Origin of the sequence: Microvirga tunisiensis (assembly GCF_009296175.1) — a bacterium.
Lineage (GTDB): Bacteria > Pseudomonadota > Alphaproteobacteria > Rhizobiales > Beijerinckiaceae > Microvirga > Microvirga tunisiensis.
Window position 1 is genome coordinate 1 of sequence record NZ_VOSK01000006.1, and the last position, 57,671, is coordinate 57,671.

The 57,671-nt window shown below is 64.3% G+C and carries 49 protein-coding genes; 18 read left to right on the forward strand and 31 right to left on the reverse strand.

The features are described from left to right. Positions 1 to 302: 302 nt before the first annotated feature. The 6 genes from FS320_RS03720 to FS320_RS03745 form a co-directional block, all read right to left on the reverse strand. Positions 303 to 1,106 carry an NAD-dependent epimerase/dehydratase family protein gene (locus FS320_RS03720; RefSeq protein ID WP_152709403.1) on the reverse strand — a complete coding sequence of 268 codons (804 nt, stop codon included), beginning with the start codon at positions 1,104 to 1,106 and terminating at the stop codon, positions 303 to 305. A gap of 134 nt (positions 1,107 to 1,240) precedes the next feature. Further along, positions 1,241 to 2,119, reverse strand: coding sequence for an SMP-30/gluconolactonase/LRE family protein (locus FS320_RS03725; protein ID WP_152709405.1), 879 nt, complete (start codon positions 2,117 to 2,119; stop codon positions 1,241 to 1,243). Further along, the gene (locus FS320_RS03730; protein ID WP_152709407.1) at positions 2,119 to 3,150 is read right to left on the reverse strand and encodes a Gfo/Idh/MocA family protein; all 1,032 of its coding nucleotides are present in this window, start codon (positions 3,148 to 3,150) and stop codon (positions 2,119 to 2,121) included. Before FS320_RS03730 ends, FS320_RS03725 begins: the two co-directional genes overlap by 1 nt. Before the next feature lie 11 nt (positions 3,151 to 3,161). Continuing rightward, positions 3,162 to 4,031: a carbohydrate ABC transporter permease gene (locus tag FS320_RS03735; RefSeq protein ID WP_152709409.1), complete on the reverse strand. Its 870-nt coding sequence runs from the start codon at positions 4,029 to 4,031 to the stop codon at positions 3,162 to 3,164. After that, complete coding sequence (locus FS320_RS03740; RefSeq protein WP_244626956.1) at positions 4,024 to 4,965, reverse strand: carbohydrate ABC transporter permease; 942 nt, start codon at positions 4,963 to 4,965, stop codon at positions 4,024 to 4,026. Before FS320_RS03740 ends, FS320_RS03735 begins: the two co-directional genes overlap by 8 nt. An 88-nt stretch (positions 4,966 to 5,053) precedes the next feature. Continuing rightward, on the reverse strand, positions 5,054 to 6,334 hold the full coding sequence (locus FS320_RS03745) for an ABC transporter substrate-binding protein (RefSeq protein ID WP_152709412.1): 1,281 nt from the start codon (positions 6,332 to 6,334) through the stop codon (positions 5,054 to 5,056). 362 nt (positions 6,335 to 6,696) lie between these two features. Here FS320_RS03745 and FS320_RS03750 point away from each other — a divergent pair, with 362 nt between their 5' ends. After that, complete coding sequence (locus FS320_RS03750; protein ID WP_152709414.1) at positions 6,697 to 7,947, forward strand: Gfo/Idh/MocA family protein; 1,251 nt, start codon at positions 6,697 to 6,699, stop codon at positions 7,945 to 7,947. Between the two features lie 84 nt (positions 7,948 to 8,031). Continuing rightward, positions 8,032 to 9,144 (forward strand): Ldh family oxidoreductase, encoded by a 1,113-nt coding sequence (locus tag FS320_RS03755; RefSeq protein WP_152709416.1) that lies wholly within the window; start codon positions 8,032 to 8,034, stop codon positions 9,142 to 9,144. Between the two features lie 51 nt (positions 9,145 to 9,195). On the opposite strand, the gene FS320_RS03760 is transcribed toward FS320_RS03755, so the two are convergent. The 13 genes from FS320_RS03760 to FS320_RS47585 form a co-directional block, all read right to left on the reverse strand. Next, a complete protein-coding gene (locus FS320_RS03760; protein ID WP_152709418.1) occupies positions 9,196 to 10,473 on the reverse strand; it encodes an ABC transporter substrate-binding protein in 1,278 nt (425 codons plus the stop codon). Positions 10,474 to 10,520: 47 nt separating this feature from the next. Then, positions 10,521 to 11,387 (reverse strand): sugar phosphate isomerase/epimerase family protein, encoded by an 867-nt coding sequence (locus FS320_RS03765; protein ID WP_152709420.1) that lies wholly within the window; start codon positions 11,385 to 11,387, stop codon positions 10,521 to 10,523. Positions 11,388 to 11,390: 3 nt separating this feature from the next. Continuing rightward, positions 11,391 to 12,581, reverse strand: coding sequence for a dihydrodipicolinate synthase family protein (locus FS320_RS03770; RefSeq protein ID WP_152709422.1), 1,191 nt, complete (start codon positions 12,579 to 12,581; stop codon positions 11,391 to 11,393). After that, the gene (locus FS320_RS03775; protein WP_152709424.1) at positions 12,568 to 13,755 is read right to left on the reverse strand and encodes a Gfo/Idh/MocA family protein; all 1,188 of its coding nucleotides are present in this window, start codon (positions 13,753 to 13,755) and stop codon (positions 12,568 to 12,570) included. The genes FS320_RS03770 and FS320_RS03775 overlap by 14 nt, the downstream gene beginning before the upstream one ends. Positions 13,756 to 13,770: 15 nt before the next feature. Continuing rightward, positions 13,771 to 15,156 (reverse strand): enolase, encoded by a 1,386-nt coding sequence (locus tag FS320_RS03780; RefSeq protein ID WP_152709426.1) that lies wholly within the window; start codon positions 15,154 to 15,156, stop codon positions 13,771 to 13,773. 5 nt (positions 15,157 to 15,161) lie between these two features. After that, the gene (locus FS320_RS03785) at positions 15,162 to 15,986 is read right to left on the reverse strand and encodes an ABC transporter ATP-binding protein (protein ID WP_152709429.1); all 825 of its coding nucleotides are present in this window, start codon (positions 15,984 to 15,986) and stop codon (positions 15,162 to 15,164) included. Between the two features lie 17 nt (positions 15,987 to 16,003). Then, entirely contained in the window at positions 16,004 to 17,014 is a 1,011-nt protein-coding gene (locus FS320_RS03790) for an ABC transporter substrate-binding protein (RefSeq protein ID WP_152709431.1), read from the reverse strand. 40 nt (positions 17,015 to 17,054) lie between these two features. Beyond that, on the reverse strand, positions 17,055 to 17,861 hold the full coding sequence (locus tag FS320_RS03795) for an ABC transporter permease (protein ID WP_152709433.1): 807 nt from the start codon (positions 17,859 to 17,861) through the stop codon (positions 17,055 to 17,057). Positions 17,862 to 17,982: 121 nt separating this feature from the next. After that, entirely contained in the window at positions 17,983 to 18,624 is a 642-nt protein-coding gene (locus FS320_RS03800; RefSeq protein WP_152709435.1) for a TetR/AcrR family transcriptional regulator, read from the reverse strand. Between the two features lie 279 nt (positions 18,625 to 18,903). Then, on the reverse strand, positions 18,904 to 20,361 hold the full coding sequence (locus tag FS320_RS03805; RefSeq protein WP_152709437.1) for an FAD-binding oxidoreductase: 1,458 nt from the start codon (positions 20,359 to 20,361) through the stop codon (positions 18,904 to 18,906). Between the two features lie 63 nt (positions 20,362 to 20,424). Next, entirely contained in the window at positions 20,425 to 21,363 is a 939-nt protein-coding gene (locus FS320_RS03810) for a dihydrodipicolinate synthase family protein (protein ID WP_152709439.1), read from the reverse strand. An 80-nt stretch (positions 21,364 to 21,443) separates the two neighbouring features. Then, positions 21,444 to 21,800: a Bug family tripartite tricarboxylate transporter substrate binding protein gene (locus tag FS320_RS47580; protein ID WP_244626957.1), complete on the reverse strand. Its 357-nt coding sequence runs from the start codon at positions 21,798 to 21,800 to the stop codon at positions 21,444 to 21,446. After that, positions 21,797 to 22,411, reverse strand: a complete 615-nt coding sequence (locus FS320_RS47585; protein ID WP_244626958.1) for a Bug family tripartite tricarboxylate transporter substrate binding protein — start codon at positions 22,409 to 22,411, stop codon at positions 21,797 to 21,799. The genes FS320_RS47580 and FS320_RS47585 overlap by 4 nt, the downstream gene beginning before the upstream one ends. A 351-nt stretch (positions 22,412 to 22,762) precedes the next feature. Between FS320_RS47585 and FS320_RS03820 the strand changes: the two genes are divergently transcribed. The 3 genes from FS320_RS03820 to FS320_RS03830 all read left to right on the forward strand — a co-directional run bounded on the left by FS320_RS03820 (position 22,763) and on the right by FS320_RS03830 (position 26,545). After that, positions 22,763 to 23,551 (forward strand): FadR/GntR family transcriptional regulator, encoded by a 789-nt coding sequence (locus FS320_RS03820; RefSeq protein ID WP_162002788.1) that lies wholly within the window; start codon positions 22,763 to 22,765, stop codon positions 23,549 to 23,551. Positions 23,552 to 23,673: 122 nt separating this feature from the next. Continuing rightward, positions 23,674 to 25,395, forward strand: a complete 1,722-nt coding sequence (gene araD / locus FS320_RS03825; RefSeq protein WP_152709443.1) for an L-arabinonate dehydratase — start codon at positions 23,674 to 23,676, stop codon at positions 25,393 to 25,395. A 61-nt stretch (positions 25,396 to 25,456) separates the two neighbouring features. Next, the gene (locus tag FS320_RS03830) at positions 25,457 to 26,545 is read left to right on the forward strand and encodes an aldose epimerase family protein (protein ID WP_244626959.1); all 1,089 of its coding nucleotides are present in this window, start codon (positions 25,457 to 25,459) and stop codon (positions 26,543 to 26,545) included. On the opposite strand, the gene FS320_RS03835 is transcribed toward FS320_RS03830, so the two are convergent. From FS320_RS03835 to FS320_RS03845, 3 genes are all read right to left on the reverse strand, one after another. Next, positions 26,508 to 27,302 carry an SDR family NAD(P)-dependent oxidoreductase gene (locus tag FS320_RS03835; protein ID WP_152709445.1) on the reverse strand — a complete coding sequence of 265 codons (795 nt, stop codon included), beginning with the start codon at positions 27,300 to 27,302 and terminating at the stop codon, positions 26,508 to 26,510. The genes FS320_RS03830 and FS320_RS03835 overlap by 38 nt on opposite strands. Continuing rightward, a complete protein-coding gene (locus tag FS320_RS03840) occupies positions 27,295 to 28,215 on the reverse strand; it encodes an EamA family transporter (RefSeq protein WP_152709447.1) in 921 nt (306 codons plus the stop codon). Before FS320_RS03840 ends, FS320_RS03835 begins: the two co-directional genes overlap by 8 nt. 182 nt (positions 28,216 to 28,397) lie before the next feature. After that, entirely contained in the window at positions 28,398 to 30,008 is a 1,611-nt protein-coding gene (locus FS320_RS03845) for a phosphoenolpyruvate carboxykinase (protein WP_162002789.1), read from the reverse strand. 525 nt (positions 30,009 to 30,533) lie between these two features. Between FS320_RS03845 and FS320_RS03850 the strand changes: the two genes are divergently transcribed. The 12 genes from FS320_RS03850 (at position 30,534) to trxA (ending at position 48,429) form a co-directional block, all read left to right on the forward strand. Then, entirely contained in the window at positions 30,534 to 31,232 is a 699-nt protein-coding gene (locus FS320_RS03850; protein WP_036354150.1) for a response regulator transcription factor, read from the forward strand. Between the two features lie 77 nt (positions 31,233 to 31,309). Next, on the forward strand, positions 31,310 to 33,163 hold the full coding sequence (locus FS320_RS03855) for a sensor histidine kinase (RefSeq protein WP_152709449.1): 1,854 nt from the start codon (positions 31,310 to 31,312) through the stop codon (positions 33,161 to 33,163). Then, complete coding sequence (locus FS320_RS03860) at positions 33,160 to 33,615, forward strand: HPr kinase/phosphorylase (RefSeq protein WP_152709451.1); 456 nt, start codon at positions 33,160 to 33,162, stop codon at positions 33,613 to 33,615. Before FS320_RS03855 ends, FS320_RS03860 begins: the two co-directional genes overlap by 4 nt. An 88-nt stretch (positions 33,616 to 33,703) precedes the next feature. After that, on the forward strand, positions 33,704 to 34,105 hold the full coding sequence (locus tag FS320_RS03865; protein WP_036360951.1) for a PTS sugar transporter subunit IIA: 402 nt from the start codon (positions 33,704 to 33,706) through the stop codon (positions 34,103 to 34,105). Positions 34,106 to 34,113: 8 nt separating this feature from the next. Then, positions 34,114 to 34,434, forward strand: coding sequence for an HPr family phosphocarrier protein (locus FS320_RS03870; RefSeq protein WP_152709453.1), 321 nt, complete (start codon positions 34,114 to 34,116; stop codon positions 34,432 to 34,434). Between the two features lie 105 nt (positions 34,435 to 34,539). Beyond that, positions 34,540 to 35,940: an adenosylhomocysteinase gene (gene ahcY, locus FS320_RS03875; protein ID WP_152709454.1), complete on the forward strand. Its 1,401-nt coding sequence runs from the start codon at positions 34,540 to 34,542 to the stop codon at positions 35,938 to 35,940. Positions 35,941 to 36,437: 497 nt separating this feature from the next. Further along, positions 36,438 to 39,005: a sensor histidine kinase gene (locus FS320_RS03880; protein ID WP_152709456.1), complete on the forward strand. Its 2,568-nt coding sequence runs from the start codon at positions 36,438 to 36,440 to the stop codon at positions 39,003 to 39,005. 8 nt (positions 39,006 to 39,013) lie between these two features. Further along, positions 39,014 to 40,600, forward strand: coding sequence for a tRNA (adenosine(37)-N6)-threonylcarbamoyltransferase complex ATPase subunit type 1 TsaE (tsaE, locus tag FS320_RS03885; protein WP_152709464.1), 1,587 nt, complete (start codon positions 39,014 to 39,016; stop codon positions 40,598 to 40,600). A 9-nt stretch (positions 40,601 to 40,609) separates the two neighbouring features. After that, positions 40,610 to 41,344, forward strand: coding sequence for a nucleotidyltransferase family protein (locus FS320_RS03890; protein WP_152709466.1), 735 nt, complete (start codon positions 40,610 to 40,612; stop codon positions 41,342 to 41,344). 18 nt (positions 41,345 to 41,362) lie between these two features. Continuing rightward, complete coding sequence (addB, locus tag FS320_RS03895) at positions 41,363 to 44,575, forward strand: double-strand break repair protein AddB (protein ID WP_244626960.1); 3,213 nt, start codon at positions 41,363 to 41,365, stop codon at positions 44,573 to 44,575. Continuing rightward, positions 44,572 to 48,006 (forward strand): double-strand break repair helicase AddA, encoded by a 3,435-nt coding sequence (addA, locus tag FS320_RS03900; RefSeq protein WP_152709468.1) that lies wholly within the window; start codon positions 44,572 to 44,574, stop codon positions 48,004 to 48,006. Before addB ends, addA begins: the two co-directional genes overlap by 4 nt. A gap of 102 nt (positions 48,007 to 48,108) precedes the next feature. Then, on the forward strand, positions 48,109 to 48,429 hold the full coding sequence (gene trxA / locus FS320_RS03905) for a thioredoxin (protein ID WP_152709470.1): 321 nt from the start codon (positions 48,109 to 48,111) through the stop codon (positions 48,427 to 48,429). 242 nt (positions 48,430 to 48,671) lie between these two features. On the opposite strand, the gene FS320_RS03910 is transcribed toward trxA, so the two are convergent. The 3 genes from FS320_RS03910 to trpA all read right to left on the reverse strand — a co-directional run bounded on the left by FS320_RS03910 (position 48,672) and on the right by trpA (position 51,994). After that, positions 48,672 to 49,997, reverse strand: a complete 1,326-nt coding sequence (locus FS320_RS03910; RefSeq protein ID WP_152709472.1) for a bifunctional folylpolyglutamate synthase/dihydrofolate synthase — start codon at positions 49,995 to 49,997, stop codon at positions 48,672 to 48,674. A 70-nt stretch (positions 49,998 to 50,067) separates the two neighbouring features. Further along, a complete protein-coding gene (gene accD, locus FS320_RS03915; RefSeq protein ID WP_152709474.1) occupies positions 50,068 to 50,958 on the reverse strand; it encodes an acetyl-CoA carboxylase, carboxyltransferase subunit beta in 891 nt (296 codons plus the stop codon). Positions 50,959 to 51,154: 196 nt separating this feature from the next. After that, the gene (gene trpA / locus FS320_RS03920) at positions 51,155 to 51,994 is read right to left on the reverse strand and encodes a tryptophan synthase subunit alpha (RefSeq protein ID WP_152709476.1); all 840 of its coding nucleotides are present in this window, start codon (positions 51,992 to 51,994) and stop codon (positions 51,155 to 51,157) included. A gap of 166 nt (positions 51,995 to 52,160) precedes the next feature. Here trpA and FS320_RS03925 point away from each other — a divergent pair, with 166 nt between their 5' ends. Continuing rightward, on the forward strand, positions 52,161 to 52,901 hold the full coding sequence (locus FS320_RS03925; protein WP_152709579.1) for an AAA family ATPase: 741 nt from the start codon (positions 52,161 to 52,163) through the stop codon (positions 52,899 to 52,901). 36 nt (positions 52,902 to 52,937) lie between these two features. Here FS320_RS03925 and trpB read toward each other — a convergent pair whose 3' ends face one another. From trpB to sppA, 6 genes are all read right to left on the reverse strand, one after another. Further along, positions 52,938 to 54,158 (reverse strand): tryptophan synthase subunit beta, encoded by a 1,221-nt coding sequence (gene trpB / locus FS320_RS03930; RefSeq protein ID WP_162002791.1) that lies wholly within the window; start codon positions 54,156 to 54,158, stop codon positions 52,938 to 52,940. 57 nt (positions 54,159 to 54,215) lie between these two features. Continuing rightward, positions 54,216 to 54,878: a phosphoribosylanthranilate isomerase gene (locus tag FS320_RS03935; RefSeq protein WP_152709478.1), complete on the reverse strand. Its 663-nt coding sequence runs from the start codon at positions 54,876 to 54,878 to the stop codon at positions 54,216 to 54,218. 13 nt (positions 54,879 to 54,891) lie between these two features. Further along, positions 54,892 to 55,836 (reverse strand): bifunctional Delta(1)-pyrroline-2-carboxylate/Delta(1)-piperideine-2-carboxylate reductase, encoded by a 945-nt coding sequence (gene lhpI, locus FS320_RS03940; protein WP_152709480.1) that lies wholly within the window; start codon positions 55,834 to 55,836, stop codon positions 54,892 to 54,894. A gap of 68 nt (positions 55,837 to 55,904) precedes the next feature. After that, positions 55,905 to 56,258, reverse strand: a complete 354-nt coding sequence (locus FS320_RS03945; protein ID WP_162002792.1) for a lipopolysaccharide assembly protein LapA domain-containing protein — start codon at positions 56,256 to 56,258, stop codon at positions 55,905 to 55,907. A gap of 40 nt (positions 56,259 to 56,298) precedes the next feature. Continuing rightward, positions 56,299 to 56,613: an integration host factor subunit beta gene (gene ihfB, locus FS320_RS03950; protein WP_152709482.1), complete on the reverse strand. Its 315-nt coding sequence runs from the start codon at positions 56,611 to 56,613 to the stop codon at positions 56,299 to 56,301. A gap of 26 nt (positions 56,614 to 56,639) precedes the next feature. Beyond that, on the reverse strand, positions 56,640 to 57,605 hold the full coding sequence (gene sppA, locus FS320_RS03955; RefSeq protein ID WP_152709484.1) for a signal peptide peptidase SppA: 966 nt from the start codon (positions 57,603 to 57,605) through the stop codon (positions 56,640 to 56,642). Positions 57,606 to 57,671: the final 66 nt, after the last annotated feature.

Here is a 57,671-nt window from a genome sequence, read left to right on the forward strand (position 1 = left end):
CAGGCGCCCACCGTCGAAAGCAGCGGTGATCTTCTTGCGGCCAACGGCTGGAAACGGGAAGGTGGCAGGTGTATCGTCCGGCATGGCGAGTGTGGCACAGGGCAATTGGTGGCAGGGATTAGTCTCAACAACCAAATCCTACGCTGCTTCAAGTGCTTAAGCTACACTCGCCAGCCTTCATCAACCTTCCCATGCATAAGAACGGCTAGTCCTCAGCGCATGAAAAGACCCGGGGCGATGCGCATCGCCCCGGGTCTTTTTTGTTCCGCCGGTTGAGCGGATCGATGGCGCCGGCAGCAACCTCAGCCCAGCCATTCCTTCCGGCCGGAGAACTCATTCGGCACGAAGTTTCCGCCCTGGTAATGACGGGCGAGTTCGGTGTCGAGCTCGATATTCCCGACTTCGGCCGCGTAAATTTCCGCATTGTCCTGCGGCTCGTAGCCGAGACGGTAGGCTGCGGAGTTGTCCCACCAGGAGCGGGTGTTGTCGGAGACGCCATAGACGATTTCGTGGATGTAATCGGCGGTGAGGCCCACCTGAACCAGACGCACGAAATCGGCGTGGGACAGCCAAGTGGACAAGGCGCGCCTGTTGTCGGGCTTGGGCAGGCACGAGCCGATCCTCAGGCAGAGGCTGCGGATACCGTGCTTATAGGCATACAGTGCCGCCACGTCCTCCCCGAAGGCTTTCGTCAGCCCGTAGCGCGAATCGGGCCGGGGCGGGCTCTCGCCCGACAGCGTCCTGTCGTTCGGATGCATGCCGGTGGCATGGTTGCTGCTCGCGAAGATCACCCGATCGACCCCGGCATGCCGTGCGCCCTCATACAGATTGATGGTGCCGACGATGTTGGACTGGAGCAATGCGGGCCAGCCGGTTTCATAAGCGATGCCGCCGAGGTGGATGATGGCATCCACCCCCTCGCACAGGGCCCGAACGGCAGCGGCGTCGGCAAGATCGCAGGTGAGGATCTCTTCGCTCTCCCCCGCTGTCCCCAAAGAGACGACATCGGAGAGCCGCAGCAACTGGAACTGTCCGGCGAAGGAGCGGCGCAGAACGCCTCCAAGATGGCCTGCGGCTCCGGTGAGCAGAATTCGTTTCGGGGTCATGGCTGGTTCGCGATGCTGATGATCGAGGCGCTTATTTATAAGACATGTGATGAATTTTACCACTCCGTCGGGAGTGGCCGATCCTGGTGAAATCCGCCGGGATCGTCAGGAGTGTCGATGACGACACATGCCCGTCAGGCGTCCGCCCACCGTTCGATCCGGGCTCCGGCCACCGGAGAGGACGCGATGAACAGGCTGCCGGATTGCGGAGCGGAGGCCAGCACATCGGGATTGTCCGGCTTGAGGGACGTGATGACCAGAGTCTTCAGATCGTCTCCGCAGAAGCACGGCATGGTGGGCGCAGGCACGGGAACGGGATAGGACGCCAGGATCTCTCCATCGCGGGAGATCCGGTTCAGGCGCCCGGCGGACACGCCGGAACTCCAGTAGAATCCCTCCGCGTCGCAGGCGCCGCCATCCGGCCGTCCCATGGCTTCATCGAGCGTGGCGATGCGCATTCGGTTCGCGAGACGGCCCGAGGACGGTTCGAAATCGTAGCGGTCGATCCAGGGGCCGCGGGAATCCGAATGGAACATGGTGCGACCGTCGGCCGACCAGGCCAGCCCGTTCGAGACGAGGCATGCATGCTCGAGCACCCGGGTCACCCGACCGCCGCCATCGACGCGATAGAGGGAACCGCGGGGTTCCTTCTGCGGGCGGTCGTCCATCGACCCGATCCAGAAGGCGCCATCCGGCCCCACCTTTCCGTCGTTCAGGCGATTCGAGGCTGGCTCGCCGTCGATCTCCGCCAGTACCTCCAAGCTTTCGCTCTCCGGGTCGAAGACGGCGATCGTGCGCTCGAGCGCCACGACCAGCCGGCCGCTGGCCCCGAGCCCGATGGAGCCAACGACCTTCGGCATCGTCCAGACGCGATGCTCCGTGCCGTCGAGCCGGATGGAATGAATGGCGGGAGCCTTGATGTCGATGAAGAACAGGATCTGGCGTCGATCGTCCCAGACGGGGCTCTCGCCGATCCCGCAGCGCACGTCCTTGAGCAGGCGGAATTCGAGCATCACCGGGCCCCCTGCCCGGCCGGAGCCGCTTCCGCCACCGCTTGCGCCTTGAGAGTGAGTTCCATGGCCTTGAAGCAATGCTCCTGGCCCATCGCCGTCTCGGTCCGGTTCCGGACGTCGTTGAGGAGATCGCGCCCGTAAGGCAGGTCCTCGTTGGAGCAGTCGAGATGACGCATGCCGGTCTTGTCCACGAGGAAGAGGTGATCCTTGCCCTCGCGTCCGGCGATATCGATGTACTTGCGCATCTCGATCGTGCCCTCGGTGCCGACGATCATGACGCGGCCGTCGCCCCAGATCGGCAGGCCGTCCGGCGTGAACCAGTCCACCCGGATATAGCCGGTGGCATCGGCCGACCTGAGCGTCATCTCGCCGAAATCCTGAAGACCCGGCGTCTGAGGATTGTTGCGGTTGGCCACCATCGCATAGGTGACCTCGGCCTCCTTCGCGCCCGTATAGAACAGGAACTGCTCGCATTGATGGGATGCGATGTCGGTCAGGATCCCGCCATAGGCCTCACGCTCGAAGAACCATGACGGGCGGATGGGCGCATTCAGCCGGTGCGGGCCGAGGCCTAAGGTGTTCACCACCTTGCCGATGGCACCGGAGCGGATCAGCTCGCCGGCCTTGTTGGTGACGCGGCTGCTGAAATGCTCGGAATAGAAGATCGAATAGATGCGCCCGGTTTCCTTCTGAATCCGGCGAACCTCTTCCAACTCCTCGAGCGTGATCATGCCCGGCTTGTCGACCATGTAGTCCTTGCCGTGGCGCATGACCTCGATGCCGATCCGCGCACGGTCCTTGGGGATCGCGGCGCTCAGCACGATGGCGATGCTCTCGTCCTCCAGGATCCGGCGGGCATCGTGAACGCGTTCCGCCTGCAGGTAGCGCTCTTTGAAGGGAGCGGCGAGGTCGTCCTCCTGGGCGAAGAAGGATACGAACTCGCCGCCGGCGCCGAGAAGGGCATCAACCTGGCCGAAGATGTGGTTGTGGTTGATGCCGATGACGGCGAAGCGAATTCCGGATGCTGACATTCGCTCTGTCCTCAACCCTTCAGGCCGGTGGTGGCGATGCCTTCGATCAGCAGGCGCTGGAAGACCGCGAAGAACAGCAGGACCGGGATCAGGGCGACCACGGACATGGCGAACAGGGCGCTCCAGTCGGACTTACCTGTCGAGTCCACGAAGGTGCGCAGGCCGAGCTGGACCGTGTACTGGCTCGCATCGTTCAGGTAGATCAGCGGACCGAAGAAATCGTCCCAGGTCCAGATGAAGGTGAAGATCGCCGCCGTGGCGAGCGCCGGCACCGACAATGGCAGCATGACGCTCCAGAAAATGCGCCAGGGCCCAGCTCCGTCGATGATCGCCGCCTCGTCGAGCTCGCGCGGAATGCCGCGGAAGAACTGGTAGAGCAGGAAGATGAAGAAGGCGTCCGCGGCCAGGAACTTGGGCACCACCAATGGCAGGAAGGTGTTCACCCAGTCGAGGTTCAGGAACAGCACATATTGCGGGATGAGGGTCACGTGATAGGGCAGCATCAGCGTGCCGAGCATGAGCGCAAACCAGAAGTTCTTCAGCGGAAACTTCAGCCGCGCGAAGGCATAGGCCGCCAGCGAGCAGGAAAACACGTTGCCGATCACGCTGAGGACCGCGATCACCAGCGAGTTCCAGAAGAAGGTCCCGAAGCTCACCGTCAGGCCGCTCCAGCCGCGAATGTAGGCGTCGAGAGTGAAGGTATCGGGCAGGAGCGAGGCATTGCCGAAGATCTCGTCGTCGGGCTTGAAGCTGCTCGCGAGCATCCACAGCAGCGGGTAGAGCATGAGCAGCGACACGCCGCACAGGATCACGTGATAGAGGAGAGAGCGGGCTCCGCCGGCATTCGGCGTCGTTGCGACTGTTGTTGAAGCATCAGTCATTGTAATGGACCCAGTAACGAGAGGTGAGGAACGAGAAGGCGGTGAAGCAGGCAATGATGATCAGAAGGATCCATGCCAGAGCCGACGCATATCCCATGCGGAAATAGGCGAAGCCTTCCTGGTACAGGTACAGGGTGTAGAAGAGGGTCGAGTCGATCGGCCCGCCCGTGCCCTCGCTGATGATGAAGGCCGGCGTGAAGGCTTTGAACGCATCGATGGTCTGCACGATGCCGTTGAAGAAGATAACCGGTGTAAGCAGCGGAACGGTGATCTTGATGAACTGCTGCATCTTGCTGGCGCCGTCGATGCTGGCTGCCTCGTAAACGTCAGACGGGATCTGCCGCAGGCCGGCGAGGAAGATGATCATCGGCGAGCCGAACTGCCAGACGCTGAGCAGCACCAGGGTATAGAGGGAGTAGTTCGGATCGGAGATCCAGCTCGGCCCATCGATGCCGAAGAAGGCCAGTGCCACGTTGGCAAGACCGTCCTTGGCGAAGAGCTGGCGCCAGAGCACCGCGATGGCGACGCTCGCGCCGAGCAGTGATGGCAAATAGAAGAGAGCCCGGTAGAGAGGCAGCCCGGCAATGCCGCGATTGAGGACCATGGCCAGACCGAGCGCGAAAGCGAGCTTCAGCGGGACGGCCATGATGACATAGGTAAACGTCACCTGCATGGAATGCCAGAACTTCACGTCATTGGTGACAATGCGCTGGTAGTTGGCCGTTCCGATGAACTGCGGATCCTGCAGCAGGTCGAAATTGGTAAAGGACAGATAAAGAGATGCGAGCGTCGGGCCGAGGGTCAGCCCGAGAAAGCCGATGAGCCAGGGCGCCAGGAAGGAATAGGAGACGAGCGCACGGGACAATCCCTCCCGACCCTTGCTGCGCTTTTCCGGCTCGATGATCGTCAATGGAATTTGAGCAGTTGTTGTCATGCAGAATGGCTCACAGCAATGTCATGATAGACGGGCGGGCCGACCCGGTTCGGCTGGGTCGGCCTGGTGAGTCAGGAGGCGCTTGTCGTCAGGCGCGGCTCAGAATGGCCTGAGCTTCGCTGACGTACTGCTTGCCGCCGTCGGCCGTGGACATGCGTCCGAATCCGACCTGTTCGGAGATCCGGCGCAGCATGGTCTGGATCTCGCCGGCGCCTTTCGGCGGAGCGGGCGGAATGGGACCGACCTTCGGCGTGACGTGAGAGATGTAGTCCACGACGAGCTTGCCCTGGGCGTCGAGCTCCGCCGCGACGGCCTCGCGGATCTTCGGAGAAGCCGGAACGCCGCGCTCCACGCCGAGGAGCTTCGCGCCGTCCACGTCCTTCACGGTGAAGTTTGCGAACTTCACCGCAGGCTCGGCCACCTTGCTGCGGGCATAGATGCTCCACATCATCGAGGGCTTGAGGTAGTGGCCCGGATTGGGCCCAGCGCCCTGCGGATACATGGTGATGCCGAGCGGGTTCTTGTTGAGAACTTGGTAGCCGACATACTGGTTGGAATGGTTGAACGCGCAGGCCGCGCGGCCCTGGGTCAGCAGGTTGGTCTCGATGTTGTTCTTGTCGAGCGCCTGGAGATCGGCCGGCGGGCAGGCCTTCGCCTCGCGCGCCTTGGCCCACATGGCGAACCAGTCGCCCGCATCCTTCTCGTCCAAGCCGAGCTTGCCGTCCTCGGTGAACAGCGCCTTGCCGCGCTGGCGCAGCCAGTTCTCGAAGGCAACCTCTTCGGCGCTGCCGTCCGACGTGCCGTAATAGTCGCCGTTATGCGCCTTCGTGACGGCGGCCGCGAGTTCGAAGAACTTGTCCCACGTCACGTCGATCGGCTCAGGCACACCGGCCTTCTGGAACGCGGCCTTGTTGTAGATCAGGGCGTTCGAGTTGTTGCCGATATTGATGCCGTAGAGCTTGCCGTCGACCTTGCAGCTGTCGAGGGAAGCCTTGTCGAAATCGCTGATATCGAGCGACTTGCCGAGAAACTCGTCGAGCGGCAGCAGCGCACCGCGACGGGCATATTCCGCGACATAGCGGTAGTCCATCTGGATCAGGTCCGGAGCGTTGCGGCCAGCCGCCTGGGTCGCGAGCCGCGGCCAGTAGTCGCCCCAGGCCAGGGTCTCACCGTCGATCTTCACGCTCGGGTTCCGCTCCTGGTAGAGCGAGACCGCTTTCAGGGTGCGGTCGGCGCGCTCCTTCGAGCCCCACCAATACAGACGGACGCGAGCATCCTGCGCGAAAGCCGGAAGGCTTCCCAGAGCGCTGAGACCGGCAGACCCGAGGGCCGCCTTCAGCAAGGTCCTGCGGTTAAGGTTGTGAGTCATGTGGCGTGTCTCCCTCTTGGGCGCCGCTTCGACGGTCGCCCGAACTTGATGCCTCTTTCGGCGACAATTCTTTTTCTTTGGTGCCCGTCGCGCCGAGGGTTCGGTCCCTTGACCCCATACGTTACGGGAGCGCTTTTCTTTTGTCGCCATCCGACGTGAAGCTAAAATTTAGAATGGTTGTATGTCAACCAGTTGTATGATGTAATTTGACGATCTAAGCTTCTCCCCCGAAGCTTCCCAAGAGACAACCGGACAAAAAAGAGCCTGCCCCCTGGTTCGCCAACGGCCGAAGCTCACATTTGTCAGACAAATTTAACGCTCGAACAACCTTTAAGAGCGAAGCAGCAGGAGAACCCAAGAGAATGGATCGCTCAAGCAGGAAACGCATTGCCCTCATCGGCACAGGCCACCGCGGCACGGGCATGTGGGGGATCAACGTGGTCAAGGGCTACAGCGACTACGTGGAAATCGTCGCCCTCTGCGACACGAACCGGCTCCGCGCCGAGCGAGCCCGGGGTTTTTTGGGGATCGATGCCCCCATCTATACCGACGCCCAGGAGATGATTGCGACGGTCAAGCCGGACCAGGTCATCGTCTGCACCCGGGATTCGAATCACGATGAAATGATCGTACGGGCACTCGAGGCCGGGGTGGACGTCATCACCGAGAAGCCGATGACGACCACGGCCGAGAAGGTGCGGCGCATCCTCGAGGCCGAGAAGCGCACCGGACGCCGCGTCGATGTGACCTTCAACTACCGCTACGCTCCGACCGTTCGGAAGATCAAGGAACTCCTCAACTCTGGCGTGATCGGTGATGTGACCTCGATCGATTTCCACTGGTTTCTCGACAACAAGCACGGCGCGGACTACTTCCGCCGCTGGCACGCGGTCGAAGAGAATTCCGGCAGCCTGTTCGTGCACAAGAGCACCCACCATTTCGACCTGATGAACTGGTACCTGGACGACGATCCGGAGCAGGTCTTCGCTTTCGCGAGCCTGCGCAAATACGGCAAGGTCAATCCTTTCCGCGGTGAGCGCTGCAAGACCTGCCCGCATGCAAGCTGTTGCGACTACTATGTCGACATCAGCAAGGATCCCTGGCTTGAGGCCCTGTACGAGGATCCGTCCCGCGAAGATGGCTACGTCCGCGATGCCTGCGTGTTCCGCGAAGAGATCAACATTCCCGACACGATGTCGGCCATGATTCGCTATCAGAAGGGCGTGCAGGTCACCTATTCGGTGAACACCTACATGCCGATCGAGGGCCATTTCATCGCCTTCGACGGCACCAAGGGCCGCATCCAGATGCGCCAATTCGAGCGCCAGCCCTGGGAAACCCCGGAACACGACGAGATCCAGCTCGTGCGGAATTTCGGCGGCGTCGAGACGATCCAGGTCCCGCATGAGCCAGGCGGGCACTTTGGCGGCGATCCAAAACTGCAGGACATGCTCTTCAAGCCGGGGACCCCTGACCCGCTGAACCAGCGTGCCGGTTCGCGCGCCGGCGCCATGTCGGTGCTGTGCGGAATCGCGGCGCTGCAGAGCTCGAAGACGGGCCAGATGGTCAGCGTCTCGAAGCTGCTCGATCCGGCGCAGGCCATTGCCGCTTGATGCTCGACGGGAGGTGGCTGCAGCCACCTCCCCATCTGCTCCCCAGACGGGAGCAGCCGGATTGAACACGCGAGAGAACACACAATGATCGCGAGCGAGAATTTCTCGGCGGACGTGATTCGCGCCCAGATCGAGGCGATCCTGCGGGCCTGGGGCATGAGCGAGGAGAAGCTGCGCCTGACGGCCGAGGTGATGGTCGAGACCGATCTGCGCGGCATCGACTCCCATGGAATCTCGATGCTGACCCAATATGCCCAGATGCAGAAGGCCGGGCAGCTCCAGCTGCAGGCCGAACCCCGGATCGTCCGGCAGAGCGCCAGCACGGCCCTGCTCGATGGCGGAGCCGGTTTGGGTCATCCTGCCGCCCTCATGGGCATGAACCTCGCCATCGAGAAGGCGCTGGCGCACGATGTCGGCATCGTGTCGGTGTTCAACTCCCACCATTTCGGCGCCGCGGGCTATTACGCCACGATGGCCGCGGAACGGGGGCTGATCGGTGTGGTATCGTCGACGACCCGCGTGATCTCCGTCGTGCCCACGAACGGGGTCGAGCGCGTGCTCGGCACCAATCCAATCGCCGTCGCGGTGCCGGCCGGTCGTCATCCGAGCCTTTGCGTCGACATGTCCACCAGCGTCGTCGCGGCCAACAAGGTCAAGGTCTATGCCCTGCAGGGCAAGGACCTTCCGGCCGGATGGGTGATCGATGGCGATGGACAGCCTGTCACCGATTCCGGCCGAGCCTTCCGTCAGATTTTCGAGGGCCAGGAAGGTGGCCTCACACCCGTGGGCGGCGATGGCAGCGATATGGGCGGGCACAAGGGTTACGGGCTCGGCCTGATCGCCCAGATCCTGTCGGGCAGCCTGTCGGGCGCTTCCTTCTCGCCGGTCCGGAACAGGACGCAGAAACCGTCCGACCCCGACAATATCGGCCACTTCTTCATGGCCCTGAATCCAGCGGCCTTCCGGCCGTTCGATGCCTTCCAATCGGACGTGGAGGTGGTCATCGATACCCTGCATGCCACGAAGCCGGTCCACGAGGACGAGCCGGTTCTGGTGCCGGGCGAACCGGAATGGGCCGCTCGCGAAGAGCGGCTCGTCACGGGCATTCCGATCCCTGAGACGTTGAAACTGAAGGTGCGGGAAATTGCCGAGGCCGCGGGCGCCCCTTACCTGCTGCAGCCGGCGATGGCCGCCTGAGAATGATGGGGCTCCCGCCACGCGAACAGGAGCCCCGGGTAATCAGTGTGATCAGCGCCCGCGCGCCAGAATCGAATTCGCCTCGGTGATGTATTGCTTTGCCGCGGCGGATGCGGCTGAGCGTCCAAAGCCGACCTGCTCGTTGACGCGCCTGAGCAGAACCTGGATCTCGCCGGCTCCTTGCGGCGGCGCAGGCGGGATCGGCCCGACGCGCTGCGATACCTCCGCGATGAAGTCGACCACCTTCCTGCTCATTTCATCAAGCTGATCCGACACCGCCTGCCGTGTCGACGGCGAGGCCGGCACCCCGCGCTCGACGCCGAGGACCCGCGCGCCTTCCGGATCCTTGACGGTGAAGTTGGCGAACTTCACCACCTCCGGGGCAACCTTCGAGCGGGCATAGATGCTCCACATCATCGAGGGCTTGAGATACTGCCCCGGATGGGGTCCGGCGCCCTGCGGATAGGTGGCGATGCCGAGCGTGTTCTTGTTGATGGCCTGGAAGCCGACGAACTGGTTGGAGTGGTTGAAGGCGCAGCCCGCGCGTCCCTGCGTGAGCAGGCTGGTATCGGGGCCGCTCTTGTCGAGCGCCTGAATGTCTGCGGGCGGACAGGCCTTCACCTCGCGCATCTTCACCCAGAGCGAGAGCCAATCGCCGATATCGGCCTCTTCGAACCCGAGCTTGCCGTCCTCGGTATAAAGCGCCTTGCCGCGCTGGCGCAGCCAGTTCTCGAAAGCGGCCTCGTCCGCACCTGCGTCGACGGTACCGAAATAGGAACCGTCATGGGCTTTCGTGACCTCGGCGCAGATCGCGGTGAACTTGTCCCAGCTCGTTCCGATGACGGGCTCATCGACGCCGGCCTTCTGAAAAGCCGCCTTGTTGTAGATCAGGGCATGGGAGTTGTTGCCGAGGTTGATGGCATAGAGCTTTCCGTCCACCTTGCAGCTGTCGAGCGAGGCCTGACCGAAATCGCCGATCTGCAAGTCCTTCCCCATGAATTCATCGAGGGGAAGAAGGACGCCGCGCCGCGCATATTCGGCGAGGTAGCGATAATCCATCTGGATCAGATCGGGAGCATTGCGTCCGGCGACCTGCGTCGCAAGCCTCGGCCAATAATCGGTGAAGGACAGGGATTGGCCGTCGATCCTGATGTGCGGATTGCGCTGCTGGTACAGAGCCGCCGCCTTCAGGGTTCTGTCGGCGCGCTCCTTGGATCCCCACCAGAAGATCCGGAACCGAGTGCTCTCCTGCGCCCATGCGGCCTTGTGGGCAAGCATGGACGCACCTGCGGCTGCCATGAAGGTCCGTCGCGAGACGTTTCCTACCATCGTTGCTGTCTCCTGTTCGTCAGGACGTTTTCTTTGATGCGGCCATGTCAGACGACCGTGCGGTGTCGCTCGATGCAGGTGGCGAGCACCTCGTCCATCGGCTTCGTCCACCAGTTGTTCTCGGAGAAGATCTCCACCTCCGAATAGCCGGCATAGCCGACCGCTTCGACCTCTTGGCGAATGCCGCGCAGGTCGATCACGCCGTCACCCATCATGCCCCGGTCGAGCAGCAGGTCCGTGGTGGGCACGAGCCAGTCGCAGACGTGATACGCGAGCAGCCGGTCCTGGCCGGTGCGGCGGATCTGCTCCCTCAATTCCGGATCCCACCAGACATGGTAGACGTCGACCGCAAGGCCGAGCATTCCCGTGCGTTCCGGGTCGACCCGGTCGCAGATGTCGAGAGCCTGGCGCATGGTGTTCACGCAGGCGCGGTCGGCCGCATACATGGGATGCAGCGGCTCGATCGCGAGCGGGAGGCCTGCCTGCCGGGAATAGTCGAGCAGCGTCGCGATGCCGTCCTCGACCATGGCGCGCGCCGCGTCGATGTCCTTCGACGGTTGCGAACCTGGGCGAGAGTATTGCGGCAGCCCGCCGACCACGAGCACCAGGCAGGGCGCGCCGAGCGCAACTGCCTCGTCGACGGCGCGGCGGTTGTCGTCGGTGGCCTCCGGCAGCCGCGCCGCATCGGCCGGGAACATGCCGCCGCGGCAATAGCCGGAGAGTTCGAGCCCTGCATCCTTCACGGCGGCCACGGCCCGGTTGAGTCCGACCGCGGCCACCTGGTCGCGCCAGGGCGAGATCGCTTTGATCTCGGCTCTGGCGCAGGCCTCCGTGATGGCGACGAGGTCGCCCTGCTTCCTCACCGTCGCCGTGTTGATCGACAGGGTGCGGTGATCGCCTGTAAAGTCACGCATCTCTTACGCCTCCACCCCATGCGTGGCCAGGACGAAGCGCATGCGCTCGACCGCGAGGTCCGGATCCCGCAGGAGGCCGGCCTTGTCCGCCAGACGGAAGAGCTCGGCGAGATGCAGGGTCGAGCGGGCGCTCTCCTGTCCGCCGACCATGGTGAAGTGATCCTGATGGCCGTTGAGATAGGCCATGAACACCACCCCCGTCTTGTAGAACCGCGTCGGCGCCCGGAAGATGTGCCGCGACAGCGGAACCGTCGGCGCGAGCGCCTCGTGGAACGCGTCGAGGTTGCCGGCCGCGAGGCTCACCAGAGCCGACGAGGCCGCCGGCGCGATGGCATCGAAGATACCGAGCAGCGCATGCGAATAGCCCTGGTCGTCGCCTGCGATCAGCTCGGCATAGTTGAAGTCGTCGCCCGTATACATGCGCACGCGCTTGTCGAGGCGGCGGCGCATGGCGATTTCCTTGTCCTTGTCGAGGAGGGAAATCTTGACGCCGTCGACCTTCTCCGCATGGCTGTTGATGATCGAAACGCACGTATCCATCGCGGCATCGAGGTCGCCCGTGCCCCAATAGCCGGCAAGCGCCGGATCGAACATGTCGCCGAGCCAGTGGATGATCACCGGCTCCTTCGCCTGAGACAGAATGCGATCGTAGACCTTGACGTAGTCGTCGGCGGACCTGGCGACGCGGGCGAGCGCGCGCGACGCCATGAGAATGATGCGCCCGCCGACGGCTTCGATGGCGGCGAACTGCTCCTCGTAGGCGCGGATCACGTCATCGATGCTGCGGGCCGCGTCAGGCGCCAGATGGTCGGTGCCGGCGCCGGAGAACACGAGGGCGTCGCCCCGCGCCTTCGCCGCGCTGACGGAGCGGCGGATCAGCTCGAGCGAGGTAGGCCAGTCGAGACCCATGCCGCGCTGTGCGGTGTCCATCGCTTCGGCGACGCCGAGGCCGAGATCCCACAGACGCTCGCGATAGGCGATCGTCTTGTCCCAGTCGATGGCGGCCTGCAGCCAGGGGTCCGCATCGGCGAGCGGATCAGCGACCACATGGGCGGCCGAGAACGCGATGCGGTTCATCGGCCCGCTCACCTTGTCCGGGAAGGATTTCGGCGCGGAGAGCTTATAGGTTTCCAGGCCGCGATCCGCCTGCGGCAGGCGGATCGACAGGGCGCTGATGGTCTCAGGCCGGTTCATGCTGCTTCTCCTTCGCGGCGCCCACATTCAGCGGCGGCACATCGACCCAGCGGCGCTCGCGCCAGCTCTCGAGAGCGCATTCGACGAGCTGAACGCCCTTGGCGCCTTCCACCAGCGTGTAGCGATAGGGCGCATCCTCGACCACGTGACGGACGAACATCTCCCACTGGGTCTTGAAGCCGTTGTCGTAGACCACATTGTCGGGCACCGGCTGCCAGGTGTTGTAGAAATCGATGGTCTGCTTCTGGTCCGGATTCCAGACCGGACGCGGCGTGGCCTGACGCGGCTGGATCACGCAATCGGTGAGACCGGCGACGGCGGAACCATGCGTTCCGTCCACATGGAAGGTGACGAGATCGTCCCGATAGACGCGGGTGCACCACGACATGTTGATGTGGGCGATCACGCCGCCATCGAGCATGAAGGTGGCATAGGCGGAATCGTCGGCGGTCGCCTGATAGGGCTTGCCCTTTTCGTCCACGCGCTCGGGGATATGCGTCGAGCCCACGCAGGAGACCGAGCGCACCTCGCCGAAGAGGTTGTCGAGCACGTAGCGCCAGTGGCAGACCATGTCGAGGATCATGCCGCCGCCGTCCTCGGAGCGGTAGTTCCAGGACGGACGCTGCGCGGGCTGGCCCCAATCGCCCTCGAATACCCAGTAGCCGAACTCGCCGCGCACCGAGAGCATGCGGCCGAAGAAGCCGGAATCGCGCAGCATCTTCAGCTTCTGCAGGCCGGGCAGGAACAGCTTGTCCTGCACGGTTCCGTTCTTCACGCCCTTCTCGCGGGCGAGACGGACGATCCGCAGGGCTTCCGGCAGATTCGTGGAAATCGGCTTCTCGCAATAGATGTGCTTGCCGGCATTGATCGCCTGGTCCAGCAGGGTCGGACGCATCTGCGTCGTCGCGGCATCGAAGAAGATCTCATCCTTCGGGTCCGCGATGGCAGCGTCGAGGTCGGTCGTCCACCGGTCGATGCCGTGCGCCTTGGCGAGTTCCTGGATCTTCTCCGCATTGCGCCCGACGAGGATCGGATCGAGCTGCACCTTCGATCCGTCGGACAGCGTCACGCCGCCCTCGGCGCGGATGGCTGCGACGGAGCGAATGAGATGCTGGTTCATTCCCATGCGGCCTGTCACGCCATGCATGACGATGCCTAACCTGCGCTGAGTCATAATAAAGATCTCCTATCAAAGATGGTGTTGTGTGAGCGGAACGAGGCTGCTCCAATCAGGCTCGGCGCCGCTGGCGAAACCTGGAGCAGACAGGAGAGACGTGGTCGGGAGCGACCCGCGTTCGAAAGCAAGGCCGATGCGGCCACCCTGCTTCCGGTAGAGATCGGGATGCGCGGCCGCAAAGCGCGCCGCCTCCGCATCCGGTGCGGGGCCGAAGCCCTCGACGTAATGGTGGCCGTTGCGCTCGGCATGGGCCATGCCGAGCGTAGCGACGAGCGCCGTGTCCTGCTGAATCCCAAGCCCGGCCTGGCACGTGAGATCCTCGGCGGAGACGAAGAACCGGCCCGTCCGCGGCTCATTCAGAATCGAGACGCGGACGGCATTCAGGACAGACTTGTAGAACCCCTTGCAGGCCTTCGAGGATACGCCGCGATAGCCGAGCTCGACCGCACGCGGGAAGGCGTCGTAATCGCCATCCGCCTCGTCGATGATGAGCGGGATCTCGCCGGCGAGATCGCCCAGGGGCTCAGCGAAGGTCTCTGCCCTGTCGAACGGCTGCTCAATGTAGAGCAGGTGCTCCCGGAAGGCGCGCAAGCCGCCGCCGCTCATTGCCTGGAGAAGAATCCGCAGGCGTTGCGGATCGTACTGCTCGTTGGCGTCGAGGGTGGCGCGATAGTCCGGAACATGTCGCGACAGGAGATCGTGGATGGCCTGCAGGCGCGCGATGTCCGCATCGACGTCGCCGCCGATCTTGATCTTGAAGAGCCTCAAGTTGGCCAGCCGAATCTCGTCTTCGAGCCCGCCGGCTCCATCGAGCGAATCCAGCAATCCGATCGTGTGCCGCAGCAGGACCGCGCCGACCGGCTGAACGTCCGCCAGGAAGGACTGGATGCGCTCGGCGCCGAGATCCGGCGTCTGTCGCGCATCGATGCCGAAGACATTGCGCCGCAATCCTTCAGGGAAATTGAGCTTCAGCGCCTTGAGGGCAGCATCGGCGACAGCCTTGTCGACGAGCGCGGGTCCGAACGAGGCGACGAGCCCCGGCAACCCCTGGTCGGCGGCCCACATCTTCTGGGCCGCGAAGCCGCGCCCATGATGGCCGAAGGCCGTGTCCCAGTCCTGCGCCTCGGCATAGTTGCGGGCGGCCTCGCCGAGGCTCGCCTTCAGGTCGGCGATCGTATCCTGCGGTGACTTGGCCGGGTTCTTGTCGAACCATTTCGGCATCATCATCTCGGCGGTGACGCCGGTCGCCAGGCCGGCGCCTTCCACCTCGACGACAACCCGAACGAAGGCCTGCGGCGCCTCGTCGACGGTCACGAGACCGAATCGGAATGGGCGCGCAAAGCGCATGGAACGCTCGAAGGTCTGGATCTCGCGAATGCGGAGCCGGGGAGCTGACATGATCGTTAGTCCAGCTGGCCGCGGGCGTAGAAATGGCCGCGGATTCTCTGCGTGAGATCGACGAAGGTCGGGTGCCCCATGATCTCCAGGTTGCGCGGTCGGGGCAGCGTGACATCGTAGATGGCGGCAATCGAACCCGGCCGCTCCGACATGACGACCACGCGGTCCGCGAGGAACACCGCCTCGGGAATCGAATGGGTGATCAGCATAATCGTCTTGCCCGTCTCGTGGTGGATGCGCTGCAGTTCCAGGTTCATGCGCTCGCGCGTCATGGCATCGAGCGCGCCGAAGGGCTCGTCCATGAGGACGATCTTCGGATCGTGCACCAGCGCCCGGCAGATGGCGGCGCGCTGCTGCATGCCGCCGGAGAGCTGCCAGGGATACTTGGCCTGGAAATCCTCGAGCCCCGCCATGGACAGGAGCTTGCGGGCCCGGGCGAGATGGGTCTCCCGGTCGAGCTTGCGCACCTCGACCGGCATCATCACGTTGCGCAGCACCGAACGCCACGGCAGGAGCACCGGATTCTGGAAGACGATGCCCACATCATCCGGCGGCTCCTGTACGGTGACGCCGCCGATCTGCACCTCGCCTTCGGTCGGCGGTATGAGGCCGGCCACGAGTTTCAGGAGTGTGGACTTGCCGCACCCGGACGGCCCGACGACGGCGACGAATTCACCGTCGGCAACGTCGAGATCGATCGGCCGCAGAGAGGGAACGTCCCCGCTCCGGGTGCGATAGGTTTTAGCCAGGTTGCGGATCTGGATCAGCTGGCGAGGCGCGGACGCCTCGCTCTTGGCCTCGCTCTTGGGGACGACACGGAGATGTGCCATGGCGTGCGCCTGTCTGCTCACTGGGAGGGCGCCTTCGGCAGGAAGTCACGGGTGTAGAAGGCCTTCGGATCGTTCTTCGCCGCCGGGTCGAGTCCGCCGTACTCGATGAGGAGATTCACCGTCTCGGCCATGTTGGCATCCGAGACATTGAACGGACGCTGACCCTTCGTCTCTTCCGTGCGGTAGAGCGGGATCGTCAGCTCGAAGCCTTCCTGCAGCGTATCGGGCTTGCCGGCCTTCGGCAGCGCCTTCAGAACCGCCTGGGTGGCCTCGGCAGGAGCCTTCTCGGCGCCTTCGATCGCCTTGGTGGTCGCGCTCATGAAGCGGCGGACGAGATCGGCCTTCTCCTTCAGCGTGTCCTTGTGCGCGATGATGCCGGACGAGACGAGGTTGACGCCGTAATCCGCGAACATGACCGGCGTGACGTTCTTGCCCGTCGCGTCCTTGATCTTCATGCTCTGGTCCATGACGTAGCCGAGGAGCACGTCGGCCTGACCGTTGATGACCGCATTGAGCTTCGTCTGCGCGTCGCCGGACACGATGCGCATCTCGCTTTCTTTGAGACCCGCCTTCTTGAGGAAGAGCGGCCAGATCTGCGACATGGAATCGCCCGGCGTGGTCGCGACCGTCTTGCCGCGCAAATCTTCAGCCTTGCGAATGTTCTTGTCGGAGAAGCCCATGACCGACATGGGGTTCTTCTGCAGCAGCACGCCCGGCGACGTGACGGGAGCACCCTTCACCGCGGCACGGATCATGGTGGGAACGTCGGCATAGGCGAAGTCGACGGTCTTGGCCGCCACGGCCTGCACCGTCACGGCCGAGCCGCGGCCCTCCTGAATTTCGAGATCGATGCCCTCGGCTGCGTAAAGACCTTTTTCCTTGCCGTAGAAGAAGGGTGCATGCTCGCCATAGACGTACCAGTTGAGCATCAGCACGACCTTGTCCGCCGCCTGGACCGGCAGCGACACGAAGGGCATGAGAGCCGTGGCGGCAAAGAGGGTAGCTTTCAGGAACGTACGTTTCTTCATGGACTTCCTCCGATGATTTTATGGGCTCCGCCCTTATGGGTCAGGCGGTTGCTGCGAAATCGTGCCGCTGGCTGGCGTGCCAGGGCACCGTGAAACGCTCGAGCAGGTCGATGAGCCAGAAGAGAATGACGCTGATCATCGCCAGGATCACGAGAGCCGCGAACATGGTCGGCAGTTCGAAATTGCCGATGGATCGCTGCAGCACGAATCCGATACCGGAATTGGCTCCGACGAATTCTCCGACGACGGCACCGACGACAGCCAGCGTCACCGAGACTTTCAGGCCTGCGAAGATGGCCGGCAGCGCATGCGGCAGGCTGACCATGTAGAATGATTGCAGGCGGGATGCCTTCATCGAGCGCACCAAGTCGTGCATCTCGGGATCGAGGGACTTGAAGCCCTGAACGCCGGCGACGACGACGGGGAAGAAGCCGAGCAGGAAGGCCGAGATCACCTTGGGTGCCATGCCGAAGCCGAACCAGACCACGAAGAGCGGCGCCACCGCGACCTTGGGGATCGACTGCGAGAAGACGAGCAGCGGATAGACGTAGGACTCGACCGTCCGCGATCCGGCGATCAGCATCGCAATCGGGATGCCAAACAGGGCGGAAAGGATAAACCCGCCGAGCGTCGCCGTGGTGGTGGGAACAGCCTCCCTGAGCAGCATGCCGCCTTCATTCCAGAAGGCCACTGCCACGTCCTTCGGAGGAGGCACCAGATAAGGCGGGATCGCAAAGATCCGCACTGCGAGATCCCAGAGCACGACGGTCAGGATGAGAAGCCCGAACGGCTTGATCCAAGCGGAATTCAGCAGGTTTTGACTGGTGCGCGCGAGCTTCGACGTCATGAAGCGTCTTCCTCAAGAGCGTTTCCAAATAAGGGTTTCATGGCGGCTTCGGCCGCTCTATGTAACTATCTGGTTAATTAGATGCCCGGTTGTCCGACATGTCAAGCGCTGTTTGGAAAATTCAGGCGCGCACGCCCGCCAGGACGAAATCGACCACGTGGTCGATGCGCTCCTTCATGGCCGGCTCGGATAGGAGCTCGCGTCCGAAGGCCACGGACAGAGTGTAGACGTTCGACAGATAGAAGTAGCAGAGCCCGGCAATCGACACGTAAAGCTGGACCGGATCGATGCCCGGACGAATGGCCTTGGATTTCTCGCCGCGCTTCAAGATGACCCCGATCGTCTCGATGACCGGGGAGTTCATGGTGTGCACCTGCGTGGACTTCTTCAGATGCTTGGCGCGGTGCTGGTTCTCGGCATTCAGGAGCATCATGAACTCGGGATATTGGACGAAATAATTCCACGTGAAACGCACGAGTTCCTCGAGCGCCTGCAGGGGAGAAAGCTCCTCCAGGTGCAGTTCCCGCTCCGCGGCACGAATATGGTCGTAGGCCGCTTCGAGCGTTGCGAGAAACAGGGCTTCCTTGCTCCCGTAATAATAGTAGAGCATGCGCTTGTTGGTGCGGGCAGCCTCCGCGATCTGGTCTACGCGCGCCCCGCCATAGCCGTGACCGGCGAATTCAGCCGTCGCCGCATCGAGGATCCGCCTTTTCGTCGCTTCGGCGTCTCGAACGGCTTGCTTGCTGACTGCGGGGGCGTTCATGAAGATCCAGATCCTTGCAGTCCGGCTGTCGCCGGCCTGGCATGCAGGTTCAATGTTGTTACCTCAATCGCAACCAAAACGAAACGGTTGCCGGACAGCGCACTTCTTCAATCTCAGAGTCCAGCGGACTACTGGGCACTCCTTGAGCCCTCATCCTGAGGGCCGCTGATGGCGGTGTCTCGAAGGACGAGGGCGTCTCCAGTGCTCTCTGGATCCTCCTTCGAGACGCCTGCTCCGCAGGCTCCTCAGGATGAGGTGAGATTTTGATGAGCCAGCGCCTCAGGCCTTGCGCGCCACCGGCAAGGCCGGCGGCAAATCACCTTCAAGAGCAACGACCTTTCCAGGATTGAGAATGTTCCGGGGGTCGAGAGCCCTCTTCAGCGTCTTCATGAGATCCAGGGCGACCGGATCCTTGTAGCGCGCCAGCTCGTCGCGTTTGATGAGGCCGACCCCGTGCTCGGCGGAAATCGAGCCATTCATGGCGTGAACGATGTCATGGACGATCCGGTTGAAGCGCTCCCATTGGGCTAAAAAGAGCGATTTTTCCATCTCGATGGGCTGGGTCAGGTTGAAATGAATGTTGCCGTCCCCGAAATGGCCGAAGGCGCACACGCGCACGCCGGGCAACGCCTCCTCGCAGGCCCTGCTCGCCGTCAGGATGAAATCCGCGACATCCGAGACCGGCACCGAAACGTCGTGCTTGATCGATCCACCCTCAAGCCCCTGGACGTCGGAGAGGCTTTCCCTCAGGTGCCAGAGCGCCGCATTCTGAGCCTCGCTTGCGGCAATCGTCGCATCCTCGATCGCGCCGTTCTCGAAGGCGGCTCCCAAGGCCTTCTCCAACTGCTCGCGCAGGTCGAGTTCGGGGTCCGGCGACGAGAATTCGATCAGAGCGTAGGCGGCGTGATCACCGCTCAGCGGTCGAACGGCGCCGGGTGCGTGCTTGAGCACGATTTCCAGGGCGAAGCGCGGCATGAACTCGAAGGCGGTGAGCTCGTCGCCCATGGTCTGGCGCAGCGTTTCGAAAAGTTCGAGCGCCGCATGCGGAGAGGCGCAACCGACGAAGGCCACCACCTGTGTCTTGGGCTGCGGGAAAAGCTTCAGCACCGCCGCCGTGACGATGCCGAGCGTTCCTTCCGAACCGATGAAGAGGTTCTTCAGGTCGTAGCCGGTGTTATCCTTGCGCAGGCTTTTGAGGCCGTTCCAGATCCGGCCGTCCGCGAGGACGACCTCGAGGCCGAGAACGAGATCGCGGGTATTGCCGTAGCGCAGCACGTTCACGCCACCGGCATTGGTCGAGATATTGCCGCCGATCCGGCAGGAGCCTTCGGAGGCGAGCGACAGTGGAAAAATGCAATCCACCTCCTTCGCCGAGTCCTGAACCGTCTTCAGGACGCAACCGGCCTCGGCCGTGATGGTGGCGTTGAAGGCGTTGACCTCGCGGATGCGGTCGAGCCTGGCGAGCGACAGGACGATGCCTCTGTGAGGCACACCACCCCCGACGAGACCCGTATTGCCGCCCTGCGGCACCACGGCGACGTTCGCTGCGGCACATTCCCGAACGACGAAGGCCACCTCGTCCGTGCTGCCGGGACGGACCACGGCCAGGGCCGTGCCGCGATAGAGCTTCCGCTCCTCGACGAGATAGCCTTCCATTTCGGCGGGATCGACGATGACGTGCTTGGCTCCCAGGCGTGCTGAGAGCACGCCCAGGAGATCGGAGTGGGATTCGGGCATAGGGATCACAGACGCCTTACATGCTGCCGGCGCAAAGCCGGCTGACCGACGATGCCGGCCAGATTACGCAGCAGCGGCCTGCTGTCGAGCGGTCATTTCGGCGGCGAGGAGCGCCCTGGCGGCTTCCTTGATCTCCCCGTGGATCGCCGGATCGGCCTCGGTGAGGAGCGGCAGGATCGGCCCCATATCGGCCACGCCCGACAGGGACACCGCCGTGTGCAGCACCCGGATCGCGTTGTGGCGCTCGCGGAGGGCTTCGAGCGGCAGGAAGACTTCGAGCAGGCGCTTGGCCTCTGCCTCGTCGCCGCGCTTCAGCGCATGAAGGAAGGACATGGACAGATGGGGCGCGATGCAGACGCAGCCTGCGGTGAAGCCGGCGAGCTTGAAGTGCACGAGATGCGGCAGCGCCGGAGGCTCGCCGAAGCCGCTGACGATCCGGTCGGCCCCGACCGCATCGATCAGCTCCTGCAGATAGGCATCCTGCGTCAGGTCGGCCCGCGGAACGGCGTACTTGATGCCGAAGACGGCGCCCTGTTCCACAAGCCGTCCCATCGCCTTGGCGGGCACGTACTGGTCGGTCTTGATATAGACGATCAGCGGTACGCCGGAGCGGTCGACGAAATCCTCCAGCCCGCGGACCACGCCGTCGGGCGTCTGCGGCGCGATCATCGGCAGCGCCATGGCGACGGGATAGCGGCGGGACTTCAAGATCGCCGCCTCGTCGACGAGCTTGCCCCAATCGGGTCCGACCGACGGGATCAGCCAGGTGTCGTCGGCGACCGATCCCTCGAGGCTGTCGAGCCATTCGGCAAACTTCGACACCGGCCAGTTGTGAACATTGGCGTTGCCGCCATAGAGCAGCGTCGAGACGCCGCCGGCCTCGAGATGGCGGATCAGCTTCGCATTGGCGTCCCGGTTGACCTCGAAATCGGGCGTCAGGGCAAACGGCGGAACCGCCAGAACGGAGCGGGCGAGTTCAGAGGTTTCGATCTTTGTCAGCATGGATGGTGTCTCGCTGTTGTATGGGCGGTTCCGGAATGGCCGAGCTTCGCCCGGCCCCGTTCTTCAAAAAAATCGGGCTCTCACTGGCCGATCTGGATGCCGACGGTCTTGACGACCTCGGACCATTTCTGCCGCTCGCTCTGAATGTACTCGGCGAACTGCTTCGGAGTCATCGGCGAGGGCGTCGAAGCCATTTCCGCAGCCTTCTTCTGCACTTCGGGCTTTTCGAGGATGGTCTTCACATCGGCCGCGATGGTGTCGACGATGGCTTGCGGCGTACCGGCCGGCGCCCACAGGCCGTTCCATGAGGTCGCGTCGAACCCGGGCAGCGTCTCGGCGACGGCCGGGATCTCCGGCGCTTGCGGGCTGCGCTCGGTGCTGGTCACCGCGAGCGCCCGCACGGTTCCGCCCTGCGCCTGAGGCCAGGCGATGGTCATGTTGTCGAAGGCGAGATCATATGCCCGCCGATGAGCCCGTTGACGATGTCCTGGGAACTGCGGAACGGAACATGGGTCATCTTCGCGCCGGTCTTGAGCTGGAACAGCTCGGCCGCCAGATGCTGCGATGTTCCAGCACCGGACGAGCCGTAGTTCAGCTTGCCGGGATTCTGTTTCGCATATTCGACGAATTCGGCGAAGGTTTTCACCGGGATCTTGGGATTCACCACCAGGAGGTTCGGAAGCTTGGCCAGACCCGTGATCGGGATGAAGTCTTTCTCGGCATCATGGGGGAGGTTCTTGTAGAGAAATGGATTGATGGCGTGCGTGCTCACCGTGCCGACGAGGAGCGTATGCCCGTCGGGCGTGGCCTTGGCGACGGCGGTCGTCCCGATATTGCCGCCTGCTCCCGGACGGTTCTCGATGACGAAGGGCTTGCCATATTTGGCCTGAAGCTGCTCGGCGACGATGCGGGCAAACAGGTCGGTCGTGCCACCGGCGCCGAAGGGCACGACAATCGTGACCTGCTTCTGCGGCCAGGCCGGGCTTTGCGCCTGGACCGCTCCAAGTCCGAGGAGCGAGAGGCCGATCGCCGCGAGCAACTTCTTCATGTGTTCTCTCCCTGATTCCGTTTTGTTGAGCTTCGGCGCTGGAATTGCGGCATATCTTGTATGGCAACATACAAATTTTGACAAGCCGGCACGAGTGGGATCATACTCGTCTTTCCTAGAGCATCTTTCCACCAGGGGATGTGTCTGTAATCGCAATTTCTTTTGACTTGGGAGATGCCAGCAAGTAGTGAGACATACGACAAGTTGGCCTACCCGATCGGGCAAATCACCTGTGAGGCCGGCCGCTGCTCCGGGACCCGGTGCAAGCTTGACGGATCGCTTCCGAGCGATTGGCAGCGGCATCAGACACCTTCATTTTTCAGCGCCTTGCAAGAGACCCTCAACGGCTCCATGAACGAACGCTCTTTCCTCTCCGGCTTGTCTCTCAACACCGTCGCCCGCAAGCGCAATCTCGTGAGCGATCTGGCGGAAGCAATCTCGCGTGAGATCGCTGAAGGACGGTTGCAGGCGGGAGATCGCCTGCCCACCGAGGCGGAACTCGCCTCGGCCGCCGGCGTCAGCCGGACCGTGGTGCGCGAGGCCGTGGCGGCGCTCAAGGCCGCCAAGCTGGTTCAGACCCGCCAGGGCGCCGGCGCCTTCGTGCTGCCGCCCCCGCCCAAATCGGATTTCTTCGCCTCGCTCAGCAACGGCGAGGTCGACGATATCCTGGCCATGCTGGAATTGCGCCTGGCCGTGGAGGTGGAGGCCGCTTCGCTCGCGGCCGTGCGCCGGACCGAGGAAGAGATGGCGGCGCTCGACCGGGCGCTGGAGAACATCACCAAGGGCGAGGATTACGGCATCGCGGCGGATCTCGAATTCCACCGTATCCTGGCGGGTGCGACCAAGAACCCCTATTTCGCACGCTTTCTCGACTTCCTCGGGGAGTTCGCCGTCCCTCGCCGCCCCGGCGCCTCGAACCCGGTGGGAGAGGATCAGCGTCAGCGCGACTATCTCGGCGTCATCGAGCGCGAGCACCGGGCGATCCGGGATGCGATCGCCATGGGCGACTCGAACCTCGCCGCCGCCATGATGCGCGCGCATCTCGCCAACAGCCGCAACCGCTATTCGGCCCGAATTCTGCAGGCTGCCGCCAAGCCGGCTTCTAAGGCCGTCAAAGTCCGGTCCGCCGCGAAAGCCTGAGCCGAAGCAAGCCAGGCAAAAGGAGCGGCTGTACTTGACAGCCAGCCGCAAAACGGCGACGAATTTCTAAATTTGTATGATATATGGCTTTTGCACCGCGAAGCGTGGGGAGTGAAGCAATAATGGCCAAGCGATCGCCTGAACAGTTGAGAAGCCACCGCTGGTTCGGCGTGACGGACCTGCGCTCGTTCGGACATCGGTCCCGCACGCTTCAGATGGGCTATGCCCGTGAAGACTTCATGGGCAAGCCGGTGATCGCGATCATCAACACCTGGAGCGACATCAATCCGTGCCACGCCCATTTTCGCGTTCGCGTCGAGGACGTGAAGCGCGGCGTGTGGCAGGCCGGCGGCTTCCCCATCGAATTGCCCGCGATGTCTCTGTCGGAGAACTTCGTGAAGCCGACCACGATGCTCTACCGCAACCTCCTTGCGCTGGAAGTGGAGGAGCTTCTGCGCTCCCATCCGGTGGATGGCGCCGTGCTCATGGGCGGCTGCGATAAGACGACGCCCGCCACCGTCATGGGCGCGATCAGCATGAATTTGCCGATGATCTTCATGCCGGCAGGACCCATGAACCGCGGGCACCATGCCGGCACGATCCTGGGCTCGGGATCGGATATCTGGAAGTACTGGGCCGAGAAGGAAGCGGGCACCATCACGAACCAGCAATGGAACGACATGGAAGCCGGCATCGCGCGCTCGCCCGGCACCTGCATGACCATGGGGACCGCCTCCACCATGACGGCGATCGTCGAGACGCTCGGCCTGAGCCTTCCGGGCGCGTCCTCCATCCCGGCCGTCGATGCCGCTCATCCGCGCATGGCGAGCCTCACCGGCCGGCGGATCGTCGAGATGGTCTGGGACGATCTCAAACCCAGCGACATTCTCACACGGCGCTCGTTCGAGAACGCGCTGATGGTTCACAACGCGCTCGCCGGCTCGACGAACGCGATGATCCATCTCGTGGCGATGGCGGGCCGCGCGGGCGTCGAGGTCTCGCTGCAGGATTTCGACGACTTCGCCCAGAAGGTGCCGGTGATCGCCAATCTTCGTCCATCCGGCCAATGGCTGATGGAAGATTTCCATATTGCCGGCGGCATTCGCGGCCTTCTCTCTCGCCTCGAGCCGCTGCTCCATCTCGACGAGCGCACCGTGACCGGAACCCTGCGCGACGCGCTCGAAGGCGCCGCCGTCTATAACGACGACGTCATCCGTCCGCTCGACAAGCCGATCGCGGCCTCCGGCGGGACGGCCATCCTGCGCGGCAACCTGGCGCCGAAGGGATGCGTGATCAAGCCGCCCGCGGCGGAGCCGCGGCTGCTGCAGCACACGGGCCCCGCCATCGTCTTCGACACCTATGACGAGATGACGAAGGCCGTGAACGATCTCGATCTCGACGTCACGCCCGACCACATCATGGTGCTGCGCAACGCCGGCCCCATCGGCGGGCCAGGCATGCCGGAATGGGGCATGCTGCCGATTCCGAAAAAGCTCCTGCGGCAGGGTGTGCGCGACATGCTTCGCATCTCCGACGCGCGCATGAGCGGCACCAGCTATGGCGCCTGCATCCTGCACGTCTCTCCGGAAGCTCACATCGGCGGGCCACTGGCGGCCGTGCGCACGGGCGATCTCATCACCGTCGACGTACCGAACCGCTCGATCCATCTCCACGTCAGCGATGAGCAGATCCAGGACCGCCTGCGCACCTGGTCGCCACCGCCGCGCGATTACCCGCGCGGCTACAACAAGCTCTTCGCTCAGCACATCCGCCAGGCGGACGAAGGCTGCGACTTCGACTTCCTGGAAGGGTCCGGCGGCGTGCCGGAGCCCGAAATCCACTGATCCTCCCCACTGCCGACAGCACTGCCATGCCGCAGTGCTGTCGGCATTCTCGTATTTGCTCATGAGCATCCAGAAAACTGCCTTCGGTGCCATCGACGGCCAGCCGGTCGAGGCCTTCGAGATCGAATCCGGCGCTGTCCGCGCGACGATCATCACCTACGCGGCCGCCTTGAACCGGCTGTTCGTTCCGGATGGCGACGGCCGATGGGGGGATATCGTCCCGGGCTACGACGATCCGGTTTCCTACGTCCAGAACCGCGGCTCGGCCGGCGCAATCTGCGGCCGCTACGCCAACCGTATCGCCGATGCGCGCTTCACGCTCGATGGGCAGACCCATTCTCTTTCAGCCAACGAGCCGCCCAACCACATCCACGGCGGCTTTGGCGGCTTCAGCAAGAGAATCTGGACCGGCGAGTCCGACACGGCGAACAAGGCTGTCCGCCTGACCTTGAACCGACCCGACGGCGACGAGGGTTATCCTGGCGCCATCACGGCAACGGTGACCTACAAGCTGACGGACGATCCGGCGCTCGAGATCGTCATGGGGGCCACGACCGATCGGCCGACCGTCGTGAACATGGCCTATCACGGCTATTGGAATCTCGCCGGTCACGGTTCGGGCCATGTGCGCGATCAGCATCTCCTGATCGATGCCGATCATTACACACCGGTCGGACCCGGCAAGATCCCAACCGGCGAATTGGCGCCCGTCGCCGGAACGGCCTTCGACTTCAGATCGTCACGGTCCATCGGCGCGATGATTGACGACATCACCCAGCTTCCGGAAGCCGGCTACGACCACAACTTCTGTCTCAACGACAAGGGACAGCCTCTGCGCCGTGCGGCGCGTGCGGTGGACCCCGTCTCACGCCGAGGATTGGAGATCTGGACCAATCAGCCGGGCGTTCAATTCTACACGGCCAATCATTTCGGCAAGGCCCCGGCCGTTGGCAAAGGCGGCGTTACTTATGAGAAGCATGCCGGCTTCGCGCTCGAGACGCAGAACTTCCCGAATGCGCCGAACATCCCGCACTTCCCCCCCGGCGGTGCTGCGTCCTGGCGAAATCTATCACCACGTGATGCGCATTCCGTTCTTCGTCGCGGATGCCTGATCAGATGCCGGAGGCGAGATAGCCTCCATCCACATTGAGCACGGTGCCTGTCGCGAATCCCGCCGCAGGTGATGCAAGATAGATCGCAGCCCCCACGAGTTCGTCGAGCTGGCCGAACCGGCCCATGGGTGTGCGCAGAAGCGCGTTCTCCTTGCGCTTCGTGTCCATCTTGGACTGGTTCAGCTCGGTCATGAAGAAGCCAGGCGAGATGGCGTTGACGCGAACGCCCCTGTCCGCCCATTCGGCAGCCAGCGTCTTCGTCAGCCCGACAACGCCATGCTTGCTGGCAGCATAGACCGAGGCGAGGGGCCAACCGCAGTGGGCGGCCAGCGACGCGATGGTGATGATCGAGCCCGATCCGTGCTCCAGCATATGGCGGCCGAAACGAGTGCAGGTGAAGAACACGCTGCGCAGGTTCGTCTGCATGAGCTCGTCGTATTCCGCCGGCGTGAACTCCTCGGCCGGCTTGAGGATGGTCATGCCCTGGCACGCGACCAGAATGTCCACGTGACCGAGATCCGCCAAGACCGATGTGACAAGTCCGTCGATCTCCTCCGGTCGCGCGGCATCGACCACGTAACCGCGCGCTGCCGGGTCGGTCTCCTGCAGGCGCTGCGTCGCCTCCCTCACCTTCGCGGGCGTTCTGGCGGCGATCGCCACCCTTGCGCCATTATGCTGGAAGCCATGGGCGATGGCATTGCCGATCCCGCTCGATCCGCCCACAACAAGCGCCGTCTTGCCCTGCAGCGACAGCTGCGATCCGGGGGTCGGTCGTATGCCCTTTGTCTCAACCAATTTTCTCTCCTTTCAGGCGTTCCGTTCGCACGGATGGCTCGGGCCTTCTCACCGTCGAGATCATGCTCTCCGCCCGTCGCTGATGGCTGAGCAGGAACAGAACCGATCCGATGACCACGAGGGCTCCCGCCAGAACATGAAGTTTCGGCTCGTCGCCAAAGATGAACAGCCCCACGGGAAGCGCCCAGACGAGCTTGGTGTATTGCATGGGAGCAACGCTGGAAGCCGGCGCACGCCGTAATGCCTCCAGCAGCAGGAACTGCGCCGTTACCATCACGAGACCGGAGATCGTCACGAGGCCCACATCGCTCCATGCGGGAGCATGGCTCAGGAACACGCCAGGCAGGCTCGCCGTCAGCTGCCCGGCCATCACGGCGGCCACCATGATCGCGCGGTTTTCCTGCGAGCCGATCGTGCGCATGATCAGAATGACGCCGGCACCGACGAAGACATTGAGGAAAGCCGCCAGATGTCCGAGGGACAATGCGACATAGCCGGGCTGCACCATGATCAGAATGCCGGAAAAGCCGACGAGGATCGCAATCCAGCGCGCCAGCCCCGTGCGCTCACCGAGCAGCCACGTCGCCGCAACCGTGACGACAAGCGGTGAGCCGAAGGTGATCGCATAGACATCGGCCAGCGGCAGAAGCGAGAAGGCATAGAATCCCGAAACGGTGCCGATTCCGGCGAGAAAGCCGCGGCCGATCAGCATCTTCGGGTTGCGGATCGCCGAGATCCTGTACGCCTTCTCGCGCCAGATGACGATGCACACCACGAGGCAGGCCACGCTCGCCTGCATCGCGATGATCTGGAAGATGGGATAGCGGGTGGAGAGGAGCTTCACCAGGGTGTCGCTGGTCGCAAAAAGCCCGTTTGCGGCAATTGCAAAGAGAACACCTGTCAATCGGCTCACGGGCGTATCCCACCTGGCTTATGAAGCTGCGGTCTCATCTTATTTGCCTGTCATCATACATCCTTTTGCCGGAGTCGGAATGCCCGCAGCGCATGGGTGGGGAGCGTCGTCGGTGGGAGACCCGAAACAAAAAAGGCGGCCCATGGGCCGCCTTTCAAAAATCTGGTGGGTGTTCTGAGAGCTTATGCGGCAATCGACGTCTGCGGCGCGGCCGAGCGGACATCCGAATCCACGTGGCCCTCGAAGCGCTTGAAGTTCTCGTTGAACATGTCGATCAGGCGCTTGGCGGTCTCGGCGAACTCCGCCTTGTTCTGCCACGTCTTCACCGGATACAGGATGTGCGGCTCGACGCCGGGCACCGAGGTCGGCACCGCGAAGCCGAAGTAAGGATCGCGGCGGAAATCGGCACGGGAGAGAGAACCGTCCAGCGCGGCCGTCAGCAGGCGGCGGGTGACGCGGATCGGCATGCGCCGGCCGACGCCGTACTTGCCGCCGGTCCAGCCGGTGTTGACGAGCCAGCAATCCACATGGTGCTTGGCGATGAGATCGCGCAGCAGGTTGCCGTACTCGGAGGGATGGCGCGGCATGAAGGGTGCGCCGAAGCAGGTGGAGAACGTCGCCTCCGGATCCTTCACGCCTTTTTCCGTGCCAGCTACCTTCGCGGTGTAGCCGGAGAGGAAGTGGTACATGGCCTCGGCCGGCGTCAGCTTCGCGATGGGAGGCAGCACGCCGAAGGCGTCGCAGGTGAGCATCACGATGTTCTTCGGAATGCCCGCGCGGCCGGTGGCGCTCGCATTGGGAATGAAGTCGAGCGGATAGGCGCAGCGCGTGTTCTCCGTCTTCGATGCGTCGTCGAAATCGGGAATGCGCGTGATCGGATCGATGGTCACGTTCTCCAGCACCGTGCCGAAGCGCTCGGTGGTGGCGAAGATTTCGGGCTCCGCCTCACGGGACAGGCGGATGGTCTTGGCGTAACAGCCGCCCTCGAAGTTGAAGACGCCATTCGGCCCCCAACCGTGCTCGTCGTCGCCGAGCAGGACGCGGTTCGGATCGGCCGAGAGCGTGGTCTTGCCGGTGCCGGAGAGGCCGAAGAAGACCGCCACGTCGCCCTTGTCGCCCACATTGGCGGAGCAATGCATGGGCATGACCTTCCGGTCGGGAAGGACATAGTTGAGATAGGTGAAGACCGACTTCTTCATCTCACCCGCATAGGACGTGCCGCCGATGAGCACGATCTTGCGCTTGAAATCACAGGCGATGACCGTCTCCGTGCGGCATCCGTGCCGGGCCGGATCGGCCTTGAAGGACGGCAGATCGATGATGGTCAGCCCGGGGACGTAATCGTTGAGCTCTCCCTGGTCCGGACGGATCAGGAGGTTGCGGATGAAGAGCGAGTGCCATGCATATTCCGTAAAGACCCGTGCCTTGACCCGGTAGGCCGGATCGGCGCCGCCATGGAGATCCTGCGCGAACAGCTCCTTGCCCTCGGCATGGGCCAGGAAGTCCTGCAGCAGGGTATCGAAATGGCCGGGGGTGATGGAGCCGTTGTTGTCCCACCAAACGGTGCTTTCCGTGGTCTCGTCGCGCACCACGAACTTGTCCTTGGGGGAACGGCCCGTATGCACGCCGGTGTCCGCCAGAAGCGCACCGCCCTGCACGAGCTTGGTCTCGCCCCGGATCAGGGACTGCTCGTAGAGCGCGGGCGCCTCGAGGTTCCAGTAGACCCGCTTGAGATTGCGGAGGCCGGAGGCCTCAGAGCCCTGTGCGCTGTTGAAGACGCCGATATTTTCCACGGAAGACTTCTCCTGATTGGCGGCCACCGCGCAGCTGGATCAGCCGCCGTCCGTTGACCGTCCCATGGGTAGGGTCAAACAATCCTGGCAAAATTTTGCCGTCTCGCTTGAACATGGAACCTTCTTTAGGTCAGCTGACGGTGCCGTCAACTCAGCTCGTTTCATCGCATTCTATTTTTCGCAGAGCCAGACCTCCATCAGTCTCAATCCTTCGAATTTGAAGGTATTTTCGGAGTTCTTTCGTATGATTGACGAGCTTTCGGTCCGGCGCCCCGGCCCCCTAACGCTACGGCACGGGATCGTTCGAGGAGCGGAGGCATTCTGTCCAATCCGTAAGGGATCCTTCATCTGCAGTTGAACAGGCGGCTCTTAGACACCACTATCAGGGCCGCCCTCTGGTCGCGGCCGGAGGGAAAACCATATTTATGCCACGAGAAAGGCGCAGTTGGGGACATTTTAGGGCCCTCTGCGTTGTCAGACGAGACGAAAAGCTGACATAATCCGTGCCAAGCTAAGGAAGAGTTCATGCCAACGATCGCCCTTGTCGATGACGATCGCAACATCCTGACCTCTGTTTCCATCGCCCTCGAAGCGGAGGGCTACCGCATTCAGACCTATACGGATGGCGCCTCGGCCCTGGACGGCCTCAAGCATGCTCCGCCGGATCTGGCGATCTTCGACATCAAGATGCCGCGCATGGACGGCATGGAGCTCCTGCGCCGCCTGAGGCAGAAGTCGGACCTGCCGGTGATCTTCCTGACCTCCAAGGACGAGGAAATCGACGAATTGTTCGGCCTCAAGATGGGCGCCGACGACTTCATCCGGAAGCCCTTCTCCCAGCGCCTGCTGGTCGAGCGCGTGAAGGCAGTCCTGCGCCGCTTCGCCCCCAAGGACCAGAGCGCCCCCAAGGAGGCCGACCCGAAGGCCCTGGAGCGCGGCCAGCTCAAGATGGACCCGGAGCGCCATGCATGCACCTGGAAGGGCGAGCCGGTCACCCTGACCGTGACGGAATTCCTGATCCTGCAGGCGCTCGCCACGCGCCCGGGGGTGGTGAAAAGCCGCAACGCCCTGATGGATGCGGCCTATGACGATCAGGTCTATGTGGACGACCGCACCATCGACAGCCACATCAAGCGCCTGCGCAAGAAGTTCAAGTCGGTTGACCAGAGTTTCGAAATGATCGAGACCCTCTACGGCGTGGGCTACCGTTTCAAGGAAGCCTGACGCGTTGGTGGCGCAAGCAACCTGGAAAGACGGCCACGACCCGATGGAATGCACCGGATCGTGCTTGAACGAGTGGCATGAAGGCTGACCCCATCCACGCCGAGGCGGCGTTCGACGATCCGCCCGCTCCACAGGGCGCTCTGGCGCGGCTGAAGCATTTCGGCCGCATGATCGTGCAGCGCGCTTCGTCGAGCCTGACGCGCCGGATCGTCGTGCTCAACCTGGCCGGCCTCGTGGCCCTGCTCGTCGGCTTTCTCTACCTCAACCAGTTCCGCGAAGGACTGATCGAAGCCCGGGTGCAGAGCCTTCTCACGCAGGGCGAGATCATCGCAGGCGCGATCGCGAGTTCCGCGACGGTCGAGACCAACACCATCACGATCGATCCGGACCAGCTCCTGCAGATGCAGGCGGGGGAGACGGAGCGGTTCACCGACGAGGCCTTCTCGTCGCTCGAATTCTCCATCAATCCCGAACGCGTCGCACCCCTGCTGCGCCGGCTGGTGACACCGACCAAGACCCGCGCCCGCATCTTCGACCGGGAAGGCATGCTGCTGCTCGATTCCAGGTCGTTCTATTCCCGTGGCGACATCCTGCGCATGGACCTGCCGCCGGTTGCCAATGTCGAGGATACGACGAGCTTCATCGAACGCACCTGGAACAGCATCCGCAAGATGTTCCGGCGCACCAGACGCCCCGTGCAGGAAGAGGCCGGTCCCGCCAACGGCAAGTCCCTGCCCGAGGTGCAGCAGGCTTTTTCCGGCCAGCAATCGAGCGTGGTGCGCGTCAACAACCGTGGCGAGACCATCGTCTCGGTGGCCGTGCCGATCCAGCGCTTCCGCACGGTGCAGGGGGCGCTCCTGCTCTCGACCCAGGAAGGCGACATCGACGCGATCATCGCGTCCGAACGTTTCGCCCTGCTCCAGGTCTTCCTGGTGGCAGCCGTGGTCATGATCGTCCTGTCGCTCTTTCTGGCCGGCGCCATCGCGGGCCCTGTCCGGCGGCTGGCGGAGGCGGCGGAGCGGGTACGCTGGGGCACGAAATCCCGCCAGGAAATCCCCGATTTCACCACCCGTTCCGATGAGATCGGCCATCTCTCGGGCGCCCTGCGGGACATGACCAAGGCGCTCTACAACCGCATCGATGCCATCGAAAGCTTCGCGGCCGACGTGGCGCACGAGTTGAAGAATCCGCTGACCTCGCTGCGCAGTGCGGTGGAGACCCTGCCGCTCGCCCGCAACGACGATTCCAGGCAACGGCTCCTGTCGATCATCCAGCATGACGTGAAGCGCCTCGACCGCCTGATCAGCGACATCTCGGACGCCTCGCGCCTCGATGCGGAGCTCGCTCGCGCCGATGCGGAGCCGGTGGACATGGTGCGCCTTCTCGATGCGGTGGTGTCGGTTGCCAACGAGCGTCGCCAGGAGCATGACCCGCTCATCACGCTCAGCATCGACAGGCAGGCCCAGGGCCGCGACGCCTTCCTGGTCCTCGGCCATGACAGCCGCCTGGGCCAGATCTTCAACAACCTGATCGACAACGCGCGCTCCTTCTCGCCGCCCGACGAGACCGTGAAAGTCTCCATGCGCCGCCGCAAGAACCAGGTCGAGATCCTCGTCGAGGACAGCGGGCCCGGCATTGAGCCCGATGCCCTCGACCGGATCTTCGAGCGCTTCTACACGGACCGGCCCGAGCAGGGCTTCGGCCAGAATTCGGGCCTCGGCCTGTCCATCTCCCGCCAGATCATCGAGGCTCATCGCGGCACGATCCGTGCCGAGAACCGGCTCGGCCCTCCCGATGAGGACGGGGAGCCGACCCGGCTCGGCGCCCGCTTCGTCATCCGCCTGCCGATTGAGGGAGCGAAGGCCAAGAAGGAGCAGGAGAAGAAGGACAAGGACAAAGCCAGGCGCGAAGCCGGGAAGAAAGCATCTTGAACGCGCATGAGACCATCCATGCCGGCTGCGTGCTCATCGGCGAGGCGGGGCTCCTGATCCGGGGTGCATCGGGATCCGGCAAGTCGGCCCTCGCCCGCGAGGTGGTGTCGCTGGCTCTCGGGACCGGGCGCTTCGGAAGGCTGGTCAGCGACGATCGGACCCGCCTCGAGGCGCATCACGGCCGCCTTCTGGCGCGACCGGTGGAGCCTCTCGGCGGCAGCATCGAGGTCTTCGGTCTCGGCATCGTCCGGCGGCCCTTCGAAGCCGCTGCCGTCGTCCGTCTGGTGCTCGATCTTTCCGATGCCCCGGCCCGCTATCCGGAGGAGCAGGACAGGCACGTCGTCCTCTGCGGCGTCATGATCCCTCGCATCCGGATGCAAGCCGGGGCAATCTCAGCGGATGTCGCCCTGGGCTGCCTGAGTGGTGTTTGCGACACGATAGTGACACTGTGATGAACTTTTCCTCTCAATGCTCTTGCGCTTGGCTTCGCGGTGCACAAAATAGCGGCTCCGCTCTCGGAGCGCTCGGACTTGTAACATTATGATTGGAATGGTGCTCGTCACCCACGGGCAGCTCGCGACCGAATTCAAAGCGGCGCTCGAGCATGTCGTGGGGCCTCAAGAGCAGCTTGAAACGATCACGATCGGCCCAGACGATGACATGGAGACACGGCGCAAGGACATCATGGCCGCCGTGTGCCGGGTCAATTCGGGACAGGGGGTCGTGGTTCTGACGGACATGTTCGGCGGTACGCCTTCGAACCTGGCCCTGTCCTGCATGAATGGCGGCTCCGTCGAGGTGGTCGCCGGCATCAATCTGCCCATGCTCATCAAGCTGGCCTCCGTGAGGGACGAGGAGCCCCTGTCCGACGCCGTCTCTCACGCCCAGGAGGCGGGGCGCAAATACATCAATATCGCCTCGCGCGTTCTCTCCGGAAAGTAACCGTCATCATGGACCGGCCCCTCGATCAGGACTGCCCGCCTGCCGTTGTGCCCGATGGAGCCGAGGTCCGGGAACTTCCCATCATCAATCGCCGGGGCCTGCACGCCCGCGCCTCGGCCAAGTTCGTCCAAACGGTCGAGCGCTTCAATTCCGATGTCACGGTGACCCGCTGCGGCGAGACCGTGGGCGGACGCTCGATCATGGGTCTCCTGACCCTGGCGGCCGCGCAGGGCACCTCGATCACCGTCACGGCCAAGGGCGAAGATGCCGCCCTCTGCCTCCAGGCCATCGATGACCTCCTCGCCAACAGGTTCGGTGAAGACGAGTAATCGAAACAAACATATAAAGACATCTTTATATCTTGATTGCCTCTCCCGGCGAGCTCTGATAGAGACAGCGCCAATTCAACCGAACAGGTGCAAAGAGAGGCCATCATGGCGCAGGATTACATTGTCAAAGACATCAGCCTTGCCGATTTCGGCCGCAAGGAGATCTCGATCGCCGAGACCGAGATGCCGGGCCTGATGGCCGTCCGTGCGGAATACGGCCCGAAGCAGCCCCTGAAGGGCGCCCGGATCGCCGGCTCGCTCCACATGACGATCCAGACCGCAGTGCTGATCGAGACCCTGAAGGCTCTCGGCGCCGACATCCGCTGGGTCTCCTGCAACATCTACTCCACCCAGGACCATGCCGCCGCCGCCATCGCGGCTGCCGGCATTCCGGTCTTCGCCTATAAGGGCGAATCGCTGACGGAGTACTGGGACTACACCGCCAAGCTGTTCGACTGGCACGGCGGCGGCGTACCGAACATGATCCTCGACGACGGCGGCGACGCCACCATGCTCGTCCATCTCGGCCTACGCGCCGAGCAGGGCGACGTCGCCTTCCTCGACAAGCCCGGCGCAGAGGAAGAGGAAGTCCTCTTCGCGCTCATCAAGCGTCTGCTCAAGGAAAAGCCGAAGGGCTGGTTCGCGGAAGTCGCCCGGTCCATCAAGGGCGTGTCGGAAGAGACCACCACGGGCGTGCACCGCCTTTACATCATGGCCAAGGAGGGCAAGCTCCTCTTCCCGGCGATCAACGTCAACGACTCGGTCACCAAGTCGAAGTTCGACAACCTCTACGGCTGCCGTGAATCGCTCGTCGACGGCATCCGCCGCGGCACGGACGTGATGATGGCCGGCAAGGTCGCCATGGTGGCGGGCTTCGGCGACGTGGGCAAGGGCTCTGCCGCCTCGCTGCGTCAGGCCGGCTGCCGCGTGCTCGTGTCGGAAGTCGACCCGATCTGCGCGCTCCAGGCCGCCATGGAAGGCTATGAGGTCACGACGATGGAGGACGCTGCTTCTCGCGCCGACATCTTCGTCACCGCCACCGGCAACAAGGACGTCATCACGCTCGACCACATGCGGGCGATGAAGGATCGGGCGATCGTCTGCAACATCGGCCACTTCGACAACGAGATCCAGGTCGCGGGCCTCAAGAACCTCAAGTGGAACAACATCAAGCCGCAGGTCGACGAGATCGAGTTCCCCGACGGACACCGCATCATCCTGCTCTCGGAAGGCCGCCTCGTGAACCTCGGCAACGCCATGGGTCACCCGTCCTTCGTGATGTCGGCTTCGTTCACCAACCAGACGCTCGCCCAGATCGAGCTCTGGAACGATGCCGGCAAGTACGAGAAGAAGGTCTACACCCTGCCGAAGCACCTGGACGAGAAGGTCGCCGCGCTGCACCTCGAAAAGATCGGAGTGAAGCTCACCAAGCTGCGTCCCGACCAGGCGTCCTATATCGGCGTCTCCGAGAAGGGACCGTTCAAGCCGGATCACTACCGCTACTGATCGGCCATCCGATTATCGAGCATCGAAAGCCCGGCTTCGGCCGGGCTTTTTCATTTGTTCGCCAGCTTGGGCGCCGGACCCGAAAGTGGGCCCACTTTCGGGATCCATCCGGTGCTTCATTTCCCAAGGCATCGCTCGTTGTGGGCGGAAAACCGGATCTGCTTTTCGCTGCCGCGGACCGCCGGTTCCGCACGATGCGCCCGCGAATCGAACAGAATGTCGCACCGGCATGTGTGTGTCACAAATGCAATATGGTTCGACGAATTGCACACAGGTTCTCCAAAGGAAGTTTAAGCCGGTGTTAACCCCCTTTCTGGCGGAGTCGGGGGTAGTCTAGAGTGAACACGAATCGACCGGCTGTGCTGTGGCTTCGAACCTGCGCCGGCAGTTCCGTTCATGCGTAGACGGTTGACCTCTGTAGCGTCGGAAAGCGCGACCGGGGATCGATCCAACTTGGCCTGATCGTCAGGCCGCCAACACAGGAAGGGCCGCACGGCATGGCCGGGCATTGGGAACGTCACGATGGCAGCAACGACGGGAGAGTTCCCATCGTCGGCTCCGCCCGTGTACCCCTGTCCCTGATGCTCCTGACGGGCACCTCCCAGGCCGCCCTCGCCAACGACCTGCTGCTCCCCATCGCGGAAGGGGCCTCGGACCTCCTCGGCTTCCTTCACAGCTTCGACCTGCACAATGCCGCCTATTTCGGCCTCTTCATGGGCCTCGTCGCCTTCTCGACCACCACCGCCCTGCTGCTGATGCACGAGCGCAAGCGCGCCGCCCGGATGGAACGGCGTCTGCGAAACGAGCTCGATGCCTTGCGGGGCGCGGACGATCTCGCGGCCCTTCTCATGGGCTCGGAGCGCCAGCTCCTCGTGAGCTGGCACGGCCGGGACGGAGAACCGCGCTTCCAGGGCGATCCCACCATCCTCGGCGAGAACGCGCCGGCCCAGCGCGCCCTGGCCTTCGGCACCTGGCTCGCGCCGGCCGACGCCGGTGCCGTCGAGGGCGCTCTTGAACAGCTCAAGCAGCGCGGACAGGCCTTCCGCCTGACCGCCCGCTGCATCGGCAGCCGCTTCGTCGACGTGGAAGGCCGCACCATCGGCGGACGGGCGATCCTGCGCCTGCGGGACGTGACCGGCGACCGGGCCGAACTCATGAAGGCTCAAGGCCAGCTGTCGGTCGCACGAAGCGACCTGCGTTCGATGACGATGCTGCTCGACGACGTCGCCTATCCGCTCTGGATCCGCGATACGGACGACAAGCTGCTCTGGGCAAACCAAGCCTATCTCCGCTCCGTCGAGGCCAAGGGTCTCGATGACGCCATCGCCCGATCCCTCGAGCTCCTGAGCGCGCCGACCCGGGACGAAGCCCGTCGCCAGCGCCGGTCCGGCGTTACCTTCTCGGGCCGCGTCACGGCCGTGGTCGCAGGCCATCGCGCGGTGCTCGAGGTGATCGAACGCCCGACCGCCGGCGGCAGCGCAGGCATCGCGGTGGACGTGTCGGAACTGGAGGCAGTCCGCACCGACCTGCAGCGCCAGATGGATGCCCATGTGCGCACCCTCGATCAGTTGCCCACCGCGGTGGCGATCTTCGATGGATCGCAGAATCTCATCTTCAGCAACGCCGCCTATCAACGCCTCTGGGGCCTCGATCCGACCTTTCTCGTCTCGCGCCCCACCGACAGCGAGGTGCTCGACAAGTTGCGCGCCGGCCGCAAGCTTCCTGAGCAGGCGGATTTCCGCGCCTGGAAAACCGATTTTCTGCAGGGCTACCATTCTGTCGAGCAGCAGGAGACCTGGTGGCACCTGCCCGATCGGCGAACCCTGCGCGTCGTCATCAACCCCAATCCGCAGGGCGGCGTGACTTACCTCTTCGACGATGTGAGCGAGCGGTTCGAACTGGCCTCGCAGGTCCATTCGCTCACCCGCGTGCAGAGCGAGACCCTCGACACCCTGAAGGAAGGCGTTGCCGTGTTCGGTTCCGACGGACGCCTCAAGCTGCACAACCGCGCCTTCGCCGACATGTGGAACCTGTCGTCGGAGATGACCGCTCAAAACCCGCACATCGACACGATCATCAAGGCCTGCCGTCTTCTGGCATCGCAAGACGAGCCGTGGATCGACATTCGCGGCGCGGTGGCGGGACTTGCCGACATGCGCATGGGTCTTTCGTGCCGCATCGAGCGTCATGACGGCACGGCGCTCGACTGCACCGCGCAGCCTCTGCCCGACGGCGCGACGCTTCTGAGCTTCACCGATGTCACTGCGAGCGTGAACGTGGAGCGTGCGCTCACCGAGCGCAACGATGCGCTGGAGCGCGCGTCGCGGCTGCGCGACGAATTCGTGCATCACGTGTCCTACGAGCTGCGCTCTCCGCTCACCAACATCATCGGCTTCACGCAATTGCTCGGCGACGAGACCGTGGGCGCGCTCAATCCGCGCCAGCGCGATTATGCCGATCACATCATGCGCTCCTCGGCGGCACTGCTTGCGATCCTCAACGACATTCTCGATCTCGCCTCCATCGACACCGGTTCGCTGGAGCTGACGCCGGAGATCGTCGACATCCGCTCCACCATCGAGGCCGCCATGCGCGGGTTGGAGGATCGGCTTGCCGAGTCCTCGCTCAATCTCGTCATCGACACTCCGGACGACATCGGCACCTTCGTGGCCGATGGGAAGCGCGTGCGCCAGATCCTGTTCAACCTGCTCTCCAATGCGGTCGGATTCTCATCGCCCGGCCAGACCATCCGGGTCTCGGCGCGCAAGCGCGGCGGCGAGGTGATCTTCGACGTGAAGGATCAGGGCCGCGGCATTCCGCCCGAGATCAAGGCACGCATCTTCGAGCGGTTCGAGAGCCATACCCTCGGAACGCGCCACCGCGGCGTGGGCTTGGGCTTGTCCATCGTGCGCTCCTTCGTGGAACTGCATGGCGGGCGCATCGAGATATCGTCCGCACCGGGCGTCGGCACTACGGTCACGTGCGTCTTCCCCAATGACCGGCACGAGACGCCGTCCGATGGCCGATCCGCGCAATCTGCGCTAACTCCAATCGCAGCCGAGTAGGAACAGCGATGGTGAATGGACTGGCCCTCATGCCCGAGCAGGACCTTTTGCAAGCCGCATGGATTGTGACGCTCCCCGACCACGAGTCGACTGAGCGCTTTGCGAGGATTTTGGCGGAAGAGCTCAAGCCCGGCGATCTCGTCACCCTCTCGGGCGGTCTCGGCGCCGGCAAGACGACGCTTGCCCGCGCCCTGGTGCGGTTGCTCGCCGGCGATCCGGAGCTCGAGGTTCCAAGCCCCACCTTCACCCTGATGCAGATCTATGACGGCCCGCGCTGTCCCATCGTTCATGCGGATTTCTATCGCCTCTCCGGCGGCTACGAGCTGGTGGAGCTGGGCTGGGACGAAATGACGGAGAACGCCATCGCGCTCGTCGAGTGGCCTGAGCGCGCCGAGGAAGCGCTCAAGCCCGAGCACCTCGACATCCGCCTCGATTTCGCCCCTGGCAGCCAGGGCAGGGGGCGGCTTGCCATGCTCACCGGAACCGGCGCCTTCGCCTCCCGGCTCCAGCGCATGAAGGCCTACCGGAGCCTGGTCGAGCGCTGCGGCTGGGCCGATGCCTCACGCCATCCCATGACGGGCGACGCCTCGGTGATCCGTTCCTACGAGCGCCTCGTGAAGCCCTCGGGCGAAACCGCGCTCCTGATGATCTCCCCGCCACGCCCGGTCGGACCCGCCGTGCGGCGTGGCAAGCCCTACACGACCATCGCGAAGCTCGCCGAGACGGTCCATGCTTTTGTGGCCATGGACAAGGGCCTGCGCGCGCTCGGCTTCAGCGCGCCCTACATCTACGGCGAGGACCTGGAGGCAGGCCTCCTCCTCATCGAGGACCTCGGCTCCGAGCCCTTCACAGACAAGAACAGCCCGATCCCCGAGCGCTATGCGGAGGCGACGCGGCTTCTGGCGCAGCTCCACGGTCAGACCCTGCCGCAGGTCTTGCCCGTGGCCGGGGGGATCGATCACCCGATCCCGCCCTACGATCTCGAGGCGCTTCTAATCGAGGTGGAGCTTCTGCTCGACTGGTACGTGCCGCACATCATCGGCACGCAGCTCTCGGGCTCGGCGCGGGCCGAGTTCGTCAATCTGTGGACCGAGACTCTGGGCGAGGTTCTCTCCACCCCGGCTTCCTGGACCCTGCGCGACTACCACTCGCCCAACCTGATCTGGCTCCCCGAGCGCGAAGGCCTGCAGCGGGTGGGAATGATCGATTTCCAGGATGCGGTGCTGGGCTCGCCGGCCTATGACGTCGCGTCCCTCTTGCAGGATGCGCGCGTGACCGTGCCGCCGGAGCTCGAACTGAAGCTCATCGGCCATTATGCCCGCGAGCGGAAGGCCGCCGATCGTGCCTTCGACGTCTCGGCCTTCGCCCGCGCCTACGCCATCATGGCGGGCCAGCGCGCCACCAAGATCCTCGGCATCTTCGCCCGCCTCGACCGGCGCGACGGCAAGCCGCACTACCTCAAGCATCTGCCGCGGATCGAAGCCTACCTCATCCGCAACCTCGCCCATCCGGCCCTGGGGAAACTCAAGGTCTGGTATGAAAACTATCTGCCGAGGCTCATTCCGCATGCGGATGAAGCCCCTCCCGAATCCTGAGCCATCTCCTTGTCCCAGACCTCCCCGCGCGCGCCGCATAAAGCCATCGTCCTCGCTGCAGGCTTAGGCAAGCGCATGCTGCCGATCACGGCCTCCATGCCGAAGCCCCTCGTGAAGGTGGCCGGCCAGAGCCTCGTCGACTTCGCCCTCGACAGGCTGCACGAGGCGGGCATCGCGACCGTGGTGGTGAACGTGCACCACTTCGCCGACATGCTCGAAGCGCATTTGCGCACCCGGGTCCTGCCCCGCATCATCATCTCGGACGAGCGCGGCGCGCTGCTGGAGACTGGCGGCGGCGTGAAGAAGGCGTTGCCGCTTCTGGGAGACGAGCCGTTCATCACCTTCAATTCCGATTCGCTCTGGATCGAGGGAAAAGAGCCGAATCTGAAGCGCCTCGTGAAGGCCTGGGACCCGGAGCGGATGGATATCCTGATGCTCGTGGCCCCGTTATCCACAAGCATTGGATTCGAAGGCCGCGGCGATTTTCACATGGAGGAAAGCGGTCGTCTTAGCCGCCGCGGAACGGATGACAGCGCTCCTTTCGCCTACGCGGGCGTCGCCATCGTGAAGCCGGAACTCGTTCACGGCACCCCGGACGGAGCGTTTTCGGCCAATGCCTTCTACGACCGTGCCATCGCGAAGGAACGCCTCTACGGCTTGTGCATGGAGGGGCAATGGCTGCATGTTGGGGAGCCCCAGGCCATCGCCGAGGCCGAAAAGTGCCTTGCCGCCAGCAAGCGATGAGGTTTTGTGGTGTCGAGCATGACCCGGAAAAGTGGGAACCGGCTTTCCGACCAGGTCATGCATGATTCAAAGACTTTGCCGCACGTCTTTTCGATCCCTCCGGGCTGCGCCTTCCTGCCGACCCTGGTGGATGCGCTTCTCGACGGCCGCCTTGTCGGCCCCCTGCCCGACGATCCCGCCGCTCTTGCCGACATCACGATCTATGTTCCCAACCGCCGTGCCACCCGCGCGCTGATCGCGCTGCTCGCCGAGCGCAGTTCGGGCAAGGCACAGCTCCTGCCGCGCATCGTGCCCTTGGGCGAAACCGACGAGGCCGAGTTCGAGTTGACGGGTCTGGAAGGCACGCCGCTGCAGGACGCCGCGAGCCTCAAGCCCCCGATCCCGCCCCTGGAGCGCCGCCTCATCCTGACGCGTCTCGTGCAGCGCTGGTCGGCGGAAGTGGACCGCGCCCTGCTGCAGCTCGGCCCCGAGGTGCCCTTCATGGTGCCGGCCTCGCCCGCCGACGCGGTGAACCTCGCGGGCGATCTCGAGACCCTGATGGATGCCTTCACCACGGAAGGCATCGACTGGCATGCCCTCGAACTGGCGGTGGATGCGGATTATTCGAAATATTTCGAGATCACCCGCCACTTCGTGCAGATCGCGAGCGAGAACTGGCCCAAAATCCTCGCCGAGCGTCAGGCGAGCGATCCCGCGCAGCGGCGCAATGCACTGCTCGAAGCCGAGGCGCGGCGCCTCACCCGCGAGCGGCCGGAGCATCCCATCATCGTCGCGGGCTCGACCGGGTCCGTGCCCGCCACCGCGAACCTCATGGGCGTCATCGCGCGCCTGCCCAAAGGCGCCATCGTGCTGCCCGGCCTCGACACGGATCTCGACGAGGAGAGCTGGTCCACCATCGGCGGCATCGGCGACGACGAGACCGATCCGGTGCATGGACACCCGCAGGCCTCGCTCCGCCGCCTCCTCGACAGGCATCTGCGCGTCCCGCGCGCCGACGTCACCGTTCTCGGCGACGTGTCGAAAGCTGCGAAAGCCCGCAACCACCTGCTCTCCGAAGCCCTGCGCCCGGCTGATACCACGGATCGCTGGTCGCTGATCGCGCCCGAGGATCGCGCCGCCTTGAGCCGCAGCGGTTGCGAGGGCCTCGCCATCATCGAGGCGATGGACGAGCGCGAGGAGGCTCTCGCCATCGCGATCTCCTTACGCGAAACCATCGCGCATCCACATAAGACCGCAGCCCTCGTCACGCCGGACCGTGCACTCGCCGTACGCGTGACGGCGGAGCTCGCGCGCTGGGGTTTGAGCGTCGAGGATTCAGCGGGCATTCCCCTGTCCGACACGCCAGCGGGACGCCTCGCGCGTCTGGCTGCGGAAGCCGCCGCGGACGATTTGCGGCCCGTGCGGCTGCTGGCTCTGCTCGCCCATCCGCTGGTGCGCCTCGGCTTGCCCCGCGAAACGGTCGAACATGCGGCGAGCGTGCTCGAGATCGGTGTGCTGCGTGGGCCCGCTCCGGCACTCGGCATCGAGGGCATGCGCGCGGCGCTGGCCAGCCGCCGCGCCGGGAACGATCACCGCACGCCACGTCCACGCAAGCGCCTGACGGAAGCCGAGTGGGACCTCGCCGACGAATTGCTGCAGCGTCTCGGAGTGGCGTTCAATGCCTTCACGCCGGCCATTCACGGCGAGGGCAAGCTCGATCTCATGTCCCTGGTGGAGGATCATCGCCGCACCGTGGAGGCCCTGTGGACGGCAGCGGACGATGAGGAGATCGAGGATACGGATTCATCCCGCGAGGCGCTCGCCGCGCTCTTCGACGATCTCGAACATTCCGACATCCGCGCGGAGGAAGGGCATCCGCTCCGAGGCCGTTTCGTCGATTATCCGACCTTCTTCACGGCGCTCGCCAAGCAGCGGTCCTTGAGCCCCTCGCCCCGCGCCACGCATCGCCGCCTGAAAATCCTGGGCCTTCTCGAAGCGCGCCTTCTCTCCGTCGACCGCGTGGTGCTCGGCGGATTGGACGAGGGCACATGGCCCCCGCGCACCGTGACGGATGCGTTCCTCAACCGGCCCATGCGGACGCGCGTCGGGCTGATGCCGCCGGAGCGGCGCATCGGTCAGACGGCGCACGATTTCGTGCAGGCCCTGGGCACCCACGACGTGGTGATCACCCGCGCGCACAAACGCGACGGCTCGCCCATGGTGCCCTCACGCTTCCTGCAGCGCCTCAAGGCCTTCACCGGCAAGGATGTGTGGGAGCGAATGACGAAGGCCGGCGATGATTACCGCCGCCTCGCGCGTACCCTCGACACGCCGGAGCCCGCGCCTCCCCTGCCGCGCCCGCGGCCGAAACCCGATCCGGCACTCTTCCCCCGCTCCTTGAGCGTCACGGAGATCGAGACGCTGGTACGAGATCCCTATTCGATCTTCGCGCGTCACATCCTCAAGCTCGACGCGCTCGATGCGATTGCGGTCACGCCGAGCGCGGCCGAGCGCGGCACGATCATTCATGACGTGGTCGGACAATTCGCCGAGAGATATCCGAAGATCATCCCCGCTCACGCGCTGGAGGAGCTGCTCGCACTCGGCACGGATGCGTTTGCCGACATCGCCGAGACTTATCCCGAGCTCTATGCGGAATGGTGGCCGCGCTTTACACGGCTCGCCACTGCATTCGTAGGCTGGGAGCAAGAACGCCGCCCGGACCTCATCGAGGTCTATGCCGAACGCTCGGGCCGATTGTCGATCCCGCTGCCGGACGGCACGATCTTCAACTTGCGCGCCCGAGCCGACCGCATCGAGCACCGCCGTGACGGCGGTTTCACCATAGTCGATTTCAAGACCGGCCAACCGCCCGGCGTGCGCGAGGTCTATGCCGGCTTTTCGCCGCAGCTCACGTTAGAGGCCATGATGCTGATGAAAGGCGCCTTCAAGGGCCTGCCCATGGCGAAGGAAACGCCGGACCTGATCTACGTGCATACGACTGGCGGACGCACACCTATCGACCCACGAGAGATTAAGCCAACGGGCAAGGAAACACGGAGTGTTGCGGACATCGTCGAAGAGCACCGCCGCCGGTTCGAGGGCATGATCGTGCGCTACGCCAAGGGCGAAGCGGCTTACCTCTCGCGGCCCTTCCCGAAATATGCGCGCCGCTTTTCGGAATACGATCATCTGGCGCGCGTGAAGGAATGGTCGTTGGCAAGTGCGGGCGGCCGAGAGGGATCCGAATGAGCGCCGATCTCGTCATTCCGGAATACACCAAGGACGCGCAGCGCCGCGCAGCCAACCCACGGGCTTCCGCCTGGGTGTCGGCCAATGCGGGCGCGGGCAAGACCAAGGTTCTGACGGATCGCGTCGTGCGCCTTCTGCTCGCTGGCTCGCTGCCGGGCCGCATCCTGTGCCTGACCTTCACCAAGGCGGCCGCCGCCAACATGGCGATCCGCGTTTTCGAGCGTCTCGGCCGCTGGGTGACCCTGGACGAGGAAAGCCTCGTCAAGGAACTGACGGAGTTGGAGGGCGAGACGCCGACGCGTCGTCAGGTGAAGCTCGCGCGGACGCTCTTTGCCCGCGCGGTGGAAACGCCGGGCGGTCTCAAGATCGACACGATCCACGCCTTCTGCGAGCGACTTCTGCACCTCGTGCCGTTCGAGGCCAATGTGCCGGCGCGCTTTGCCGTGCTCGACGAGAGCCAGACCGACGAGATGCTGGCGCAGGCGACATCCAATGTGATGGCCGATGCAGCGAGCGGCAACTATCCGGAACTCGCCGATGCGCTCGATATCATCAGCGTCGATGCAGTGGGCGATGCGCTCGCCTCCGCCATCAATGCGGCGTTGAAATGCAAGACGTTCCTGCACGATCCGACACGTCCCGCACGGCTTCGCCAGGAACTCGGCCTAGCACCGGGCGACACTCTCGAGTCCATCGAGACCACGATGCTGGAAGGCGGCATCGGGCCGGAACAATGGCCTGCCATCGCACAGGAGCTTCTGGCTGGCAAAGCAACCGATCAGAAGCGGGCGGCCTCTCTTATTGCGACTGCCGAAGCCAAGAATATTTCTGAGAAGCTGGAAATCTATCTCTCGGTCTTTCTCACGGATAGCGGCACGCCGCGCAAGGGCTCGGCCTTCCTAACAAAAGACGTCAGCGAGAGCCTGAAAGACGCGTTGCTGCGCGAGCAGGAGCGGGTATGCTCGCTGATCGACAGGCGCAAGGCCGTGCGCGCCGCCGAGCGCACCGATGCGCTGTTTACGCTTGCGGCCGAAATCCACGCTCGCGTCGAGCAGGCGAAGATGCGCCTCGGCGCGCTCGACTTCCAGGATCTCATCGACAAGACCCTGGCGCTGCTCTCGCGCGGAGACACCGCCTGGGTGCTCTACAAGCTCGATCGCGGCATCGATCATGTGCTCATCGACGAGGCGCAGGACACGAACCCCGAGCAATGGGAGATCCTGCGCAAGATCACCGAGGATTTCACCGCGGGCGCGGGCGCGGCGGGCGGGCGCGTGCGCACGCTCTTTGCGGTCGGTGATCCCAAGCAGTCGATCTACGGCTTTCAAGGAGCCGCCCCGCAGGAATTCGAGACGACGCGCCGGAGCTGGTCGCAGAAGGTCAAGCAAGCGGAGCTCCATTTCGAGGACGTGTCGCTCACCATGTCGTTCCGCTCGGCCAAGGCCGTACTGTCGGCGGTCGACGCCACCTTCGCGGTCGACCGGAACTTCAAGGGCCTCTCGTTCGAGGACAAGGCGGTCGGCACCGTGCATGAAAGCGCACGTCCCCATGCACCGGGTCTGGTGGAGATGTGGCCCCTCGAGACGCCCGCTCAAGAGGAAGAGCCCGAGGCCTGGGTGCTGCCCATCGACGAACCCGAGCAGCAATCGCCGCCCGTCGTCGTCGCGCGGCGCATCGCGCAGGCGGTGAAGTGCTGGACCACCAAGGGCGACGAGATGGGCCGCGTGTGGACGGCCGGCGACGTGCTCGTGCTGGTGCGAAAGCGCGGCGCTGCCTTCGAGGCGGTGATCCGCGCCCTGAAGGAAGCGGGCGTGCCGGTGGCAGGCGCGGACCGCCTCAACATCGGCGAGCACATCGCCGTGCTCGATCTCGTGGCGGCGGGACGTGCGGCGCTACTGCCGGACGATGACCTGACTCTCGCGACCGCGCTGAAATCGCCCCTCGTCGGGCTCACCGACGACGATCTCATCCGCATCGCCGCCGACCGCCCCGAGGGGGAATCGCTCCACGCCGCCATGACGCGCCATGCGGAAGCAGGTGACGCGAAGGCGAAGCGCGGATGCGAGGCGCTCGCTGCATGGCGCGCGCTCGCGCGCATCCACGGCCCCTTCGGATTCTTCGCCACCCTGCTCGGTCCGCGCGGCGGACGCTCGCTGCTCGTCGCGCGGTTGGGCAGCGAAGCGGGCGATGCCATCGATGCTTTCCTGTGCTTCGCGCATCAATCGGAGATGACGGAGACGCCCTCGCTCACCGTCTTCCTCAACCGGTTCGAATCCGCCTCCCACACCATCAAGCGCGACCTCGATTCCGTGAACAACGAAGTGCGCGTCATGACCGTGCACGGGGCGAAGGGCCTGGAAGCCCCCATCGTGGTGCTCATCGATGGCTGCGAGGTGTTGGGCCGTGATCCGCCGCTGCTGCCATTGCAGTCGGCAGGCGGCGACAGGATTCCCGTCTGGTCGCCGGGCAAGAATTCCGATTCGAGCGCGATGACGCAGGCGCGCGACCTCCTGCACGCCAAGGGCTACGAGGAGCACAACCGCCTGCTCTACGTCGCCATGACCCGCGCCAAGGACCGGCTGGTGATCGCGCCTTACCGGATGACCGGCAACGAGACCCGGCAGGAAGCCTGGTGCGAGATGATCCGTCATGGGCTCGTCGCCAAGGCGGGAGGCCTGGAACTCGACGAAGCGCCCTATGGCCCGATCTCCGTCTGGCGCGACGGCTCGCCGCTTGCGCGCACGCTCGCGGCCGAATCCGATGTCCAGCCGCTCGATCCCATCGCCGTGCCGGATTGGCTGACGACGGCGGTGCTGCCGGAGCCCGAGCCCCTGCCCCCGATCCGCCCCTCCAGCGCGCTGGGCGCCGCCGATCGCATGACGCGTCCCGGCGATGGCCCCTACGCGCCCGAGGCCCGATTGCGCGGCACCCTGGTCCATGCCCTGCTGGAACGTCTGCCGAGTCTGGCGCCGGAGCACCGGGAGAGCATGGCGCGCTCCTACATCAAGGCGCGCGCGCCGCGCCTCACCCCCGACTTGCGGGAATCGATCCTGGCCAGCGCCCTCAACGTCCTCGACCATCCCGACCTGAAGCCCCTGTTCGGCGAAAGCTCACGGGCCGAGGCGCCCATCGCCGGGCGCGTGCGGACGGCGATGGGCGAGATCATGGTGTCCGGCCAGATCGACCGACTGGCCGTGCTCGAACACGAAGTGCTGGTTGCCGATTTCAAGACGACCGCACGTCCCCCCAAAGCCGGTCAGCCGCCGCCGCAATCCTACGTGGCGCAGCTTGCCCTCTACCGGACGCTGCTGGCCGAGATCTATCCGGACAGGCGCATCCGCACCTTCCTGATCTGGACCTCCGGTCCCGTGATCCACGAACTTCTGGAACCCGACCTGGAATCGGCACTTACCCTCATCAAAGCGGCGTGAGCGAAAGCGCGCTTGCTTGATTCAATCGAGCCGGGTTCTTACCTTGGCCCTATAGCCGAGCGGCTCGGGATATGAGTCGCGTTCAAAGTCAAAGGTGATCTGATGGCAACCGTAAAGGTGACCGACTCAAGCTTCGCGCAGGATGTCCTGCAATCCTCCGAGCCCGTCGTGGTCGATTTCTGGGCCGAGTGGTGCGGACCCTGCCGCATGATCGGCCCGGCCCTGGAAGAGATTTCCGATGAGATGGCCGGCAAGGTGAAGATCGTCAAGCTCAACGTGGACGAGAACCCGCAGATCTCCTCCCAGCTCGGCATCCGCTCGATCCCGGCGCTGATGATGTTCAAGGACGGCAAGGTCGTCGCCCAGAAGGTCGGCGCCGCCCCCAAGGGCGAGCTGTCCCGCTGGATCCAGGCTTCGGCATAAGTTCGTTCCCGTTTTTGAAGAGATGCGAAGGGGCCGAAAGGCCCCTTTTCTTTTGCGTGGGTCATCTCCGGCCTGCACCGCGGAACCCAGGATCGCCAGACGAGAATGCGGGAACGCCATCCGTCATAGGGCCGTCCCCGGACTTGATCCGGGGATCGGTCCCGGCCATCCCGATCATGGAACGCGCAGCCCTTCAACCTGTCGAGATCACCGGTACAGGGCCGATGATGATGATGGGAGAGCTACTCCGGCAAAGTCCCGTTCGCCGCCAGGACCTCGCCGGCGAGATAAAGCGAGCCGCAGATCAGCACGCGGGGCGGGCGGTCCCAGACATAGTTGTGGAGCGCGGCGAGCGCCGACTCGACGCTGGAAGCAATCGAGGTCGTGAGCCCGACGCTTGCCGCAAGGGTTGCGACTTCCTCGGCGGGGCGCGCCGCGATCTGGCCCGAGATCGGCACCGCAATCACCTCGCGGGCGAGACCGGAGAAATTTTTGAAGAAGGCCTGGGAATCCTTCGTGCCGAGCATGCCCGCGATGAGCACGAGGGGCGCATCCGAGCGCTCGCTCTGATCGGCCATGGCGGCAGCGAGAACCCGGCCGCCATCCTGGTTGTGGCCGCCGTCGAGCCAAAGCTCGCAGCCCTGCGGGGCGATTTCCGGCAGGCGGCCCCGGTTGAGCCGCTGGAGGCGGCCCGGCCATTCGGCGCGGGTGAGGCCCGCCTCGAAAGCCGAGGTCTCGAACTGCTCGAAGCCGGCCGCGCGCAAGGCCGCGATGGCCGTGCCGGCATTCGTGAATTGATGCCGCCCGATGAGCTTGGGACGCGGCAGGTCGAGAAGGCCCTTCTCGTCCTGGTAGACCAGGCGCCCTCCCTCCTCGTGCACGGAGAAATCCTGCTGGCCGACGAGGAGCGGCAAGGCACCGATGCGCTCCGCCTCGTCGCGCAGGGTCTGGTCGGCTTCCAAATAATCCTGCGGGGCGATGATGGCGGGGCAGCCGCGCTTGAAGATGCCCGCCTTCTCCTTGGCGATGGCCTCCAGCGTCGTGCCGAGATATTCCGCGTGGTCGTGGCCGATGGGCGTGGCGACGGCGGCGGCCGGCCTGTCGATGACGTTGGTGGCGTCGAAGCGGCCGCCGAGGCCGACCTCGAGCAGGAGAACGTCGGCAGGCTCCTCCGAGAAGATCAGCAGCGCCGCCGCGGTCGTGATCTCAAACACGGTGATGGGCTCGCCCGCATTCACCGCCTCGCAGCGGCGGAAGGCTTCGACGAGCCTCTCCTCGCTCACATAGCGCCCGCCCCCGAACCGCCCGAGCCGAATACGCTCGTGGAATCGCACGAGATGGGGCGAGGTGTAGACGTGGACGGCGAGCCCCGCGCTTTCCAGGATCGCCCGCATGAAGGCGATGGTCGAGCCCTTGCCGTTGGTGCCGGCCACATGGATCACCAGCGGCAGGCGGCGCTCCGGATAGCCGAGCTGGCCCAGAAGCCGCTGGATGCGCCCGAGCGAGAGATCGATGGTCTTCGGGTGCAGGGCGAGAAAGCGCGCGATCAGCGCATCGGAGGATTCCATCGCCCTGCTCCAAGCATGATCCGAAAAGGTGGAAACCGGTTTTTCAGCACGATCATGCGACAACAAAAAGTTACTCGGCGGCAACCGCAATGGCTGTCGTCTCCGGCGCAGAAGTCGGCGCCTTGGTGAAGAGGCGCGACAGGCGCGCGACGGTCGGTTTCAGGTCGTGCCGGTGCACGACCGCGTCCACCATGCCGTGCTCCTTCAGGTATTCGGCGCGCTGGAAACCGTCGGGCAGCTTCTCGCGGATGGTCTGCTCGATCACGCGCGGGCCGGCAAAGCCGATGAGCGCACCGGGCTCGGCGAGATGCACGTCGCCGAGCATGGCGTAGGACGCCGTCACTCCGCCCGTGGTCGGATTGGTGAGCACAACGATGTAAGGGAGCTTGGCATCGCGCAGGCGGCGGATCGCCACCGTGGTGCGCGGCATCTGCATGAGGGAGAGGATGCCCTCCTGCATGCGCGCGCCGCCGGAGCCGGCGAAGAGCACGAAAGGCGTCTTCTTGTCGAGCGCGGTCTCGGCCCCCCTGATGAAGGCCTCGCCCGCGGCCATGCCGAGGGAGCCGCCCATGAAGCCGAAATCCTGCACGGCGATGGTCATCGGCAGGTCCTCGACCCGGCCGAAGCCGACCTTGAACGCGTCCTGCTGGCCGGTCTTGGTGCGGGCGTCCTTCAGGCGGTCGATATACTTCTTCTCGTCGCGGAACTTGAGCGGATCGACCGGCACTTCCGGCACGGCCACGTCGAGCCAGGTGGCGCCGTCGAACATGAGCTGCAGGCGCTGGGTGGCGGAGATGCGCATGTGGTGGTTGGAACCAGGGATCACCCACTGGTTCGCCTCCACGTCCTTGTGGAACACGACCTGCCCCGTCTCCGGGCACTTGATCCAGAGATTGTCCGGCGTCTCGCGCTTGAAGAGCGTCTTGATCTTCGGACGGACGACTTCGGAAATCCAGTTCATCGCTTACCCTTTTCTGTCAGCACCCCGGAAGCCCTGCCCTCGTCCTGAGGAGCGAGCGTGCTCGCGTCCCGAAGGATCAGGGCGCCTCCAGTGCTCTCTGGATCCTCCTTCGAGACGCCGCTTCGCGGCTCCTCAGGATGAGGCAGAGCGTTATGACCCAGTCTCCTCGGCATGAGAGGAGACCTTGCCTTATGTATTAGGCCGCGGCGCGTTTTGCCACCGAGCGCACGCCGTCGCTCAATTCCTTCACCAGCTTCGTGACCGCCTCAATGGTGCCTGCCGTTGCGCGATCCTGGCCATCGAGAGTGTTTTTCAGCGCATCGATGAGGGCCGAGCCCACCACCACGCCGTCGGCGCCCTCGGCCACCGCCGCCGCATGGGCGCCGCTCTTGACGCCGAAGCCCACCACCACCGGCAGGGGCGTGTGGCGCTTGATCCGCTCCACGGCCGTGGCGACCTTGCCGAAATCCGGGGTCGCAGCGCCGGTGATGCCGGTGATCGAGACGTAATAGACGAAGCCCGCCGTGTTCGCGAGCACCGCCGGCAGGCGCTTGTCGTCGGTCGTCGGCGTGGCCAGTCGGATGAAGGCAAGGCCGGCCTTCAGCGCCGGCAGGCACAGCTCGTCGTCCTCTTCCGGCGGCAGATCGACGACGATCAGGCCGTCGATGCCGGCCTCCTTGGCGTCCTTGAGGAAGCGGTCGACGCCGTAGACGAAGATGGGATTGAAATAGCCCATGAGAATCACGGGCGTGTCCGCATCCTCGGCCCGGAAGCGGCGGATGAGATCGAGGGTCTTGACCGTATCCTGGCCCACCTTCAGGGCACGCAGGCCCGCCGCCTGGATCGCCGGCCCGTCGGCCATCGGATCGGTGAAGGGCAGCCCGAACTCGACGATGTCGGCACCCGCCTTGGGCAGGCTCGTGAGGATCTGGAGCGAGGTCTCGGGATCCGGATCGCCGGCCATCACATAGGTGACGAGCGCGGCGCGGCCTTCCGCGCGGCACTTTTGGAAACGGGCTTCGATGCGTTGGGTCATGGGCGGGTCTTTAGCATGGGATTTCCGAGATGTGGACAGAGATATCGCATTTCCGCGAAGCCGCATGTAATAGAGTTTTCAGACCGCGCGGCAAGGCAAGGCTCACCCTTCGTGACGCGGGATCTCCGGGAGTCGGCTGTTGGCGAGAACCACCCAGATGACCAAGATGCGAGCGCCCTATCTCAAGAGGGTATGGCTCGATGAGACCCGGGTCCCCGACAGGAATGGCTATCCCTTTTGCCTGCCGATTTTCAACCGGGACGAGTTCTCGCTGGAGTTCGACAGCCCCATCACCATTATCGTGGGCGAGAACGGCGTCGGCAAATCGACCATCCTGGAGGGGATAGCCGCCCTGGCCGGCTACGATGAAGCCGGCGGCGGGAAAGGATACATGCCCGTCGATCACTCCCGCGCCGTGGAGGCGATGGGCGGGGAACTGAGCAAGGCTTTACGCGCGAGCTGGCTCCCAAAGATCACGAAAGGCTGGTTTTTCAGGGCCGAGAGCTTCTTCTCCGTCTCCCGCTACCTCGACCAGGCTGCCGTGGATACCGGGGAGGTTCCGCCGGATTTTCTCTCGCATTCCCATGGGGAGGGATTTCTGCGCTTCTTCGAGGAGCGTTGCAGGCACCAGGGCCTCTACATCTTCGACGAGCCCGAATCGGCCCTGTCGCCATCGCGGCAGGTGGAATTCCTCAAGCTGCTGCGCCGGATGGATGAGGCAGGTTTCAGCCAGGTCATCATGGCGACGCACTCGCCCATGCTGATGGCCTACCCTGGCGCAAGGCTGCTCGGGTTGACGAAATATGGGTTGGAACCGATCAAGCTGGAGGAGACACAGCACTTCCGGCTGTTGCGGGAGTTCTGCCTCGATCCCGAGCTTTTCATCCACATGATGCTGGGCGATTGAAAGGGCCAGCCCCCATGGCCCTTTCAAAGCGATGCCTCAAACGATCTGGTTGCCCAGATGCTCGGCGATCTGGAACAGGTCCTTGTCGCCCCGGCCGCTGATATTGACCACCATCAGGTGATCCCTGGGCTTTTGCGGGGCCAGTTCCATCACCTTGGCGAGCGCATGGCTCGGCTCGAGCGCGGGCAGGATGCCTTCGAGCCGCGAGCAGAGCTGGAAAGCCTCCAGCGCCTCCTCGTCGGTGGCGGAGATGTACGTCACCCGGCCCATTTCGTGCAGCCAGGCGTGCTCCGGGCCGATGCCGGGATAGTCGAGGCCGGCCGAGATGGAATGCGCGTCCGCAATCTGCCCGTCCTGGTTCATGAGCAGATAGGTGCGGTTGCCGTGGAGCACGCCGGGGCGGCCGCCCGTCAGCGACGCAGCATGGAGGCCCGACAGGCCATGGCCCGCCGCCTCGACGCCGTAGATCTCCACGTCCTTGTCGTCGAGGAACGGGTGGAACAGGCCGATGGCGTTGGAACCGCCGCCGATGCAGGCGACGAGCGAATCCGGCAGGCGGCCTTCCGCCTGCATCATCTGCTCGCGGGTCTCGGTGCCGATCACGCACTGGAAGTCGCGCACCATGGCCGGATAGGGATGCGGACCCGCCACCGTGCCGATGCAGTAGAAGGTGTCGGAGACATTGGTGACCCAGTCGCGCAGGGCCTCGTTCATGGCGTCCTTGAGGGTCCGGGTGCCGGACTGCACCGGCACGACCTTGGCGCCGAGCATGTTCATGCGGAACACGTTGGGCTTCTGCCGCTCCACGTCGACGGCCCCCATATAGACCACGCAGTCGAGGTCGAAGCGCGCGCAGAGCGTCGCGGTGGCCACACCGTGCTGGCCCGCGCCTGTCTCGGCGATGATGCGCTTCTTGCCCATGCGGCGGGCGAGAAGGATCTGGCCCAGCACGTTGTTCACCTTGTGCGCGCCGGTATGGTTCAGCTCTTCGCGCTTGAAGTAGATTTTCGCTCCACCGAGATGTTCGGTCATGCGCTCTGCGAAATAGAGCGGGCTTGGACGGCCGATATAATGCGTGGAGAAATACGCCATGTCGGCATGGAAGGCCGGATCGTTCCTCGCCTCCTCGTAGGCCTTTTCCAGCTCGAGGATGTTCGGCATCAGGGTCTCGGCGACAAAGCGGCCGCCGAACTGGCCGAAATGCCCGCGCTCGTCGGGACCGGTGCGGAAGGAGTTGGGTTGGGCTTGAGCTGACACGGCCTGTCCTGCCTTGAAGATCTTAAGGCACGCCCGGGAGAGGACGCGCTGTCTAAACTAGTGATGGGCAGCAGCGAATGCTGTCCGGGCGGCCCTGATGAAAGCCTCGATCCTGGCCGGATCCTTGAGACCTGGTCCGCTTTCCACCCCGGACGACACGTCGACGGCCTGCGGCTTCGTGAGCCGGATCGCCTCCGCCACGTTGTCGGGATTGAGGCCCCCTGACAGCATGAAGAAAAGCTTGGGGTCAAGCCCGTTCAGGAGCCGCCAATCGAAGGCGATCCCGTTTCCGCCGGGGAGCGCGTTGGCCGCGCGGGGCGGCTTGGCATCGAGCAGGATGTGGTCGACGCCGGATGCATAGGGGCCAAGTGCCTGCAGATCCGAGGCTTCCGCGATACCGAAAGCCTTCATGACCGGGCGTCTGACCATGGAGCGGATCTCGGCCACGCGCTTAGGGCTTTCGCTTCCATGCAGCTGAATCAGGTCAGGGTTGATCGCCTCGATGGCCTGCGCGATCGCCTCGTCCTCCGGATTGACCAGCAGCACCACGCGTTGGGCGCAACCCCTGGCCTGCAGGGAGAGACGGTGACCGAGATCGAGGCTGACATGACGGGGGCTCTTGGGAAAGCGCACGAAGCCGACCATGTCCGCGCCTGCACCCAAGGCCACATCGAGGGTTTCGGGCGTCGAGAGCCCGCAGATTTTGATCAGACTATCCATAAAGGGTATTTTACTACACTTTTGCCAGGGAGCGCCACACCAGCATCGCCGCAGCCAGATCCTCCAGCGCTGCACCGACCGATTTGAAGGCCGTGATGGCCGCGGGGTCGCGGCGCGGCGGGTTGTGGCATAGATCCGTCAAGGTGCCGCGAATATGGCTCTCGGAGATGGCGCCCCGGGACAGGGCCACCGCGACGTCGCCGCCTTCCGACTTGGCGGCGGGCGTGTCGACATAGACCTGAGCCCGGCGCAGGGCCTCATCGTCGGCTTCGCGCATCTTGAGATTGAACGCGCCGACGAGATCGAGATGCGCGCCCGCCTTCAGCCAGGCTCCCCTGACGATGGGAGTGGTCGAAAGGGTGGCGCAGGAGACGAGATCGGCCTCGCTTACGGCCGACTCCAGATCCGCCACCGCCGCGACGGGCAGGCCCTCGGCTCGCAACTCGGCAGCGAGGATTTCCGCCTTCTCGAGGTTGTGGTTCCAGAGCGCCACCTCGCGGATCGGCCGCTGGCTCATATGGGCGCGGATCAGGAAAGGCGCGAGGGAGCCTGCACCAACCATGACCATGCGGCTGGCATCGTCGCGGGCGAGATGGCGCGCGGCAAGCGCCGAGGCGGCGGCGGTGCGCCAAACCGTCAGGCGGGTCCCGTCAAGAACCGAGACAGGCTCGCCCGTGGCGCCGTCCATCAGCAGATAGGAGCCCATCACGCTCGGAAGGCCTTTGGCGCCGTTCTCCGGAAAGACGGAGACGATCTTCACGCCGATGAAACCCTCCTGCATGGCAGGACCGGTCCAGGACGGCATGAGCAGGAGCGTGCCCTGGGCGCCGGGACGCTCGATCTCGTGGTGATGGCGCACCGGCGTGACCATATCGCCGCGAAAGGCCTCGGCCAGGGCATCGATCAGGACCGGAAAGCTGAGAACCCGATCGATCTCGGCAGAGGTCACGACGCGCATGGGAGGGTCTCTTCTGAGGAGCGCATCGTTGGTTGCGGAAAACCGGAGCCACGTTTCCGCACGATGCGTTAGAACCTGGAGCTTTGAGCGGAAGGAACGGTGGCCGGCACGGTGGTGGCCGGGGCGCCCTGCGATTTGAGGCGCTCGGTCTCATAGCGCAGCTGCCGCGTCTCGCGCCTCAGCTGACGACGGGACTTGCGGTTTTTGCCTTGCGCGAGCCAGCTCGCCACGCCGCCGATCACCACCCCGAGCATGACGGCGGCGAAGATCACGGCGAAGAGGGGCAGCTGAGCGGCGAATTCCGGCGCGTCCTGCGAGAACGGATCCAGCGACAGGGTCACCGGAGCGCGGTTCGCGACGGCGAGCAGAACGACCAGGATGGCAATCGGCAGGAGAATGAGCGCCTTTAGAAAGCGAATCACGAACACCTCTCAAGAATGACTTCAAGGATCCCGTCAGGGATCATTGGGCGGCCGCGGCCTTGAGCACCTTCGGAGCTGGAGCATTGAGCCGCTGACGCATTTCCTTGCCCGTCTTGAAGACGGGAACGACCTTTTCGGAGATGGAAACGGATGCACCCGTGCGCGGGTTGCGACCCGTGCGGGCATCCCGCTTCTTTACCGAAAACGCGCCGAAGCCGCGCAGTTCGACCCGGTCGCCCCTGGCGAGGGCGTCGGCGATGGTGTCGAGGATCGCGTTCACGATCTTCTCCACGTCGCGCTGGTAGAGATGCGGGTTCTGCTCAGCGATCTTGAGCACCAGTTCGGATTTGATCATGGAGTGGCTATATCTTTGACGTTGCTTTATTTTTCCAAAGGTTGCCAGACAGCCAGGAGGCCGTCAAGTTGCGCAACCTGCCCATGAGCCGATGTCCTGCGCAGCGCCTCGGCCACGCGCTCGAAACCGAAGAGATCGGCCACGGTCGCGCTCATGGCGAAGATCGAAAGATCCCGGTCGCTGCTCGGTTTCCAATCGCGAATCGGCAGGTCCTTGGCCACGCCCTTCGTCTGCTCGAGCCAGGCGACCGCATCCCGCTCGCCGCCGATCTTGTCGACGAGCTTCATGGGCACGCCCTGACGGCCGCTGAAGACCTGACCGGTGGAGGCGGTGGCCAGCTCGCCCTCGCTGAGGCGGCGGCGGTCGCGCACCAGGGCCTTGAACCAGTCGTAGGTGTCGTTGACCACCGCCTGCATGGCGGCACGGGCTTCCGGCGATGTGGGCTTGAAGGGGCTCGGCTCCGCCTTGAGGGGCGAGGATTTCACCTCCTCCAGCTTCACGCCGACCTGGCCCATGAGTCCCGACAGGTCGGGATATTGGAACAGCACCCCGATGGAGCCCACGAGCGAGGTCTCGCGCGCGACGATGTAGTCGGTCGCGATGGCCGTGATATAGCCGCCCGAAGCCGCCGTTCCGTCGACGAAGGTGACGACGGGCTTCTTCTCGGCGAGCCGGCGGATGTTGCGGTAGAGCTCCTCGGAGCCCGTCGTCGTGCCGCCGGGGCTGTTGATGGAAATCACGACGCCGGAGACCGCATTCGAATCGCCCACGCGCTGCATCAGGTCGGCGAGGCGCTGGTTGCCGGTGATCACGCCGTCGACGGAAATGCGCGCGATCTGGTTCTGGATCGCGCCATATCCCGCCCGGTCGGCGGCGGCGTAGCCAAGGGCGGCAACGGCCGCGATGAGGCCGGAGAATCCCGCAACGCGCCAGAAGGAGAGCTTGCGGCGCAGACGGCGGCGGTCGGCGATGGCTTCGGCATCGATGGACATCGATTGGTCTCTTGCTGGTTCCAGATCGGATGAGAAGGGCTGCACCCTAGAGCATCGGACCCGAAA

What these genes read in the sequence shown, in the direction of transcription:
- FS320_RS03720 (WP_152709403.1), bottom strand. Translation starts at nt 1,106, where the DNA reads ATGACCCCGAAACGAATTCTGCTCACCGGAGCCGCAGGCCATCTTGGA.
- FS320_RS03725 (WP_152709405.1), bottom strand. Translation starts at nt 2,119, where the DNA reads ATGCTCGAATTCCGCCTGCTCAAGGACGTGCGCTGCGGGATCGGCGAG.
- FS320_RS03730 (WP_152709407.1), bottom strand. Translation starts at nt 3,150, where the DNA reads ATGTCAGCATCCGGAATTCGCTTCGCCGTCATCGGCATCAACCACAAC.
- FS320_RS03735 (WP_152709409.1), bottom strand. Translation starts at nt 4,031, where the DNA reads ATGACTGATGCTTCAACAACAGTCGCAACGACGCCGAATGCCGGCGGA.
- FS320_RS03740 (WP_244626956.1), bottom strand. Translation starts at nt 4,965, where the DNA reads ATGACAACAACTGCTCAAATTCCATTGACGATCATCGAGCCGGAAAAG.
- FS320_RS03745 (WP_152709412.1), bottom strand. Translation starts at nt 6,334, where the DNA reads ATGACTCACAACCTTAACCGCAGGACCTTGCTGAAGGCGGCCCTCGGG.
- FS320_RS03750 (WP_152709414.1), top strand. Translation starts at nt 6,697, where the DNA reads ATGGATCGCTCAAGCAGGAAACGCATTGCCCTCATCGGCACAGGCCAC.
- FS320_RS03755 (WP_152709416.1), top strand. Translation starts at nt 8,032, where the DNA reads ATGATCGCGAGCGAGAATTTCTCGGCGGACGTGATTCGCGCCCAGATC.
- FS320_RS03760 (WP_152709418.1), bottom strand. Translation starts at nt 10,473, where the DNA reads ATGGTAGGAAACGTCTCGCGACGGACCTTCATGGCAGCCGCAGGTGCG.
- FS320_RS03765 (WP_152709420.1), bottom strand. Translation starts at nt 11,387, where the DNA reads ATGCGTGACTTTACAGGCGATCACCGCACCCTGTCGATCAACACGGCG.
- FS320_RS03770 (WP_152709422.1), bottom strand. Translation starts at nt 12,581, where the DNA reads ATGAACCGGCCTGAGACCATCAGCGCCCTGTCGATCCGCCTGCCGCAG.
- FS320_RS03775 (WP_152709424.1), bottom strand. Translation starts at nt 13,755, where the DNA reads ATGACTCAGCGCAGGTTAGGCATCGTCATGCATGGCGTGACAGGCCGC.
- FS320_RS03780 (WP_152709426.1), bottom strand. Translation starts at nt 15,156, where the DNA reads ATGTCAGCTCCCCGGCTCCGCATTCGCGAGATCCAGACCTTCGAGCGT.
- FS320_RS03785 (WP_152709429.1), bottom strand. Translation starts at nt 15,986, where the DNA reads ATGGCACATCTCCGTGTCGTCCCCAAGAGCGAGGCCAAGAGCGAGGCG.
- FS320_RS03790 (WP_152709431.1), bottom strand. Translation starts at nt 17,014, where the DNA reads ATGAAGAAACGTACGTTCCTGAAAGCTACCCTCTTTGCCGCCACGGCT.
- FS320_RS03795 (WP_152709433.1), bottom strand. Translation starts at nt 17,861, where the DNA reads ATGACGTCGAAGCTCGCGCGCACCAGTCAAAACCTGCTGAATTCCGCT.
- FS320_RS03800 (WP_152709435.1), bottom strand. Translation starts at nt 18,624, where the DNA reads ATGAACGCCCCCGCAGTCAGCAAGCAAGCCGTTCGAGACGCCGAAGCG.
- FS320_RS03805 (WP_152709437.1), bottom strand. Translation starts at nt 20,361, where the DNA reads ATGCCCGAATCCCACTCCGATCTCCTGGGCGTGCTCTCAGCACGCCTG.
- FS320_RS03810 (WP_152709439.1), bottom strand. Translation starts at nt 21,363, where the DNA reads ATGCTGACAAAGATCGAAACCTCTGAACTCGCCCGCTCCGTTCTGGCG.
- FS320_RS47580 (WP_244626957.1), bottom strand. Translation starts at nt 21,800, where the DNA reads ATGACCATCGCCTGGCCTCAGGCGCAGGGCGGAACCGTGCGGGCGCTC.
- FS320_RS47585 (WP_244626958.1), bottom strand. Translation starts at nt 22,411, where the DNA reads ATGAAGAAGTTGCTCGCGGCGATCGGCCTCTCGCTCCTCGGACTTGGA.
- FS320_RS03820 (WP_162002788.1), top strand. Translation starts at nt 22,763, where the DNA reads ATGAACGAACGCTCTTTCCTCTCCGGCTTGTCTCTCAACACCGTCGCC.
- araD (WP_152709443.1), top strand. Translation starts at nt 23,674, where the DNA reads ATGGCCAAGCGATCGCCTGAACAGTTGAGAAGCCACCGCTGGTTCGGC.
- FS320_RS03830 (WP_244626959.1), top strand. Translation starts at nt 25,457, where the DNA reads ATGAGCATCCAGAAAACTGCCTTCGGTGCCATCGACGGCCAGCCGGTC.
- FS320_RS03850 (WP_036354150.1), top strand. Translation starts at nt 30,534, where the DNA reads ATGCCAACGATCGCCCTTGTCGATGACGATCGCAACATCCTGACCTCT.
- FS320_RS03855 (WP_152709449.1), top strand. Translation starts at nt 31,310, where the DNA reads ATGAAGGCTGACCCCATCCACGCCGAGGCGGCGTTCGACGATCCGCCC.
- FS320_RS03865 (WP_036360951.1), top strand. Translation starts at nt 33,704, where the DNA reads ATGATTGGAATGGTGCTCGTCACCCACGGGCAGCTCGCGACCGAATTC.
- FS320_RS03870 (WP_152709453.1), top strand. Translation starts at nt 34,114, where the DNA reads ATGGACCGGCCCCTCGATCAGGACTGCCCGCCTGCCGTTGTGCCCGAT.
- ahcY (WP_152709454.1), top strand. Translation starts at nt 34,540, where the DNA reads ATGGCGCAGGATTACATTGTCAAAGACATCAGCCTTGCCGATTTCGGC.
- FS320_RS03880 (WP_152709456.1), top strand. Translation starts at nt 36,438, where the DNA reads ATGGCCGGGCATTGGGAACGTCACGATGGCAGCAACGACGGGAGAGTT.
- tsaE (WP_152709464.1), top strand. Translation starts at nt 39,014, where the DNA reads ATGGTGAATGGACTGGCCCTCATGCCCGAGCAGGACCTTTTGCAAGCC.
- addB (WP_244626960.1), top strand. Translation starts at nt 41,363, where the DNA reads ATGACCCGGAAAAGTGGGAACCGGCTTTCCGACCAGGTCATGCATGAT.
- addA (WP_152709468.1), top strand. Translation starts at nt 44,572, where the DNA reads ATGAGCGCCGATCTCGTCATTCCGGAATACACCAAGGACGCGCAGCGC.
- trxA (WP_152709470.1), top strand. Translation starts at nt 48,109, where the DNA reads ATGGCAACCGTAAAGGTGACCGACTCAAGCTTCGCGCAGGATGTCCTG.
- FS320_RS03910 (WP_152709472.1), bottom strand. Translation starts at nt 49,997, where the DNA reads ATGGAATCCTCCGATGCGCTGATCGCGCGCTTTCTCGCCCTGCACCCG.
- accD (WP_152709474.1), bottom strand. Translation starts at nt 50,958, where the DNA reads ATGAACTGGATTTCCGAAGTCGTCCGTCCGAAGATCAAGACGCTCTTC.
- trpA (WP_152709476.1), bottom strand. Translation starts at nt 51,994, where the DNA reads ATGACCCAACGCATCGAAGCCCGTTTCCAAAAGTGCCGCGCGGAAGGC.
- FS320_RS03925 (WP_152709579.1), top strand. Translation starts at nt 52,161, where the DNA reads ATGCGAGCGCCCTATCTCAAGAGGGTATGGCTCGATGAGACCCGGGTC.
- FS320_RS03935 (WP_152709478.1), bottom strand. Translation starts at nt 54,878, where the DNA reads ATGGATAGTCTGATCAAAATCTGCGGGCTCTCGACGCCCGAAACCCTC.
- lhpI (WP_152709480.1), bottom strand. Translation starts at nt 55,836, where the DNA reads ATGCGCGTCGTGACCTCTGCCGAGATCGATCGGGTTCTCAGCTTTCCG.
- ihfB (WP_152709482.1), bottom strand. Translation starts at nt 56,613, where the DNA reads ATGATCAAATCCGAACTGGTGCTCAAGATCGCTGAGCAGAACCCGCAT.
- sppA (WP_152709484.1), bottom strand. Translation starts at nt 57,605, where the DNA reads ATGTCCATCGATGCCGAAGCCATCGCCGACCGCCGCCGTCTGCGCCGC.